General features: G+C 60.0%; 46 protein-coding genes and 1 pseudogene. 31 read left to right on the top strand and 16 right to left on the bottom strand.

What is annotated here, in order from left to right:
* From BSF44_RS24205 to BSF44_RS24175, 7 genes and pseudogenes are all read left to right on the top strand, one after another.
* Window positions 1-231 (top strand): annotated as a pseudogene (locus BSF44_RS24205) (carbohydrate ABC transporter permease); the annotation flags it as partial.
* A 189-nt stretch (window positions 232-420) separates the two neighbouring features.
* Complete coding sequence (locus BSF44_RS24200) at window positions 421-1,524, top strand: ABC transporter ATP-binding protein (protein ID WP_095945646.1); 1,104 nt, start codon at window positions 421-423, stop codon at window positions 1,522-1,524.
* Window positions 1,525-1,540: 16 nt separating this feature from the next.
* Window positions 1,541-3,013, top strand: a complete 1,473-nt coding sequence (locus BSF44_RS24195) for a mannitol dehydrogenase family protein (protein WP_095945645.1) — start codon at window positions 1,541-1,543, stop codon at window positions 3,011-3,013.
* Between the two features lie 146 nt (window positions 3,014-3,159).
* Window positions 3,160-4,665 (top strand): xylulokinase, encoded by a 1,506-nt coding sequence (gene xylB / locus BSF44_RS24190; protein WP_095945644.1) that lies wholly within the window; start codon window positions 3,160-3,162, stop codon window positions 4,663-4,665.
* Between the two features lie 6 nt (window positions 4,666-4,671).
* On the top strand, window positions 4,672-5,616 hold the full coding sequence (locus BSF44_RS24185) for a carbohydrate kinase (protein ID WP_095945643.1): 945 nt from the start codon (window positions 4,672-4,674) through the stop codon (window positions 5,614-5,616).
* A 304-nt stretch (window positions 5,617-5,920) separates the two neighbouring features.
* Window positions 5,921-6,187, top strand: coding sequence for a DUF2790 domain-containing protein (locus BSF44_RS24180; protein WP_095945642.1), 267 nt, complete (start codon window positions 5,921-5,923; stop codon window positions 6,185-6,187).
* Between the two features lie 91 nt (window positions 6,188-6,278).
* Entirely contained in the window at window positions 6,279-6,674 is a 396-nt protein-coding gene (locus BSF44_RS24175) for a hypothetical protein (protein ID WP_095945641.1), read from the top strand.
* On the opposite strand, the gene BSF44_RS24170 is transcribed toward BSF44_RS24175, so the two are convergent.
* The gene (locus BSF44_RS24170; protein ID WP_095945640.1) at window positions 6,671-6,937 is read right to left on the bottom strand and encodes a DUF1652 domain-containing protein; all 267 of its coding nucleotides are present in this window, start codon (window positions 6,935-6,937) and stop codon (window positions 6,671-6,673) included. The two genes, BSF44_RS24175 and BSF44_RS24170, sit on opposite strands and share 4 nt — an antisense overlap.
* 277 nt (window positions 6,938-7,214) lie before the next feature.
* Between BSF44_RS24170 and eco the strand changes: the two genes are divergently transcribed.
* On the top strand, window positions 7,215-7,697 hold the full coding sequence (eco, locus tag BSF44_RS24165; protein WP_095945639.1) for a serine protease inhibitor ecotin: 483 nt from the start codon (window positions 7,215-7,217) through the stop codon (window positions 7,695-7,697).
* A 98-nt stretch (window positions 7,698-7,795) separates the two neighbouring features.
* Here the strand turns inward: eco and BSF44_RS24160 are convergent, their stop codons facing one another.
* Together BSF44_RS24160 and BSF44_RS24155 are read right to left on the bottom strand one after the other, a co-directional pair.
* Entirely contained in the window at window positions 7,796-8,938 is a 1,143-nt protein-coding gene (locus BSF44_RS24160; RefSeq protein WP_095945638.1) for a PQQ-dependent sugar dehydrogenase, read from the bottom strand.
* 67 nt (window positions 8,939-9,005) lie between these two features.
* Window positions 9,006-9,353: a hypothetical protein gene (locus BSF44_RS24155; protein ID WP_095945637.1), complete on the bottom strand. Its 348-nt coding sequence runs from the start codon at window positions 9,351-9,353 to the stop codon at window positions 9,006-9,008.
* A gap of 192 nt (window positions 9,354-9,545) precedes the next feature.
* Between BSF44_RS24155 and BSF44_RS24150 the strand changes: the two genes are divergently transcribed.
* Window positions 9,546-10,397 (top strand): Ku protein, encoded by an 852-nt coding sequence (locus BSF44_RS24150; RefSeq protein WP_095945636.1) that lies wholly within the window; start codon window positions 9,546-9,548, stop codon window positions 10,395-10,397.
* A gap of 66 nt (window positions 10,398-10,463) precedes the next feature.
* Here BSF44_RS24150 and lpxO read toward each other — a convergent pair whose 3' ends face one another.
* A complete protein-coding gene (gene lpxO, locus BSF44_RS24145; RefSeq protein WP_095945648.1) occupies window positions 10,464-11,363 on the bottom strand; it encodes a lipid A hydroxylase LpxO in 900 nt (299 codons plus the stop codon).
* 486 nt (window positions 11,364-11,849) lie between these two features.
* On the opposite strand from lpxO, the gene BSF44_RS24140 reads away from it, so the two are divergent.
* Both BSF44_RS24140 and BSF44_RS24135 read left to right on the top strand, forming a co-directional pair.
* Window positions 11,850-13,436, top strand: a complete 1,587-nt coding sequence (locus tag BSF44_RS24140) for an ABC-F family ATPase (RefSeq protein ID WP_008053703.1) — start codon at window positions 11,850-11,852, stop codon at window positions 13,434-13,436.
* A 274-nt stretch (window positions 13,437-13,710) separates the two neighbouring features.
* Window positions 13,711-14,898 carry an MFS transporter gene (locus tag BSF44_RS24135; protein WP_095945635.1) on the top strand — a complete coding sequence of 396 codons (1,188 nt, stop codon included), beginning with the start codon at window positions 13,711-13,713 and terminating at the stop codon, window positions 14,896-14,898.
* Window positions 14,899-15,021: 123 nt separating this feature from the next.
* On the opposite strand, the gene BSF44_RS24130 is transcribed toward BSF44_RS24135, so the two are convergent.
* Together BSF44_RS24130 and BSF44_RS24125 are read right to left on the bottom strand one after the other, a co-directional pair.
* Window positions 15,022-16,059, bottom strand: a complete 1,038-nt coding sequence (locus BSF44_RS24130) for a dienelactone hydrolase (protein ID WP_095945634.1) — start codon at window positions 16,057-16,059, stop codon at window positions 15,022-15,024.
* Between the two features lie 167 nt (window positions 16,060-16,226).
* Window positions 16,227-16,838 (bottom strand): FMN-dependent NADH-azoreductase, encoded by a 612-nt coding sequence (locus BSF44_RS24125; RefSeq protein WP_095945633.1) that lies wholly within the window; start codon window positions 16,836-16,838, stop codon window positions 16,227-16,229.
* 131 nt (window positions 16,839-16,969) lie between these two features.
* On the opposite strand from BSF44_RS24125, the gene BSF44_RS24120 reads away from it, so the two are divergent.
* Entirely contained in the window at window positions 16,970-17,878 is a 909-nt protein-coding gene (locus BSF44_RS24120; protein WP_095945632.1) for a LysR substrate-binding domain-containing protein, read from the top strand.
* Window positions 17,875-18,234, top strand: a complete 360-nt coding sequence (locus BSF44_RS24115) for an MmcQ/YjbR family DNA-binding protein (protein WP_095945631.1) — start codon at window positions 17,875-17,877, stop codon at window positions 18,232-18,234. The genes BSF44_RS24120 and BSF44_RS24115 overlap by 4 nt, the downstream gene beginning before the upstream one ends.
* Before the next feature lie 11 nt (window positions 18,235-18,245).
* Here the strand turns inward: BSF44_RS24115 and BSF44_RS24110 are convergent, their stop codons facing one another.
* Window positions 18,246-18,674, bottom strand: coding sequence for a DUF1294 domain-containing protein (locus BSF44_RS24110; RefSeq protein WP_095945630.1), 429 nt, complete (start codon window positions 18,672-18,674; stop codon window positions 18,246-18,248).
* Window positions 18,671-19,501, bottom strand: coding sequence for an undecaprenyl-diphosphate phosphatase (locus BSF44_RS24105; RefSeq protein ID WP_095945629.1), 831 nt, complete (start codon window positions 19,499-19,501; stop codon window positions 18,671-18,673). The genes BSF44_RS24110 and BSF44_RS24105 overlap by 4 nt, the downstream gene beginning before the upstream one ends.
* A gap of 296 nt (window positions 19,502-19,797) precedes the next feature.
* Here BSF44_RS24105 and pnuC point away from each other — a divergent pair, with 296 nt between their 5' ends.
* From pnuC to BSF44_RS24065, 8 genes are all read left to right on the top strand, one after another.
* Window positions 19,798-20,361: a nicotinamide riboside transporter PnuC gene (gene pnuC / locus BSF44_RS24100; protein ID WP_095945628.1), complete on the top strand. Its 564-nt coding sequence runs from the start codon at window positions 19,798-19,800 to the stop codon at window positions 20,359-20,361.
* Window positions 20,358-20,882, top strand: a complete 525-nt coding sequence (locus BSF44_RS24095) for an AAA family ATPase (RefSeq protein ID WP_095945627.1) — start codon at window positions 20,358-20,360, stop codon at window positions 20,880-20,882. Before pnuC ends, BSF44_RS24095 begins: the two co-directional genes overlap by 4 nt.
* A gap of 354 nt (window positions 20,883-21,236) precedes the next feature.
* Window positions 21,237-21,674: a hypothetical protein gene (locus tag BSF44_RS24090; RefSeq protein WP_095945626.1), complete on the top strand. Its 438-nt coding sequence runs from the start codon at window positions 21,237-21,239 to the stop codon at window positions 21,672-21,674.
* Between the two features lies 1 nt (window position 21,675).
* Complete coding sequence (locus BSF44_RS24085; protein WP_095945625.1) at window positions 21,676-22,254, top strand: adhesin; 579 nt, start codon at window positions 21,676-21,678, stop codon at window positions 22,252-22,254.
* A gap of 65 nt (window positions 22,255-22,319) precedes the next feature.
* Entirely contained in the window at window positions 22,320-23,177 is an 858-nt protein-coding gene (locus BSF44_RS24080) for a heme utilization protein (protein ID WP_095945624.1), read from the top strand.
* Window positions 23,178-23,238: 61 nt separating this feature from the next.
* Window positions 23,239-23,919, top strand: a complete 681-nt coding sequence (locus BSF44_RS24075; RefSeq protein WP_095945623.1) for a C39 family peptidase — start codon at window positions 23,239-23,241, stop codon at window positions 23,917-23,919.
* 26 nt (window positions 23,920-23,945) lie between these two features.
* Complete coding sequence (locus tag BSF44_RS24070) at window positions 23,946-24,707, top strand: hypothetical protein (protein WP_095945622.1); 762 nt, start codon at window positions 23,946-23,948, stop codon at window positions 24,705-24,707.
* Window positions 24,708-24,753: 46 nt separating this feature from the next.
* Entirely contained in the window at window positions 24,754-26,025 is a 1,272-nt protein-coding gene (locus tag BSF44_RS24065; protein WP_095945621.1) for a transporter, read from the top strand.
* 54 nt (window positions 26,026-26,079) lie between these two features.
* On the opposite strand, the gene BSF44_RS24060 is transcribed toward BSF44_RS24065, so the two are convergent.
* A complete protein-coding gene (locus tag BSF44_RS24060; protein ID WP_095945620.1) occupies window positions 26,080-27,405 on the bottom strand; it encodes a sigma-54 dependent transcriptional regulator in 1,326 nt (441 codons plus the stop codon).
* Between the two features lie 342 nt (window positions 27,406-27,747).
* Between BSF44_RS24060 and BSF44_RS24055 the strand changes: the two genes are divergently transcribed.
* From BSF44_RS24055 to nhaB, 3 genes are all read left to right on the top strand, one after another.
* Entirely contained in the window at window positions 27,748-28,014 is a 267-nt protein-coding gene (locus BSF44_RS24055; RefSeq protein ID WP_007970062.1) for a hypothetical protein, read from the top strand.
* A 285-nt stretch (window positions 28,015-28,299) separates the two neighbouring features.
* Window positions 28,300-29,589: a hypothetical protein gene (locus tag BSF44_RS24050; RefSeq protein WP_095945619.1), complete on the top strand. Its 1,290-nt coding sequence runs from the start codon at window positions 28,300-28,302 to the stop codon at window positions 29,587-29,589.
* 78 nt (window positions 29,590-29,667) lie between these two features.
* The gene (gene nhaB, locus BSF44_RS24045) at window positions 29,668-31,170 is read left to right on the top strand and encodes a sodium/proton antiporter NhaB (RefSeq protein ID WP_095945618.1); all 1,503 of its coding nucleotides are present in this window, start codon (window positions 29,668-29,670) and stop codon (window positions 31,168-31,170) included.
* Between the two features lie 115 nt (window positions 31,171-31,285).
* Here nhaB and zwf read toward each other — a convergent pair whose 3' ends face one another.
* Window positions 31,286-32,800, bottom strand: a complete 1,515-nt coding sequence (gene zwf, locus BSF44_RS24040; protein WP_095945617.1) for a glucose-6-phosphate dehydrogenase — start codon at window positions 32,798-32,800, stop codon at window positions 31,286-31,288.
* Window positions 32,797-33,777 (bottom strand): phosphogluconate dehydrogenase (NAD(+)-dependent, decarboxylating), encoded by a 981-nt coding sequence (gene gnd / locus BSF44_RS24035; RefSeq protein ID WP_095945616.1) that lies wholly within the window; start codon window positions 33,775-33,777, stop codon window positions 32,797-32,799. The genes zwf and gnd overlap by 4 nt, the downstream gene beginning before the upstream one ends.
* Window positions 33,778-34,048: 271 nt before the next feature.
* On the opposite strand from gnd, the gene BSF44_RS30420 reads away from it, so the two are divergent.
* From BSF44_RS30420 to BSF44_RS24025, 3 genes are all read left to right on the top strand, one after another.
* Window positions 34,049-34,213, top strand: coding sequence for a DUF6026 family protein (locus BSF44_RS30420; RefSeq protein ID WP_172435395.1), 165 nt, complete (start codon window positions 34,049-34,051; stop codon window positions 34,211-34,213).
* 216 nt (window positions 34,214-34,429) lie between these two features.
* Window positions 34,430-36,166, top strand: coding sequence for a phosphoethanolamine transferase CptA (locus BSF44_RS24030; RefSeq protein WP_095945615.1), 1,737 nt, complete (start codon window positions 34,430-34,432; stop codon window positions 36,164-36,166).
* 167 nt (window positions 36,167-36,333) lie between these two features.
* Entirely contained in the window at window positions 36,334-36,543 is a 210-nt protein-coding gene (locus BSF44_RS24025) for a hypothetical protein (protein WP_095945614.1), read from the top strand.
* Between the two features lie 61 nt (window positions 36,544-36,604).
* Here the strand turns inward: BSF44_RS24025 and BSF44_RS24020 are convergent, their stop codons facing one another.
* From BSF44_RS24020 to zapE, 3 genes are all read right to left on the bottom strand, one after another.
* Window positions 36,605-37,096 (bottom strand): GNAT family N-acetyltransferase, encoded by a 492-nt coding sequence (locus BSF44_RS24020; RefSeq protein WP_095945647.1) that lies wholly within the window; start codon window positions 37,094-37,096, stop codon window positions 36,605-36,607.
* A 118-nt stretch (window positions 37,097-37,214) separates the two neighbouring features.
* Window positions 37,215-37,796, bottom strand: coding sequence for a DinB family protein (locus tag BSF44_RS24015; RefSeq protein WP_095945613.1), 582 nt, complete (start codon window positions 37,794-37,796; stop codon window positions 37,215-37,217).
* A gap of 26 nt (window positions 37,797-37,822) precedes the next feature.
* Complete coding sequence (gene zapE / locus BSF44_RS24010) at window positions 37,823-38,941, bottom strand: cell division protein ZapE (RefSeq protein WP_095945612.1); 1,119 nt, start codon at window positions 38,939-38,941, stop codon at window positions 37,823-37,825.
* Window positions 38,942-39,099: 158 nt separating this feature from the next.
* Here zapE and BSF44_RS24005 point away from each other — a divergent pair, with 158 nt between their 5' ends.
* Window positions 39,100-40,152 carry an aldo/keto reductase gene (locus tag BSF44_RS24005; RefSeq protein ID WP_095945611.1) on the top strand — a complete coding sequence of 351 codons (1,053 nt, stop codon included), beginning with the start codon at window positions 39,100-39,102 and terminating at the stop codon, window positions 40,150-40,152.
* 116 nt (window positions 40,153-40,268) lie between these two features.
* Here the strand turns inward: BSF44_RS24005 and speB are convergent, their stop codons facing one another.
* Together speB and BSF44_RS23995 are read right to left on the bottom strand one after the other, a co-directional pair.
* Window positions 40,269-41,228 (bottom strand): agmatinase, encoded by a 960-nt coding sequence (gene speB / locus BSF44_RS24000; RefSeq protein ID WP_095945610.1) that lies wholly within the window; start codon window positions 41,226-41,228, stop codon window positions 40,269-40,271.
* Between the two features lie 20 nt (window positions 41,229-41,248).
* Window positions 41,249-42,340 carry a polyamine ABC transporter substrate-binding protein gene (locus BSF44_RS23995; protein ID WP_095945609.1) on the bottom strand — a complete coding sequence of 364 codons (1,092 nt, stop codon included), beginning with the start codon at window positions 42,338-42,340 and terminating at the stop codon, window positions 41,249-41,251.
* A 101-nt stretch (window positions 42,341-42,441) separates the two neighbouring features.
* On the opposite strand from BSF44_RS23995, the gene BSF44_RS23990 reads away from it, so the two are divergent.
* The 3 genes from BSF44_RS23990 to BSF44_RS23980 all read left to right on the top strand — a co-directional run bounded on the left by BSF44_RS23990 (window position 42,442) and on the right by BSF44_RS23980 (window position 45,761).
* Entirely contained in the window at window positions 42,442-43,335 is an 894-nt protein-coding gene (locus tag BSF44_RS23990; protein ID WP_095945608.1) for a LysR family transcriptional regulator, read from the top strand.
* A 164-nt stretch (window positions 43,336-43,499) separates the two neighbouring features.
* Complete coding sequence (locus BSF44_RS23985; protein WP_095945607.1) at window positions 43,500-44,606, top strand: enoyl-CoA hydratase/isomerase family protein; 1,107 nt, start codon at window positions 43,500-43,502, stop codon at window positions 44,604-44,606.
* Window positions 44,607-44,609: 3 nt separating this feature from the next.
* On the top strand, window positions 44,610-45,761 hold the full coding sequence (locus BSF44_RS23980; protein WP_095945606.1) for an acyl-CoA dehydrogenase family protein: 1,152 nt from the start codon (window positions 44,610-44,612) through the stop codon (window positions 45,759-45,761).
* Window positions 45,762-45,837: the final 76 nt, after the last annotated feature.

Here is a 45,837-nt window from a genome sequence, read left to right as displayed (position 1 = left end):
GTGCTGCTGTCGCTGATCCTGTGCTGGAACGAGGCGTTCTGGTCGCTGAACCTGACCTCGTCGAAAGCCGCGCCACTGACCGCATTGATCGCTTCGTACTCGAGCCCCGAAGGGCTGTTCTGGGCCAAGTTGTCGGCCGTCTCGACCCTGGCCTGTGCGCCGATCCTGATCTTCGGCTGGATCAGCCAGAAACAACTGGTGCGCGGCCTGTCGTTCGGCGCCGTTAAATGAAGATCGCCGCCCCGACACGATCCCTGTGGGAGCGAACCTGCTCGCGATGGACATGAACGATAACGCTGGCTGACTGGAAGAATGCGTCGCCTGAACGTTCATCGTCGGAACGCCGCCCGGAGCAAGCTCGCTCCTACAGAAAAGCCTGCTCGGCTCAATCTGAATAAAAACAAACGGAGGCCCATCACCATGGCCAACCTGAAAATCAAGAATCTGCAAAAAGGCTTCGAAGGTTTTTCCATCATCAAGGGCATCGACCTTGAAGTGAACGACAAGGAGTTCGTGGTCTTCGTCGGCCCGTCGGGCTGCGGCAAATCCACGCTGTTGCGGCTGATCGCCGGGCTGGAGGAAGTCAGCGGCGGCACGATCGAACTCGACGGCCGCGACATCACCGAAGTCAGCCCGGCCAAGCGCGACCTGGCGATGGTGTTCCAGACCTACGCCCTGTACCCGCACATGAGCGTGCGCAAGAACATGTCGTTCGCCCTCGACCTGGCCGGCGTCGCGAAAGCCGAAGTGGAGAAGAAGGTCGGCGAAGCGGCGCGCATCCTCGAACTGGGGCCGATGCTGGAGCGCAAGCCCAAGCAACTGTCCGGCGGCCAGCGCCAGCGCGTGGCGATTGGCCGGGCCATCGTGCGCAACCCGAAAATCTTCCTGTTCGACGAACCGTTGTCCAACCTCGATGCCGCCCTGCGGGTGCAGATGCGTCTGGAACTGTTGCGCCTGCACAAGGAACTGCAAGCCACGATGATCTACGTGACTCACGATCAGGTCGAAGCGATGACCATGGCCGACAAAGTGGTCGTACTCAATGGCGGCAAGATCGAGCAAGTCGGCTCGCCACTGGACCTCTATCACCAGCCGGCCAACCTGTTCGTCGCCGGTTTCCTGGGCACGCCGAAAATGGGCTTCCTCAAGGGCAAGGTCACCCGCATTGAAAGCCAGGGCTGTGAAGTCCAGCTGGATGCCGGAACCCGTATCAACCTGCCCTTGAGCGGCAGGCACCTGAGCGTCGGGAGTGCGGTGACGCTGGGCATTCGCCCGGAACATCTGGAACTGGCCAAGCCCGGTGACTGCACCTTGCAGGTCACCGCCGATGTCAGCGAACGCCTGGGCAGCGACACCTTCTGCCACGTCCGGACGGCATCCGGCGAAGCGCTGACCCTGCGCGTTCGCGGCGATCTGGCCAGCCGCTACGGTGAAACCCTGAGCCTGCATCTGGATGCGCAACACTGCCATTTATTCGATGCCGACGGCGTGGCGTTGACCCGCCCGCTGCGCGTTGCCGCCTGATTTCAGAGAGCCTGCGATGAAACTGAACCAACAAAACCTCAGCCGCCTCGCCCCTGAAGTGGTCCTGCCCGCCTACTCCCTGGGCGACACCCGCCAAGGCATCGCGCACATCGGGGTCGGCGGTTTCCACCGTGCCCATCAGGCGTACTACACCGACGCCTTGATGAATACCGGCGAAGGCCGGGACTGGGCCATCTGCGGTGTCGGCCTGCGTGCTGAAGACCGCCGCGCCCGTGACGACCTCAAGGATCAGGACTTCCTGTTCACCCTGTACGAACTCGGCGATAGCGACGACACCGAAGTGCGGGTGATCGGCGCCATCCGTGACATGCTGCTGGCCGAAGACGGTGCCCAGGCATTGATCGACAAACTGGCCAGCCCCGAGATCCGCATCGTCTCGCTGACCATCACCGAAGGCGGTTACTGCATCGACGACAGCAGCGGCGAGTTCATGGCGCACTTGCCGCAGATCCAGCATGACCTGGCGCACCCTGGCGCCCCGATAACCGTATTCGGTTTCCTCTGTGCCGCACTGGCCAGGCGTCGCGCCGCTGGCACAGCGGCCTTCACCCTGATGTCCTGCGATAACCTGCCGCACAACGGCGACGTCACCCGCAAGGCCCTGCTGGCCTTCGCCGCCTTGCACGACCACCCATTGCGCGACTGGATCGACGCCAACGTCAGTTTCCCCAACGCCATGGTCGACCGCATCACACCAATGACCAGCACCCTTCATCGCCTGCAACTGGCGGACCAGCATGGCGTGGACGATGCCTGGCCGGTGGTCTGCGAACCCTTTGCGCAGTGGGTGCTGGAAGACAGGTTCGTCAACGGTCGCCCGGCCTGGGAAAAGGTCGGCGTGCAATTCACCGACGACGTCACGCCCTACGAAGAAATGAAGATCAAGTTGCTCAACGGCAGTCATTTGGCGTTGACGTATCTGGGTTTCCTGAAGGGTTACCGCTTCGTCCACGAGACCATGAACGACCCGCTGTTCGTGCGCTACATGCGCGCCTACATGGACCTGGACGTGACACCGCAACTGCCGGCGGTGCCGGGAATCGACCTGACCGAGTACAAGAACACCCTGGTGGCGCGGTTTTCCAATCAGGCTATTGCCGATCAGCTTGAACGGGTGTGTTCGGACGGTTCGTCGAAGTTTCCGAAATTCACCGTACCGACCATCAACCGCTTGATCGCCGATGGCCGCGAGACCAAGCGCGCGGCGTTGGTGGTGGCGGCATGGGCGCTGTACCTCAAAGGCGTGGATGAGCAAGGCGAGACCTACTCGATTGCGGATCCACGGGCAGCGTTCTGCCAGGCACTGGTGGCCGATGATGTGCTGATTACCCAGCGTTTGCTGGCGGTCGAGGAGATTTTCGGTACGGTCATTGCGCGCTCGCCGGAGTTTGTCGCGGCGTTTGAGTGGTGCTGCAGCAGCTTGCGCGAGGTGGGGGTGTCGCGGACGTTGGAGCGGGTGCTGGCTTGAGGTCGGTGGTGTAGCAACTGCCGTCATCGCGAGCAGGCTCGCTCCCACATTGACTGTGTTTCAACCGCAAAACGGATGATCACCTCAGCCCCCTGTGGGAGCGAGCCTGCTCGCGAAGAGGGTTTACTGATATCCAAGGATCCTGCATGACAATTCGACAACTCTTCCTCGGCATCGACTGCGGCACCCAGGGCACCAAAGCCATCATCCTCGACGCGGCCAGTGGTGAAGTGCTCGGCCAGGGAGCCGCCAGCCACAACCTGATCAGCGGCCCTGATGGTCGCCGCGAACAGGACACCCAGCAGTGGCTGGAAGCCTTCGCCACCGCCACCCGCCGCGCCTTGCTCGCGGCCAAAGTCGATGGTCTGTCGATTCAAGGCGTTGGCGTCTCCGGCCAGCAACACGGCCTGGTGCTGCTCGACGATCAGGGCAAGGTGTTGCGCCCGGCGAAACTCTGGTGCGACACCGAAACCACCCCGGAGAATGACCGACTGCTGGCCCACCTGGGTGGCGAAAAGGGTTCGCTGGAACGCCTCGGCGTGGTCATCGCGCCGGGCTACACCGTCTCCAAGCTGTTATGGACCAAAGAGCAGCATCCCGAGGTCTTCACCCGGATCGCCCACATCTTGCTGCCCCACGATTACCTCAACCATTGGCTCACCGGCCGCAGTTGCAGCGAATACGGCGATGCCTCGGGCACCGGGTATTTCAACGTGCGTACGCGCCAGTGGGATGTGCAATTGTTGCGTGACATAGACCCCAGCGGACGCCTGCAAGCCGCGCTGCCGGAGCTGATCGAGGCACCCCAGGCAGTCGGCACCATTCGAACGGGCATCGCCGAACACTTGGGCGTCAACCCGAAGGCCCTGATCTGCAGCGGTGGCGGCGACAACATGATGGGCGCCATCGGTACCGGCAACATCCAGCCCGGTGCAATCACCATGAGCCTCGGGTCGTCGGGCACGGTGTACGCCTACGCCGATCAACCGAACGTTGCCGCGGATGCCGTGGTTGCCACCTTCTGTTCTTCCAGTGGCGGCTGGCTGCCATTGATCTGCACCATGAACCTGACCAATGCCACCGGCCTGATCCGTGAACTGCTGGACCTCGACATCGATCAGTTCAACGAGCTCGTTGCCCAGGCGCCGATCGGTGCCGAAGGCGTTTGCATGCTGCCATTCTTCAACGGCGAGCGGGTGCCCGCCCTGCCCCATGCCAGTGCCAGCCTGTCGGGTTTGACCATGACCAACCTGACCCGGGCCAACCTGTGCCGCGCGGTGGTCGAAGGCACGACGTTCGGTTTGCGTTACGGACTGGACCTGCTACGCAACAATGGCTTACAAAGCCGCAGCATTCGGCTGATCGGCGGTGGATCGAAAAGCGCTGTCTGGCGGCAGATTGTCGCCGACACCATGAATACACCGGTGATCTGCACCGAACAAAGCGAGGCCGCGGCCCTGGGTGCGGCGATTCAGGCGGCCTGGTGCGTCTCCCGGGCGAACGGGCGCGAAGACAGCCTGGCGCAATTGTGCGAGCGGTGCGTGAAACTCGACCCGGCCAGTGAAACCCTGCCGGTCGCCGACAATGTGCAAGCCTGCCAGCAGGCGTATGAACGCTATCGACAGCAAGTCGCAACCCTAATTAAAGAGTGATCAACTATGTACCTGGTGTGTGGCGAAGCGCTGTTTGATTTTTTCAGTGAAAACGACGCCAGCGGTCAGGCGTCCAAAGTGAACTTCAAAGCCATTGCCGGTGGCTCGCCATTCAATGTGGCGGTGGGCTTGCGCCGGTTGGGCGTGGACGCGGCGCTGTTGGCCGGGTTATCCACCGACTACCTGGGCCGGCGCCTGCTGCAAGTGTTGCAGGATGAAGGCGTGTGCCAGGACTACCTGCTGGATTTTGCCGCGCCGACCACCCTGGCGATGGTAGCCGTGGGAACCAATGGCTCGCCGCAGTACAGCTTCCGTGGCGAAGGCTGCGCGGATCGGCAATTGCAACCGGAACACCTGCCGGCACTCGGGCCTGAAGTACGCGGCCTGCATATGGGCTCGTTTTCCCTGGTGGTGCAGCCGATTGCCGACACGCTATTGGCATTGGTGCGCCGGGAAAGCGGCAAGCGCCTGATCAGCCTCGATCCTAACGTGCGCCTGAATCCGGAGCCGGACATTGACCTGTGGCGTAAACGGATCGCGACGCTGGTGGAGCTGGCCGACCTGATCAAGGTCAGCGACGAGGACCTGCATCTGTTGTACCCCGGCCAGGACCCGGCGCGGGTGATCGAAGGCTGGTTGCAGCACCGCTGTCAGCTGGTATTCCTGACCCGGGGTGGCGAAGGCGCGAGTGTGTTCAGCCGGGCTCACGGTTCGTGGTCGACTCCTGCCTGTGGGGTAAAAATCGCCGACACCGTGGGCGCGGGCGATACCTTTCAGGCGGCGCTGATTACCTGGTTGACCGAACAGCAGCTGGATTCAGTGGAGGGTGTGAAGCAACTTGGCCGCGAGCAGATCGACAGCATGCTGAAGTTCGCGGTGCAGGCGGCGGCGCTGACATGCAGCAAGACCGGGCCGGATTTGCCTTATCGCCAGCAACTGGATTTGCGCTGAGTTCGAGGGCCTCATCGTCGCATCGCCGCCCGGAGCAAGCTCGCTCCCACAGGGTTGCGGATCGTTCACAGCATGTGTGTCCACCCTTGTTCGCGATGACTTTCCATCAGGCGCCCGATGGTCTTAACTGATACACAGGATCGCGCACCCGCGACAGGCGGTGTTCAGCCGGGTTAACCCTCGCTTAACCGTGCGATCCAACACTTCACTGGACCGCACGCCCTCAGACTGTTCTGACGCCCAGTGCGGCAAGTTCGACAAGCGACACATCGAACTGACATTCCGTCCGCACCGGAGATCGCTGATGAACACTCGCACCCTGCTGGTTACCGCCGCCCTCGCCTGCACCGCGTTTGCCGGCCTGGCTCAGGCCAATGACACCACCACCTCTCAAGCCGTGCCCTATCACTACGGCATGCCATTGCATGTCAGCAAAGTGATTTCACTTTCCGAGCCGGACACCCTGGAGTGCAAAGTGGTGACGGCCGAGATGAAGTACATCGATGACTCGGGAAAACCCGCAGAAATTTCCTACCGCAAACTTTCCGACGCTTGCGAGAACCAGGGCTGACTGAAAAGTCTGATTTGGCACTTGGCGGTATTCCTTTGAGGGTTGCGGCGCTATGCTCTAGCGCCTCCCTCTCTGCCCGCAAGGATTGGCCATGCAGTTGTCGTTTCGCACGTTGTCGATGTTTACCGCCGCCATATGTCTGGTGCTGAGCCTGGTCTGGGGCCTGACACCGCAATGGTTGTTGTCGTTCTGGGACATTGAGTTTTCATTCGCGGTGGGATTGGTCGCGCGACGCACCGCCGTGCTGTTTGGGGCGTTGAGCGTGTTCTCTTTTCTGGTTCGCAACGCGCCCCCCTGCGCGACCCGCAATGCGCTGAGCCTCGGCTTCGTCGTCGGCAGCTGGGGATTGGCCGTGCTGGGTTTTGCCGAATGGATCAGTGGCCATGTCGGGCCGGGGATTTTGCTGGCGGTGGGGTTTGAACTGGCGCTGGGCCTGGCGTTCTTCCAGACCCGGCGCGTGTCCCTGGAACCCGAAACAGCAGGCTAGAGTGCTTTGCCCTGCATAGAGTGCGGTTCGACCTCGACGTGAGGTTGTCTGGAACGCAGTTGGGCAATCAATTCGTTTATTTCCCGGCAACCATTGAGTCCAGAGGCATCGATGCCAGTGACCAATAGATCGAGCTGATCGGTTTGCCCGTCTGCATAGACCTTGACGGTCATCGACAGATCCGGTGAAAGGGTGCACTGGCAGCGCTTGGGCAGAAAACTGCTTTCGATGATATTGCGAATTTCCAAGGCAGAAAGAAACATGGCGACTCCCTCCTTTATTAAACTGCCGACGATCAATGCTCGCTCATTTGAAATCCCGGCAAGCTTCAAGGACAGCTACAGCATAAAACATGCCGTGAACTTCGTTGTGCAGTTCATCGTTAATTCAAGGGTCCGGCGAGTTACCTGTAAAGCCTGTCATGCAATTTGCAATTATAGACCCTGGCGACCCTGCAATTTGCACACTGGGCATCCCGGATTTGCATTCGCTGTACACGACAGTGAAAATGCCGCCCTTCACTTCAAGCAAGGAGGCATCATGAATTCTTTGACCGTTAACGCTTGCACGGCGCTGGTCACACTGGGGCTTGCCGGCGTGGCGCACGCCGCCAAACTCGAAGACACCGCACCCTATCCGAAGGCCGAAAGCGGGTTTACCCGCCAAGTGATCCACCTCGCGCCACAGACCCGGGAAAACGACTTGCAGGTCGAGATCCTGGCCGGCAAGACGATGACCGTAGACTGCAATAACCCGCGTCTGGGCGGCATTCTCGAGGAGAAGAACCTCGAGGGTTGGGGCTACCCGTTCTACCGCCTGGAAAAAGTCATTGGCCCGATGAGCACGCTGATGGCTTGCCCGGCCGGCACCAGCAAACAGGGTTTTGTACCGGTGGTCGGTGACGGCTTCCTGCTGCGTTACAACAGCAAACTGCCGCTCGTGCTGTACGTACCCAAGGACATCGAAGTGCGCTACCGAATCTGGTCGGCGTCGACCAAGGTCGAGAAAGCCGTGCAGGAATAACCCGGCATCATGCCGGGGCGCCACTCAACGCGGCGCGCTCGGCAAGTCAATGGCAGGTTGCAGCCGCCACGACGGCTGCAGACCGCAGCAACGATTGACTACTTCAAACCCACCTTGTACAACCCGCCGTTCTCCTCATCGGTCAAAACATACAAATAGCCGTCCGGCCCCTGCCGCACATCGCGGACGCGTTTTTTCATATCCCCGAGCAAGCGCTCTTCGTGTATCACCTTGTCGCCATCGAACACCAGGCGGATCAGTTCCTGGCTGACCAATGCGCCGATAAACACGTTGCGCTGCCAGACTTTGAAACGATCGGCATCGTAGAACGCCATGCCACTCAGGCCCGGGGATTTTTCCCAGACGTGGTTCGGGGCGACGGTGCCTTCGACGGTCTCACCCTTGGCTTCGGGAATCGGTTGACCGGAGTAGTTGATGCCATGGGTCGCCAGCGGCCAGCCGTAATTCTTGCCGCGCTCGATGATGTTGACTTCATCGCCGCCCAGAGGGCCGTGTTCGTTTTCCCACAACGTGCCGTTCCACGGGTTGAGCGCCGCGCCTTGCGGGTTGCGCTGCCCGTAGGACCAGATCTCCGGGCGCACGTTGGCCTGGCCGACAAAGGGGTTGTCCTTGGGCACCGTGCCATCCGGGTAGATTCGCACCACTTTACCTTGCAGCTTGTCGAGGTCCTGGGCGGTCGGACGGTCGTTGTTTTCCCCCAGGGTCACGAACAGATAGCCGTCGCGATCAAACACCAGCCGCGAGCCAAAATGGTTGCCGACCGAGAGTTTGGGTTCCTGACGCAGGATCACCTGGAAATCCTTGAGCGCCGTCATATCGTCGGAGAGCCGGCCACGGCCCACCGCAGTGCCGGCCTTGTCTCCTTTATCGTCACCTTCGGCATAGGACAGATAGACCATCCGGTCCTGCCTGAAATCCGGCGACAGCGCCACGTCGAGCAATCCACCCTGCCCCTTGGCCCAGACCCTGGGTACGCCATTGAGCGGTGCCGACAGTTTGCCGTCGGCGGTCACCAGCCGCAGGTTGCCGGGTCGTTCGGTCACCAGCATGTTTTTGCTGTCCGGCAAGAATGCCAGGGCCCAGGGGTGTTCCAATCCCGTCACGATGGGGGTGACTTCAAGGGTGCCGTCTTCGCTTTTCATCGTCTGGGCCGGCGCAGGGGCAGTGGCGCTGATCAATACGCTGGCACAGAGGGTTGCCAAAAAGTTTTTACGCAACATGCAGGATTCCTTTTCCGATGAAAATGAGGCTTGCTGAAAAGTAGCGGCCAGTCGTCATGCCTGCCACTCAACGGTTGCTGGAACCGGTGTCTCTAGGGGGCGGGTTGGTAATGAATTTCGGCGGGCCGGCGGGCGCTGTCCGGTCGGGGTAGCGATTGCCGATGCCACCGTTGTCCAGCGTCGGCGGGCGCGGGACCGGCACGGTATTGGGTCCGCGTATGGTTGGGGCACTGGGTTGAGTGCCTTGCATGCTGTTGGGATTGGCCCGGTGAATCGGACTGTTGTAAGGGTTGTTGTTGGTGCTGCCCGGTAGATTCTGGGTCAACTGCAACGAAGCAGAGACGTCGGCCTGGACCAAGGAGCCCAGTACGCCACTCAAGGCCAGTGCAATGGCGCCAAACACGTATCGGTTCATGGGGTACCTCCCTGCATCCGCGTGGATAAGGACTTCGATACCACGCTACGCCCGAGGTTCGGATTTGTTAACCAAAAACTCTCCGGCACGATGCGGCACCAGGTTGATCCGGCCAGGAAACCGGTGCGCTGATCACAGAAACTTTTACCCAAAGCCGCCGGTCACCTGAACATCACTCACGAGTAGACCACCATGGCACGGGCAATCTGGAAAGGCGCAATCAGCTTCGGACTGGTGCACATCCCTGTGGCGCTGGTCTCGGCAACGTCCTCCCGAGGCGTCGATTTCGACTGGCTCGACAGCCGCAGCATGGACCCGGTGGGCTATAAGCGTGTCAACAAGGTCACAGGCAAGGAAGTCACCAGGGAGCACATCGTCAAGGGCGTGCAATACGAAAAAGGCCGGTACGTGGTGCTCAGTGAAGAGGAAATCCGTTCCGCTCATCCGCTCTCGACCCAGACCATCGACATTTTTTCCTTTGTCGACGGCAAGCAGATTCCCTTGCAGAACATTGACACGCCTTACTACCTGGCACCCGACAAGCGCGGCGGCAAGGTCTATGCACTGCTGCGCGAAACCCTGAGCAAAACCGGCAAGGTCGCCCTCGCCCGCGTGGTCTTGCATACCCGCCAGCATCTGGCTGCATTGATGCCACTGGAATCGGCACTGGTCCTGGTCATGCTGCGCTGGCCGGCCGAGGTGCGAAGTCTCGATGAATTGGCGCTGGGCAGCGACGTGACCAGGCCCGAATTGGCCAAGGGCGAACGGGACATGGCCAGGCGCCTGGTGGAGGACATGAGTGCCGAGTGGACGCCGGATGACTATCGGGACGGCTTTGAGGACAAGATCATGGCCCTGGTGGACAAGAAGGCGCGTGAAGGCAGGATCGAAGACGTCGAAACCGCTTTTGGTGAAGAGGAACGCAAAACGGCGGATGTCATTGACCTGACCGAACTGCTCAAGCGCAGTCTCGGTAGCGGTAAAGCAGCGACCAGGCCAAAGACGGCCAGCAAACCGGTTGCCAGGAAAAAAGTCAGCAAGTGATCCGCTGGACGTCCCAGCCTCTTCGCGAACAGGCTCGCGAAGCCATGGTACGCGGCACCGAAAAAATCAGATCAGAATGAAGACCGCCAGCAACCCGGCAAAGATCGACCACTTTTGGAAGTAGTAAAGCTTGCGGTTGCGCTTCTTCAGTTCCTTGGCGCGCAGACGAACCTTGTAGACCTTGCTGAACAGTCGGTTGAGCCCGCCGGTGTGGTCTCCATCCTCGTTCGGTGCACCGGCCGCCGACATGACAGTGCGGCTGAACCAGCGATTGAATGCCGCTGCCCACCGGTACTTCATCGGCCGCTCGACGTCGCAAAACAGGATGATGCGATTGTGTGGCGTGGTGTTCTCGGCGTAATGAATGTAAGTCTCATCGAACATCACCGCCTCGCCATCGCGCCAATGATAGTTCTGGCCGTCGACATTGATGTAGCAACCTTCAGCGTTGGGTGTGTCCAGTCCGAGGTGATAGCGATACGAACCGGCATACGGGTCGCGGTGGCGCACCAGTCTGGAGCCCGGTGGCAACTCGGCGAACATCGCCGCCTTGATCGAGCCAATGCCCTGCACCAGTTCGGTGGTGCGCGGGCAGAGCTTCATGGCCGACGGGTGGCTATCGCCGTACCACTTGAGATAGAAGCGCTTCCAGCCAGTCTTGAAGAACGAGTTGAAACCGACGTCGTCGTACTGGTTCGAACGCTTGATCTCGCCGGCGTGAAGCAAGTTCTGGCCTTCGGCACGAATTTCTTCCCAATGCGCCTGCAGCGGGCTCAGGTCGGGAAAGTCAGCCGGATCGAGATACGGTTTGTTGGGGATTTTCGAAAACAGATAAAGAAAGCAGTTGATCGGCGCCAGAAACGTCGAGTGATCACTCAACTGACGCCCCAGCTTGTGGCGCACTCGGCCACGCAGGTGGACATACGCAATGGAGACAACGTAGATAGCGGCAATGATCAGTTTCACGGAATCGTCACACATCAGAAGTGAACAAACTGCTCCACCCTGCCGGTCAACGGTCCAGGGGCTTGTGCAGCGTCTGAAAATGATTCAGCGGTCAGTAGTGCCATCTAGCCACTCCGATGGTCGACGTTCAGCTGATGGATGGCATTTTAGCCACAGTTTGTAACCAATAGTTAACCTGCAACTGTGAAAATGTGTCCGCAAAGACCGCCAAAGCGTTGCAGAGGCCTCATCGCCCTATCGTTTAAAGAGCCAGACCAGTACAATTGCCGCCAAACTTTACGCGCCCCCGGGTTGAAAGCGGGAAATTCCCCTTTCAGCCCACGTTGCCCCGGGCCAGGCGCGCCACATGCCGCTGTCCACTTAATGCCAGATGGATCTTCCACTGCCGATCGGGATGAATGTCTCGTGGTTCCAACAGTGGAAACGGATACTGAACCGGTACTGCCACAACCCCTGGCTACTCTGAATGCTTCGCAGGAAAAACCTTTGATTTCTACAGCTAACATCACGATGCAGTTCGGCGCCAAGCCGCTCTTCGAAAACGTTTCGGTCAAGTTCAACGGTGGCAACCGTTACGGCCTGATCGGCGCCAACGGTTGCGGCAAGTCGACCTTCATGAAGATTCTCGGCGACGACCTTGAGCCGTCCGGCGGCCAGGTCATGCTGGAGCCGAACGTGCGCCTGGGTAAATTGCGTCAGGACCAGTTCGCCTACGAAGAGTTCACCGTGATCGACACCGTGATCATGGGTCACGAAGAGCTGTGGAAGGTCAAGGCCGAGCGCGACCGCATCTATTCGCTGCCGGAAATGAGCGAAGAAGACGGCATGGCCGTGGCCGAGCTGGAAACCGAATTCGCCGAGATGGACGGCTACACCGCCGAATCCCGCGCCGGCGAACTGCTGCTGGGCCTGGGTATTCCCCTGGAACAGCATTTCGGCCCGATGTCCGAAGTGGCTCCAGGCTGGAAACTGCGGGTATTGCTGGCCCAGGCGCTGTTCTCCGATCCGGAAGTACTGCTGCTCGACGAGCCGACCAACCACCTGGACATCAACACCATTCGCTGGCTGGAAACCATTCTCAAGGCGCGTAACAGCACCATGATTATCATTTCCCACGACCGTCACTTCCTCAACAGCGTCTGCACCCACATGGCTGACCTGGACTACGGTGAGTTGCGCCTGTTCCCGGGCAACTATGACGAGTACATGACAGCGGCCACCCAGTCCCGCGAGCAGTTGCTGTCGGACAACGCCAAGAAGAAAGCCCAGATTTCCGAACTGCAGACGTTCGTCAGCCGCTTCTCGGCCAACGCCTCGAAAGCCAAGCAGGCCACCTCCCGCGCCAAACAGATCGACAAGATCCAGCTGGCCGAAGTCAAGCCATCGAGCCGCGTGAGCCCGTTCATCCGTTTCGAACAGACCAAGAAGCTGCACCGCCAGGCCGTGACCATCGAGCAGATGTCCAAGGGCTTCGACGGCAAGACCCTGTTCAAGAACTTCAGCTTCACCGTCGAAGCCGGCGAGCGCCTGGCGATCATCGGCCCGAACGGTATCGGCAAGACCACCCTGCTGCGCACCCTGATGGGCGAGCTGACCCCGGACGCCGGTTCCGTGAAGTGGACCGAAAGCGCGGAACTGGGTTACTACGCCCAGGACCACGCCCATGACTTCGAAGATGACGTCAGCCTGTTCGACTGGATGGGCCAGTGGACTCAGGGCGAGCAGATTATCCGTGGCACTCTGGGCCGGATGCTGTTCTCCAACGACGAGATCCTCAAGTCGGTCAAGGTCATCTCCGGTGGTGAGCAAGGCCGCATGCTGTTCGGCAAGCTGATCCTGCAAAAGCCGAACGTACTGGTGATGGACGAACCGACCAACCACCTGGACATGGAATCGATCGAAGCGCTGAACCTGGCGCTGGAAAACTACCCGGGCACGCTGATCTTCGTCAGCCACGACCGTGAGTTCGTATCGTCCCTGGCCACCCGCATCATCGAGTTGAGCCCTAACGGTGTGACCGACTTCAGCGGCACCTACGACGACTACCTGCGTAGCCAGGGTGTGGTGTTCTAAAGGTAGCTACAAGCGTTTAGCTGCAAGCTTCAAGTGAAAAGCCCTGTCCTGGTGACGGGGCTTTTTGCATTCCGGGCCAAGGTTTCTTGTTGGTGCATAAATCATCGCGAGCAGGCTCGCTCCCACAGGGGAATGCATTTCAAAATGTGGGAGCGAGCCTGCTCGCGATGGCTGACTCAAGGGCACTGACGAGCAAAACCGTTAGCCTGCTTTCTTTTATTGCAACGCCGCGCCATGATGCAGGTCTCCCACCGCCGCCCGCGAACGAGCCCTCATGTCTGTGCAGCAAGTGCCTCCGCAAAGCTCCATGGCGATCACCCTGCAGATCGTCTCCATCGTTTTCTATACCTTTATTGCGTTCCTCTGCATCGGACTGCCGATCGCGGTATTGCCGGGTTATGTCCACGAACAACTCGGGTTCAGTGCGGTCGTCGCCGGGCTGACCATCGGCTCGCAATACCTCGCCACCCTGCTCAGCCGACCCATGGCCGGGCGGATGTCGGACAGCGTCGGCACCAAGCGCGCAATCATCTATGGCTTGTCGGGGATTGTGCTCAGTGGCGCGCTGACCTGGCTGTCGACCCTGTTGCAGGGCTTTCCCTTGATCAGCCTGCTGATCCTGATCGCCGGGCGCCTGTTGCTGGGGATCGCCCAAGGGTTGATCGGCGTCGGCACTATAAGTTGGTGCATGGGCCAGGTCGGCGCTGAGCATACCGCGCGGTCGATTTCCTGGAACGGCATCGCGTCCTATGGGGCGATTGCCATCGGTGCACCGCTGGGCGTGGTGATGGTGCAACAACTCGGCTTCGCCAGCCTGGGCATCGCCCTGTCGTTGCTGGCCCTGGCTGCTCTGGTGCTGATTCGCAACAAGCCCTCGGTGCCGGTGGTGCGCGGTGAACGTTTGCCGTTTTTGGCGGTGTTCGGGCGCATTGCGCCGTTTGGCGCGAGCCTGAGTCTGGCGTCCATTGGCTACGGCACCCTGACGACCTTCATCACCCTGTATTACGTCAACCGCGGCTGGACCGGCGCGGCCTACTGCCTGACGATGTTTGGCGTGTGTTTCATACTGTCGCGGCTGCTGTTCATTTCCGCCATCAGCCGTTTTGGCGGCTTCACCTCGGCCATCGCGTGCATGTGCATTGAGACCGTTGGCCTGGTGCTGCTGTGGCTGGCACCTTCAACCGGGTATGCGCTCATTGGTGCCGGCCTGACCGGATTCGGCCTGTCTCTGGTGTATCCGGCGCTGGGTGTCGAGGCCATCAAACAGGTGCCCAACTCCAGCCGGGGCGCGGGCCTGAGTGCCTATGCGGTGTTTTTCGATCTGGCGCTGGCCATTGCCGGCCCGTTGATGGGCGCAGTGGCGTTGAACCTGGGTTATGTGTGGATTTTCTTCAGTGCGGCGTTGTTGTCGGTGACGGGGCTAGGGCTGACGTTGCTGCTCAAGCGCCGCGCGATGACGTAAGCCTTGGTGTAGTCACTTGTGGGAGCGAGCCTGCTCGCGATTACAGTGTGTCAGGCGATTGCAATGCTGGATCAGAAGGCCTCATCGCGAGCAGGCTCGCTCCCACAAGGGCTGAAGCGCCTATTATTGATCAGCCGTCTGCATTCCGGCCCGGGTCGGCCTGCCCAGGGTGCGCGAGAAAAATCTTCCGGCTTCAGAGATCAGATTGCGGTGAATGTCTTGCCGGTCGACGCCATCGGCATCGGTGCACAGCGCGGGCATGATCACGATCTGCTCGTCATTGCACGGCGCCATGAACACGAAGTGCCCTGCCCCGGCCAGCAGCTTGAAGTCAGGCGCGGTCGGCAGTTTGCGCGCCAGTGCCGCGGCGTTCTTGTCGACAGCCACCAGCTTGTCGCCATCGCCGCTGTAAAGCAGTACCGGCACATGCACATCGGCCAGGGTATGGCGGCCGAACTTCAGGCTCAACGGCGCCATCAGCATCAAGGCGTGAACGCGAGGGTCGGCCACTGGTTGCAGATCGTCGCGGTCGACAATCAATTCGCCCTGGGTGTTGCAGGCATCGCGATCGTCCGGGCGCTCCTGGCAGTAACGGCGCAGGCGATCCAGGTCCGGGGTCGCGCCGGACAGAATCAATGCAGTCTCGCCACCGGCCGAGTAACCGATGACCCCCACCTGCTCGGCATTGACGAACGGCGACAGCATACGGTCGCCCAAGGTCGCGGTAATGGCTTCGGAAATCTGGATCGGCCGGCCGTACAGGTTACTCAACGTACCGAGTCGGCTGTGGTCTTTGGAGTTGTCACCGGGGTGAATCACCGCCACCACGACAAAACCTTTGCGCGCCAGTGACGTGGCAAGGTCGTGCAGGGCCAACGGGGTGCCGGTGTTTCCGTGGGACAGCATCAGCATCGGGAACCGGCCGATGGCGACCTTGGTGTCCTCCCCCGCTTCGACGGTGTAACCCTCGAGCTTGCTGGTGTGTTCCCGATCACTGGAAGGATAGAAGGCGATGGCGCGCATCGGCTGCAAGTCCAGCGGGTCGAGGAAAGTCATCTCATGGAAGCCGGCGCTCCAGTGAGGATGTGGTGCAGGCGCGGCGTGCACTGTATTCAGGCTGCTGAGCAGGCAAATCAGTAAAGCTGCACAAAGACGCATCATGGATGCCCCACCTTGTTACCGGACTTGAGACGTACACCCTGGATAGCATAAGTCGGGCCACAATCTGAAACTACCAGAAACAAAAAACTCCGCACCTGGTACTTGCGTAACCAGAATACAGAGTTTTTTGGGCTTTACCTGAACGGTTGCCAAGTTTTACGAAAGCCTTACGCGGCGGCGAACAACTGCTCGCTGATCTGTGCGTGGGCAGCGCTCATGGCTTTGTTGCGCACATCGTCACCGTAAGCCAGGCCCTCGGCGCGCACGATTTCAATGTCGGTGATGCCGATGAAGCCGAACAGCAACTTCAAGTACTCTTCGTGGGCAACACCGGTTGCCTGACCGGCGTGCATGCCGCCGGAGGTCGAAACGATAACGACTTTCTTGCCACCGCACAGGCCTTCAGGGCCGGCTTCGGTGTAACGGAAGGTCTGGCCGGCCACCGCAATGCGGTCGATCCAGGCTTTGAGTTGAGTCGGGATGGTGAAGTTGTACATCGGTGCGGCAATCACCACGGCATCGGCAGCCAGGAATTCGGCCAGGGTCGAGGCGCTCAGTTCGGCTTCGTGCTGTTGCGCGGCGTTGCGCAGTTCAGCGGTGGTGCCGGCGGCGACCAGGGTGGTGGAGGAAAAGTGGCTGATGGCGTCGGCGGCCAGGTCGCGGTAGGTCACCACGGCGGTTGGCTCGGCGGCTTGCCAGGCTTTGACGACTTCACCGCTCAACTGACGGGAAGCCGAGTTGTCGCCCAGGATGCTCGAATCGATATGCAGCAGTTTCATGTGGGATCTCCAAGTGAGGATCGCCCACAAGGGCGATCTGATGGGACTAATCCTACAGACGAAACCAATAGCTGATTAGACGGCAACAATGCGATAGTTCGTCCCACAGATAGAACAATCGGATTCACATCATGCAAGACCTCAATGACCTGTATTACTTTGCCAAAGTCGTGGAAGCCGGGGGATTCGCGGCAGCCGGGCGTTTGCTGGGCATTCCCAAGTCCCGATTGTCACGGCGCATCGCCGAGCTGGAAGAGCGCCTTGGCGCACGTCTGCTGCAACGCACCACCCGACAACTGAAGCTGACTGCCGTCGGTGAGCGCTACCTCAGGCACTGCCAGGCGATGCTGCTGGAGGCGGAAATGGCCGACGAGGCCGTGGCCAGCATGTCCAGCGAGCCCCGCGGACGCTTGCGGGTGTCCTGCCCCGTAGGGCTGGCCCATGAAATATTGCCGGGGGTGATCAGCGACTTTCTGGAACGCTTTCCGCAAGTCCAGCTGGAGGTGATGTTGCTCAACCGGCGGGTCGATCTGGTGAACGAAGGCATCGACGTGGCCCTGCGCGTGCGGGAACTGGGCGACGAAGATCCGCTGCTGGTCACTCGCCGCCTGCGTCAGGCGCAGATGCTGATGGTCGCCAGTCCCGGCTTTCTCGTTGGCCGTGAGATCAACCATCCCGAGGATCTGAAAAGCCTGCCGGTGCTCGGCGCCCTGGAAGCCGACCGCATGGTGCACATCCGCCTGCTGGATCAAAAAGGCAAAAGTTGTGAACTCGCGCTCGAGGCCCGGCTGGGCATCGATGACTTTATCGTGCGCAAGGCCAGCACCCTCTCCGGCCTGGGCTTTACGATGCTGCCCATGATGTATTGCGAGCAGGAACTGGAGAACGGCTCACTGGTGCAGTTGTTGCCCGACTGGTCGTTGCCCGGTGGCTGGCTGCAAGCGGTCTATCCTCATCGGCGCGGGGTCATGCCGGCGGTACGCGCCTGGATTGACCATCTGGTCGAGTCATTCAATGCCTGTGGGGAACGATTGTTATGAAAGCCGCACGGATGAGCGAAGAGGATGTCGCGAAATTCTGCCTTACCCTGCCCGGAGCGCGGGAAGACTATAAATGGGGAGGCGTACGGGTATTTTCGATTGCCGGGAACAAGATGTTCGCCTTGCAGGGCCTGCGAGGTAATTCCCTGGCCTTCAAGGTCGACAAGGATCTGTTTCTGGGTCATTGCGACCGCCCGGGAATTCATCCGGCGCCTTATCTGGCGCGCGCCCAGTGGATCATCATGGAAACGCCCTACCCGCTCGGTAGCGAAGAACTACAGGGCTTGCTGCAGCGTTCCCACCAGTTGGTGGTGAGCAAACTGCCTAAGCGCACTCAAGTCGGCCTGTTGCTCTAGGGCGTTCTTTATCAGAACAAGGCGAACAGGTGTGCACCGAGGAACAGGTGATCGATCCAGAACACCTGGTGCATCAGCACGATGATCCAGAACACCAACTGGTAGGAGACTTTGCGGGTTTTGTGCCGGAACGCTTGCTGCGCCAGCAAGGCACCGGGCCAGCCGCCGGCGAGCTCCAGCGCATGCAGGACATTCTCCGGCGTCCGCCATTGCTCGGCGCGGGCCTTGCGTTTGTCGCTCCAGTACAGAAAAAACGTCACGACGCTGACGATGCCATAGGCCGCCAGGGGAATCAGCGACACCCCGTGCAGCCATGACGACACCGAACCCGACAGCGGCAACGCGCACAGGATTGCAAACACCAGCCACTTCAGCCGTGGATGGCGAGTCTGTCCCCCGGGCTGACGCCCGGGGTTATTGCGCGAGCTTGAGTCGCTCACGGCTTGACCGCGCTCCAGTCGACCCAGCCCAATTGCCAGGTCGCCAGGATGATCAGGCCGAACACAATGCGATACCAGGCAAATGCCGCATAGCTGTGGTTGGCGATGAACTTGAGCAGCCCGCGGACCGCGATCATCGCGAAGACGAACGCCGTAACGAAGCCGACCGCGAACACCGGGAAATCAGACGGGACAAACAGGTGACGGTATTTATAGCCCGAGTACACCGCCGCGCCGACCATGGTCGGCATCGCCAGGAAAAAAGAAAACTCGGTAGCGGTCTTGCGCGACAGGCCGAACAGCAACCCGCCAATGATCGTCGAGCCCGAACGGGAAGTGCCCGGAATCATGGCCAGGCATTGGGCGAAGCCGACTTTCAGGGCATCTTTCCAGGTGATGTCGTCCACCGTTTCAGCGTGGACTTCGTGCTGACGGCGCTCGGCCCACAACATGATGAACCCGCCCACGACCAGCGCCGATGCCACGGTGATCGGATTGAACAGGTATTCGTGGATCAAGTCGGCGAAGATCACGCCCAACACCACGGCCGGCAAGAACGCGATCAACAGGTTCGCGGTAAACCGCCGAGCGCCCGGCTGGGTCGGCAAGCCGATGACCACGTCGAAGATCTTGCGTCGAAACTCCCATACCACCGCCAGGATGGCACCCAACTGGATAATGATGTTGAACGCCATTGCCCGCTCGCCCCCGAAGCCGAGCAAGTCGGCCACGATGATCTGGTGGCCGGTACTGGAAATGGGCAGGAATTCTGTCAGCCCTTCTACAACCCCAAGAATCAATGCCTGAAAGGCGGTCCAAAAATCCATCAATCCCCCAAAAGGCTATGCGCGCCGGCATGCCCCGTCAGTATTTTTCAAAAGCTTGAAATGCGATCAGCGTAGCTGATTCCCCGCGCATCAAGGATCACCACAGAACCGTCAAAATCCTGTGAAAAAAACAATCCTGATCCGGGCTTATCCGTGCGGGGCCGAAATCCTATCAGACAAGTCCGATTGGTGCTGCCGCGTTATCGCGCGCCAATGAAGCACACTCTGCGCCAGGGGATTCCCGACCCCAATCCGGTTACAATCGGCCCCCTTTTCGATTTTCCCAAGGAGCCTCCATGTCCGGGCTTGAACTGTTTGCCGCCGCCCTCGGTGTCATTGCCGTCTGGCTGACAGTCAAACAGAACCCCTGGTGCTGGCCCATCGGCCTGGTCATGGTGCTGCTCTATAGCTGGATCTTTTTTGAGGTGAAGCTGTATTCGGACATGTTGCTGCAAGTCGTCTATGCCGCCTTGCAGCTTTACGGCTGGTGGCAATGGACACGGGTGGGTGAAACGACCCATGGCCGCGAAGTCAGTCGGCTCGATACCCGCTCCATGGCGTTGAGCCTCGCTATTGGCGCACTCGGCAGCCTGTTGCTGGGAGCGGCCATGGCCCACTGGACCGACGCCGCGCAACCCTGGCTCGATGCGGCGCTGACCGGATTCAGCCTGGTGGCGCAAGTCTGGATGGCGCAAAAACGGCTCCAATGCTGGCCGCTGTGGATCACTCTCGATGTGATTTTCGTCGGGTTGTTCCTCTATAAAGGCCTGTACCTTACCGCCACGCTGTACGGGTTGTTCGCGGTCATCGCCGTGCAGGGCTGGCGCGAATGGCGCGCCGACCCGGCGTTGCGCGCATGAAAGTCCTGGTACTCACAGGCCCGGAATCCAGCGGTAAAAGCTGGCTGGCGGCCGAGTTGCAACAGTGTTTCGGCGGGGTTCTGGTCGACGAGTATGTGCGCTGGTTCATCGAGCAGAATCCGCGGGACACCACCTTGGCCGACATTCCGGACATCGCCCGCGGTCAATTGGCATGGGAGGACGAAGCGCGGGCGCAACAACCGTCTTTGCTGATCCTCGACACGCACCTGCTAAGCAATATCCTCTGGAGCCAGACCCTGTTTGGCGACTGCCCCGCCTGGATCGAACAAGCGCTACTGGCCCGGCATTACGACTTGCACTTGCTGCTGTCGCCGGAACACGTCGAATGGACGGATGACGGCCAACGTTGCCAGCCCCGATTGAGTGAGCGCCAGGCATTTTTCGACCAGACCCTGGCCTGGCTCGAGCGCCATGCACAACCGGTTCAGGTACTGCACGGAGATTGGGCAGAACGCCGATTCCAGGCGCTGCACGCCGTGACCCGATTGCTCGGCGCCTGACCGGCATTTGGGGCAATTCCCCCGCCCCCCTTGTCCCGGGGGGGAAAGTGTCCGATCCTGAAACACCCTCCCTGCCTCAAACCGCCCATTTCAGCGCCCTGCACCGCCTGATCATCGGATTTGTTAAGTCATTGATACAGCGCCCCTGAAACCCTTGTTCCAGAGCGGTTTATCTGTATTTTCGTGCTGCCTGCGCGGTTTTTTTGTCTCAGTGCTGAAACATCCTCGACAGAAGGTATCCGGCCAACATCCATAAGCCGTTGAATCAACACGACATTCAAAAACCGGCACAGCTTTCGCTCTCTCCTTCACACAGCCGACCAGAGCCAGCCCACATGAGAAGGAAAGAGCATCGTGGGGATACTCAACAAGAGAGTCTTGACGTGCCTGCTGCTGATCGCAAGCGTTGCGGGCACGCTTTTCAGTTTCGACGTTCACGCCGAAGGCAACGGCGTCATCGTGCTTGATCGCACCATTCACTCAACCCCTATCGGTCGCAGCGGCGGCAGAGATCCGAACCCGAACACCGTCAATGCCAACCCATCGACCCGCGTCACCGGCGAACTCAGCGATGCCGACATCGCCGGGGTCACCACCGGAACGGCCCTTCGCCACAACAACGGTCAAAGCCCGGGTGGCATGCAAGGCCTCAACGTCGTCACCAACCCCAACGGTTTGCCCGGCATGTCCGTCGGCCACGGCGGTGGCAGTGGCAGCGCGATTTCCGGAACCATCAACCGCGCCATGAGCAGCGGCCTCGGCTCACTGGGCAGAATGGCGGGAGGCCAATGAGATGAGTCGATCCCTGCTGCTACTGGCCCTGTTCGGTTGTACCAGCGTAATGGCGGATTCGGTCGTCAGTTCGGTGAACAACGCCACCCTCCAGGATTCCGGTACTCAATACCGGGGCAACTTCAACGTCAACCAGGCGGCTGGCGATCGACAACAGCAGGCCAACGTCCGCGCGATCGCCATGGGTACACAGGCCGGGGCGACCACCAGTGTCCAGCAGAACATCACCACGCCCGCCAATCCGTCCATGGATGCGACGGCCACTATCGGCGGCTCCTCCTTCAGTAATGGCAACGGCGTACTGGGCGTCAACCAGGGCGTGGGGGCGAACAACCAGATGGCCAACGCCATGCGCGTCAGCATCAGCGCTGCACCGCAAGCCATTGACGATAGTGCGCTTTCTCAACAGAACGTGGCGTTGCTACCGAACTCCGGAACAACTGGCACCCCACACGGCAGTCGCCAGGTCGTGACAAGCGACCAGGCCTTTACCGGCAGCCGGGGAGTGATCCAGCTGAACCAAAGTGCCGGAGTGGGGAACCGAATGGCTAATACCCTGAGCATCCGGGTCGCTGACTGACCCCCGATACAGTGCGATCAGGGAAGTACCAACACTTGACAGACAAATGAGCACGGAGAAACACCATGAACCCGACAACGGCTCTCAAACCTCTGGCTTTCGCTCTGGCAGCTGTGATGGCATTCGCAGCACAAGCCGGCGGTCTTGAAGATCACGAGCAGGGCAATGGACAAGGCAACAACCATCAGCCCAAAGGCCCGACGCTGGAACAAATCATGCGGATAACAGCAGGTGCCGGGGCCGCCGTGCTGGATTCGCAGAAAAGCAGCGGCAGCAGCGTATTGAATCGGGACACCAGGAACGAAGCTGGAATCGATGACTCCCTGAACAACTCCAACGGCAACATGGGCGCCAACGTTGCAGCCGGTAACGGCAACCAGCAAGACAACGCCGCCGCCCTTGCCACGGCTGACGAAAGCTTCATCTTCGGCACCGCGGTCGCCGTCTCCAGCGCGTCTCAGAAGAGCGCCGGCAACACCGCCAGTAACCACTCCAACACCAACAACACAACGCTCAACAACGCAGGCAACAGCGGTTCCGGCAACATCGGCATCAACGTGACCACCGGCGACTTCAACCAACAGAAAAACAACCTGGCGATTGCCGTTTCAGGCGGACGTGTAGCAGAAGCGGCGGCGGCGGCCAACCAAAGTACGTCCGGGTTGAACGTCACCAACAACGCCAGGCATGACGACAGCACCCCGACTGATTTAGTCACCGTGGGTGTACTCGGTCTGGCGGGCGTAACCACTCAACAGGTGATGACGCCAGAGGGCTGGAAACCCCCTGTAACCAACAATGCTTCGATAACGGGTTCGATGAACAACTTCTCCGGCAACGGCGGAGCCAACGTATCGTCTGGCGTGGGCAACCAGCAAAGCAACTCGCTGTCCATCGCCGCGGGCTGCAGGTCTTGTCAGTAACCGCGATTGCAATGGAAGCTCCGGCGACGGTTTTTTTCCACTGTCCCAAGGCGTATCGAACATGCGTAAGACTGTCCTTTTCGCCCTGCTCTGCCTGTCTGGCCTGACCCAGGCTGCACAGATGCCGGTTGCCGCCCTGCCCGGTGGCGTACTGGTGTACAAGCACGTACAGAGTTTGCGCGAGCGCAAGTTCAGCGACATCGTCGAACAAAAAACCGATTTCAGCTGCGGCGCCGCTGCGCTGGCAACGATATTGCGCCAGGCCTATTGGCTGGACGTCGATGAGGAACACATCATCAAAGGCATGCTGGTCACCGCAGACCAGGACCTTGTGCGTACCCAGGGTTTTTCCATGCTGGACATGAAGCGCTACATAGAACGCATCGGCATGCGCGCCCGGGGCTACAGGATCCCGCCGGAAAGACTCGAAGCCGTGACGATTCCAGTGGTGGTGCTGATGGAAATTCGCGGCTACAAGCATTTTGTGGTGCTACAGCGGGCGGACAAGAACTGGGTCTATATCGGCGACCCGGTACTCGGACACAAACGCTACGCCCATGATGATTTTGTCAAAGGCTGGAATGGCATTATTTTCGCTATCGTCGGTCCCGGTTACGACAAAACCAATGCGTTACGCAGTCCACCGGAACCGCTGACTGCCAAGAACAAGATGGATAACTTCAACCCGGTCAAAGATGCTGAATTGATGGATTTTGGTTTCATACAGAGCGACTTCTTTTAATCGCCAACAAGATGACAGGGGGCTGGATGCTCCGGGAGCAGCAAATGAAAACCTCGTATTGGGTGGTCGCTGCCTTTCTGGCAGCGAACACTTCAGGTTTTGCTGAAGAGTTCAGACCCATCGAACTCAAGGACGATGAACTGGCCGAATTGCGTGGCCGGTATGTGATGCCGGGGCGGGTCATCAGCTTCGGTGTTGTCATGAGCAGTACCTGGCGCAATGCCAGTGGTGACCTGATCGGAGCGTCCACCTCGATGCAGCTTCAAGCCGAAACGGTCAAACCCCAGTTCTATGTTTCAACCATCAAGCAATCCGGTCATGGCGGCTCGCCCAAGTCGGGCAGCGGTCACGTGTCGGGGGGCGATGCGCTGAACACTTCCCGGGGCATAACCCAGGTCACACGAGCAGCAGGCGATGGCAACAGCGCAAACAACAACATCGCCATCAACGTCAAAGAGGCCAGCACGGCCCCTGCACTGGTGCCAAGCCAGGGCCAGGCGCTGATAGCCGGCCAAACCATTACCGGCAGCAATGCCGCAGGCAGTGTCGCCGTATCCGCGACCGGCGGCGGTGTTCAGATGTCCATTACCGCCAACAACAACCAGGGCACAAGCCTGCAACAGGTCGCCCAGGGCGGGTTGCTGCAAAACACCCGGTTGCTGGGCAGCAGCAATATTGTGGACAACATGACTCAACTCAACGTGGTGCTCAACAACAATGGCCCGAGTGCGGGTGTACTGGAGTGCAACCTCAACCAACTCGCTGCGTTACGGACCATGGGGTATTGAACTACGCTGACTCTGGACCATTGGGCACAAATGGACGGGTTATTTCATGTACCGATCAGTATCACTGCGTGCAGTTGCATGCTTGAGTGCTCTGCTCCCGGCAGCGATATTGCACGCAGCACCTGACCCGGAACTGGAGGCGCTCAAACAAGAGCTTCTGGAGTTGAAACAACGATACGAAGTCCAGCAAAAGGCCCTGGCGGTGCTCGAGCAGCGAGTTCGCCAGGTCGAAGAGCAGCCCGCTTCGCCCCCACCCAAGCGCCTGGCCAAATCGCCAGCGGATCTCAAAGGCAATCCAGGGGTCGCCGCCGGGGGCAGCGGCAGTTCTTATGGACAATCGCTGGCCAGTGACTCGCAACCGGCGCAAAGCGTTTCGAACCTGTATGACGAAGCCAGCGGGTTCTTCGGCGGTGGCAAGTTCAGCGTCGAAACCGGGATAACCTACTCCCGGTACGATACCCGCCAACTGATCCTCAACGGGTTTCTCGCCCTGGACTCGATCTTCCTGGGCGCCATCAACCTGGACCGGATCAAGGCCGACACCTGGACGCTTGACCTCACCGGCCGCTACAACTTCAACAATCGTTGGCAGTTCGATCTGAACGTGCCGGTGGTCTACCGTGAGTCCACGTACCAGTCCGGTGGCGGTAATAGCGGAGCCGCAAACGTCACGACCGAAGATTCCGTCACGCAAGACCCGACCATAGGCGACGTCAACTTCGGTATCGCCTACAAATTCCTCGACGAGTCAGTCAACACGCCGGATGCCGTGGTGACCTTGCGCGTCAAGGCGCCCACCGGCAAAGACCCGTTCGGTATCAAGCTGGTTCGGGTGGCCGACAACTCAAACCTGGCCGTGCCTGAGTCCTTGCCTACCGGTAACGGCGTCTGGTCGATTACGCCGGGGATCTCGCTGGTCAAGACGTTCGATCCGGCAGTGCTGTTCGGCAGCCTGTCCTACACGCACAACCTGGAAGAATCTTTCGACGACATCAGCTCCAACCCGGCGGTCAAGACACCGGGCAAGGTACGCATTGGCGACAGCTTCCAGATCGGCGCCGGTATCGCGTTCGCCCTGAACGAAAAGATGAGCATGTCGTTCTCGGTTTCTGACCTGGTGCAACGCAAAAGCAAGCTCAAGGAAGACGGCGGGGACTGGCAATCGGTGGTTTCCAGCGATGCCAATGCCGGTTACTTCAACATCGGCATGACCATTGCGGCCACCAACAACCTGACCATCGTGCCCAACCTGTCCATCGGCATGACCGACGATGCGCCGGACTTCCAGTTCAGTCTGAAACTCCCTTACTACTTCTGACCCGAACAAAAAAACCGCTGCAATCGCAACGGTTTTTTGGTTTGCGGCCGGAGCTCAGCGAATCTGGTGCTTGTGCAACAACCGGTAGAAGGTCGGTCGCGACACACCCAACACTTTGGCGGCGACACTCAGGTTATCGCTATGGCGATTCAATACATCGCACAACGCCTGGCGTTCGGCCCGGGACTTGTATTCTTCGAGGGTGCCCATCGGCGCGGCGATCGCATGCTGACTGATCAACCCCAGATCACGGGCCTCGATCTGCCGGCCTTCGGCCAACACCAATCCACGACGGACGCGGTTGGCCAGCTCGCGCACATTGCCTGGCCAGTCGTGTTTGCCCATGGCAATCAACGCGTCGTCGCTGAAACTGCGTGGGCGACGCCCGGTTTCATGGCTGTAGAAATGGGAGAAGTGGTTGGCCAGCACCGCCAGGTCGCCAGGTCGCTCGCGCAGCGGAACGGTCGCCACTTGCAGTACGTTCAAGCGGTAATACAGGTCTTCGCGAAAGCGTTTCTTCTCGATGGCGGCTTCCAGGTCGACGTTCGTCGCCGCCAGAACCCGCACATCCACCTCAATCGACTGACTGCCGCCGACCCGCTCGATGTGTTTTTCCTGGAGGAAGCGCAACAGATTGGCCTGCAACTCCAGTGGAAGGTCACCGATCTCGTCGAGAAACAGAGTGCCACCGTTGGCGGCCTCTATCCGTCCGATCTTGCGTTGGTGCGCGCCGGTAAATGCGCCTTTCTCATGGCCAAACAGCTCGGACTGGATCAAGTGCTCAGGGATCGCCCCACAATTGATCGCGATAAAGGGTTTGCTGTGACGCTGGGACAGGCGATGCAGGGTTCGCGCGACCAGCTCCTTGCCAGTGCCGCTTTCACCGCGAATCAACACCGGAGATTCGGTCGGAGCCAGTTTGCTCAAGAGTTTTCGCAGCTCACGGACAGGTTTGCTGTCGCCCAGCAATTCGTGCTCGGGCTGATCAACATGGACCGTACCCTGCCCGCGCAACCGCGCCATGCCGAACGCCCGGCCCAGTGTTACCTGAACCCGGTGCACGTCGAACGGCAAGGTATGAAAGTCAAAAAACCACTCACAGACGAAGTCGCCGACATTTTGCAGCCGCAGCACTTCCTGATTGAGTACGGCTATCCACTCAGTGCCGCTGCGGCTGATCAGTTCTTTGACGGCCTCCGGGTGCTCAAGGTGCGAGGGCTGCAAGCGTAGCAAGCCTACGTCACAGGTCCGGTCAACGGCGTTCTCCAGCGTGCAGCTGTCAACGTCCCAACCGATATCGCGCAATCCAGGGAGCAGGCGATAGCAATCGTCACAGGGGTCAACCACTAACAAACGTCGTAAGGCAGGCACATCGCTCATGACTGTTCCTTGGCGCCAAATTTACAAAATTTTATTAAAAACAGTCATTTGGCAGACCCAACTGTAACATTAGCAAGAATTTGACAGGGCCTTGTACTGTTTGACTATAGGGACGCCATTAAACCAGTTATAAGTTGCGATTATGTTAGTCACCTAACGACTCTTTCCTTTCACTCAGCTTTCAATGTCAGGCTCATTCCTGGGTCTGTGAAATAAAGTGGAAATTTCTTTTGAATGTGTGTGACCCAACCCCCGGTTGCGGGCATCAGTACAAGTAACCAGCCGAACGGTAAGCCCAACCCTCGGCACATCACTTGATTGGGCACACAGAGAGAAGACCCTATGAACGCCCCGCTGCGTATCAACGAAGCACTTCTGATTGCCGACCGCGCATTTAAACCATTCAAGTGCGTGGCCTGGGCTCCACAAGACGGTAATGGCGAGCTCAGCCTGACCGTTATCGACCGCACCAGCACCAGCATTGGCCGCAAGCAGATCCCCAGCAGCGCCTATTCCGATCCCGCGCAACTCGAACTGCTGCTGGAACAGGCTCGCGCCGAATTGAGCGAGGAAGGTTACACGCTTCAGTCGTGGTCGATGCCGCACTAATCGTTTTGCGGATTACTCCGGGGTAATCCGCGCCCTTTTCCTTTCTTTAGTTCGCAGTTTTTCTGGCCGCACGCACTACTTGACACTGCTTAATTCGAACTTTGCATACGCCTGATACTTTGCAGGCTCGCCATTGGTTCGAAAAGACACTGTTGTGGCACACAACGACCCTCCGTCTGTTAGTTCTTGCAGTTGTGCATATTCCCATTCAGGGATTGAATAATCTCCTTATCAAGTCGCCACCCAAACTTCTGGATCAGGACGACTCGCAAGGAGGTGCGGTGCATGCCAAGCCAGTCCGCTATTGCCTACTCCGCCACCCGGAACAACGCCGGGGCCCTCGACACGTCGTTTGCCGCCAATGGCAAAACCCAGGTCTATTTCGCCGACAGCCTTTTCAGCCTGGCCAATGACGTTGCAATCGATGCGCAAGGTCGCTTGCTGGTAGCCGCAAAAGTCGGCATGCCCGATGGCAGCCGCTTTGGCGTGGCCCGCTTGCTGGCGGATGGGTGCGCAGACCTGACGTTCGGTAAACAAGGCAGTGTCATCGGGCAATTCGAACCGGGGTTCGAAGCCATGGGCACCAAGGTCCTGATCCTGCCCGACGGCAATATCCTGTTGGCCGGCCTGCAATACGAAAACGCGCACCGCACACTCCCGGCCCTGGCATTGCTGGACCAGGACGGCGGCCTGGTGCAAGGCTTTGGCGATAATGGCCGCCGTGTCGTGAGATTGCCTGGTGGTCTGTCCCTGGGCATGCGCGATGTCTTGCTGCCTCCCGGTGTGCCCGGCGCAGAAGCCTGCGATGTGGCCGTACAGCAAGACGGCCGAATCCTGATCCTGGCCAACCATCACTTCGAACTGGCCGATCACGTCGGTATGTTGATACGACTGGATGTCGAAGGCTCACTGGACTGTTCGTTCAACGGTCGCGGTTTCGTGATGGTCAGGCACCTGCTGATGAATACCTGGCTCAGCAGCCTGACGGTGCAACGTGATGGCCGAATCCTGGTCGGTGGATCGATCAATTTTCCCGAGGAAGGCTTGCTGGCACGCTATCACCCGGACGGGCGCCTCGACGACCGTTTTGCTGTGGATGGATTCGTGACCTTCAAGGCGCAAGGGCATGGCGCCCGGGTCAGCCGGGTGGTCCAGCAACACGAAGGCGAAATCCTGTGTTTTGGCAGCAGTCGCGAGCCGATGCACTGCCTGACATTCAAATTGCACAGCAACGGCCGAGCCGACAGTCATTGCAACGGAGGACACCCCCAGCGGCGAGAAATCGGTTACAGCGGATGCCAGTGGACCGCCGCGCAGTTACAACCCGATGGCAGTGTGCTCACGGCGGGCGCCACCCTCGGCGGCGTCGAAGCAGACTTCATTCTCGGGCGGTGCCTGCCCAATGGCCTTCCCGATCGCCGTTTTGGTAAAGGCAGCGGCTATACACGTACCCGCCTCGGCCCCAGCCTGGACAGCGCCACCTGTGTCGCCGCGCAAGTCGATGGACACATCGTGGTGGGAGGCTATTCGCTGCACGGAAACTACAAGGCGGTCATCGCCCGTTTCCAGGGATAAACACCGGAGTTTTTCCTGCGCTTGATCTTCTGGCGCGCTTACGGCAAGTTGCGCGCTTCTCAAGACAAGGAGCAGCCGATGTCCGGTTCAATGGCCCAGGCGTTCGCGCACAACTTTCTCGGGCACTCGCCCCGTTGGTACAAGGCCTGCATCGTCGGCTTTCTGATTCTCAATGCCCTGGTGCTGTGGACCGCGGGCCCGGTGGCTGCCGGCTGGCTCCTGGTGCTGGAGTTCATCTTCACCCTGGCCATGGCGCTCAAATGCTACCCGCTGATGCCCGGCGGCCTGTTGATGATTGAAGCCCTGCTGCTGAAGATGACCACGCCCCAGGCGCTGTACGACGAGTTACTGCACAACTTCCCGGTGATCCTGCTGCTGATGTTCATGGTGGCCGGTATCTATTTCATGAAGGACCTGTTGCTGTACCTGTTTTCGCGCCTGCTGCTCGGGGTCCGCTCCAAGGCCCTGCTGGCCCTGATGTTCTGTTTTTTGTCGGCCTTTCTGTCGGCGTTCCTCGATGCCCTGACCGTGACCGCCGTGATCATCAGCGCCGCCGTAGGCTTTTACTCGGTGTATCACCGCGTCGCCTCGGGCAACGATCCGCGTCAGGACAGCGAGTACAGCGACGACAATCATCTGCCCACCCTGCATCAGGGCGATCTGGAACAGTTCCGCGCCTTTCTGCGCAGCCTGCTGATGCACGGCGCCGTGGGCACCGCGCTGGGCGGTGTGTGTACGCTGGTGGGAGAACCGCAGAACCTGCTGATCGGCCATGAAATGGGCTGGCACTTCGCCGAGTTCTTTACCCGGGTCGCGCCGGTATCCCTGCCGGTACTGGTTGCCGGGCTGGTAACCTGCGTCCTGCTGGAAAAATTGCGCTGGTTCGGCTACGGCACGCTGCTGCCGGATAACGTCCGTGCGGTGCTGGCCAACTACGCCGCCGAAGACAATGCCGAGCGCACCACGCGCCAACGCGCAGCGCTTCTGGTGCAAGGCTTTGCCGCACTGATTCTGATTGCCGGGCTGGCGTTTCACATCGCCGAAGTGGGTTTGATCGGCTTGATGGTGATCGTGCTGATCACCGCCTTTACCGGCATCACCGACGAACACCGCCTGGGCACCGCGTTCAAGGACGCCATGCCGTTTACCTCATTGCTGGTGGTGTTTTTCGCCGTGGTCGCGGTGATTCACGATCAGCAACTGTTCGCCCCGCTGATCCACTGGGTGCTGATGCTGCCGGCAGACCAGCAACCGGGCATGCTCTTCATCGCCAACGGACTGTTGTCCGCCATCAGCGACAATGTGTTCGTGGCAACCATTTACATCACCGAAGTGAAGCGCGCCTTCATGGCAGGCGAGATGACCCGTGAGCATTTCGAAACCCTGGCCATTGCGATCAACACCGGCACCAACCTGCCGAGCGTGGCGACACCCAACGGTCAGGCGGCGTTCCTGTTCCTGCTGACTTCGGCGATTGCACCGCTGGTGCGCCTGTCTTATGGGCGCATGGTCTGGATGGCGTTGCCGTACACCGTGGTGATGGGCGTGCTCGGGTGGTATGCGGTGAGCTACTGGCTCTGACACCACCGACCCTGTGGGAGCGAGCTTGCTCCGGGCGGCGTTCCGACGATAGCGGTCTGTCAGACACAAGGATGTTGAATGTGCCGCCGCCATCGCGAGCAAGCTCGCTCCCACATTATCCGAGGCGGTGCCAGACGCGGCCGTCACGGGTGAGCAGTTCTTCGCCGGCCCTGGGGCCGTTTTCCCCGGCGGCATAGCGCTGCACGGTGGAATCCTGCTGCCAGGCATCCAGGAACGGTTGCACCGCGCGCCAGCCGTTTTCGATGTTGTCGGCGCGCTGGAACAACGTCTGGTCACCCGTCAGGCAATCGTAGATCAGGGTCTCGTAGCCAGTAGACGGCTGCATCTCGAAGAAGTCCTTGTAGGCGAACCCCAGCTCGATGTTGTCCATTTTCAGGGCCTGACCGGGGCGCTTGGCCAACAGGTCAAACCACATGCCTTCGTTCGGCTGAATCTGAATGCGCAGATAGGTCGGCTGCAGCTCATCGACTTCGGTATCGCGGAACTGTGCATAGGGCGCCGGCTTGAAGCAGATCACGATCTCGGTGTCACGCACGCTCATGCGCTTGCCGGTGCGCAGGTAGAACGGCACGCCGACCCAACGCCAGTTGTCGATCATGACCTTGAGGGCCACATAGGTTTCGGTATTGCTGTCGGGCGCGACCTTGTCTTCCTGGCGGTAGCCCGGCAGCGCCTTGCCATCGATTTCACCGGCGGCGTATTGGCCGCGCACCGAGTTGGCGCGGGCCTCCTCGACTGTCCATGGACGGATCGCGCCAACGACCTTGGCTTTCTCGCCGCGCACTGCATCGGCACCAAACGCCGCGGGTGGCTCCATCGCCACCATCGCCAGCAACTGGAACAGGTGATTGGGCACCATGTCCCGCAGCGCGCCGGTGTGCTCATAGAAACTGCCACGGGTTTCCACGCCGACGGTTTCGGCGGCGGTGATCTGCACGTGGTCGATGTAGTGATTGTTCCAGAACGCTTCGAACAGGCTGTTGGAGAAGCGGCTGACCAGGATGTTCTGCACGGTCTCCTTGCCCAGGTAATGGTCGATCCGGTAAATCTGCTTTTCCGTCATCACCTTGAGCAGGCAGGCGTTCAAGGCCTCGGCCGTATGCAGGTCGGAGCCGAAGGGCTTTTCGATCACCACCCTTCTGAACGCCTCGGGAGTTTCCTCCAGCAATCCGGCGGCACCGAGACGACGTGCCACTTCACTGAAGAAACGCGGCGCGGTGGCCAGGTAGAACACCGCATTGCCGGTACCGCTGTCGGCGATTTTCGCCGCCAGCGCTTGATAAGTGCTGTCGTCCAGGAAATCGCCCTGGACGTAGCTGATGCCTTTGGCAAGTCTTGACCAGACCGCTGGATCAAGGGTGTGGTCACCCTTGCCAGCCATCTCGTTGCGAATGAACTCTTCGAGCTTTTGCGCAAAGCCTTCATCGCTGATGGCGTTATGGTCAACGCCGATGATCCGCAGTCCATCCCCGAGTAACCCGTTGCGCTTGAGGTTATACAGCGCCGGTACCAACAGACGCTTGACCAGGTCACCGTGGGCGCCAAACAGAAACAGCGTGGTCGGTGGAGCGGGCTCAGCCTTGGATTTCCTGCGGATCGCGTGGGTCATTTTTTCGAGGTCTCCACATGGCCACCGAAGCCAAAGCGCTGGGCCGAGAGAATCTTGTCGCCGAAACTGCCTTGTCCACGGGAACGGTAGCGGGAGAACAGCGAATTCGACAGCACCGGCACCGGCACCGCTTGTTCCATGGCGGCTTCGATGGTCCATTGCCCTTCACCGCTGTCGGCCACGGACCCGGAGAAACCGTCGAGTTTCGAGTCGCTGGCCAGGGCATCGGCCGTCAGGTCCAGCAACCACGAGGACACCACGCTGCCACGACGCCACACTTCGGCGATGTCGGCGACGTTCAGGTCGAAACGCTGGTCTTGCGGCAGGCTCTCGCTGTTTTTGGTCTTGAGGATGTCGAAGCCTTCTGCAAACGCCTGCATCATTCCGTATTCGATGCCGTTGTGGATCATTTTCACGAAATGCCCGGCGCCGGCCGGACCTGCATGAATATAACCACGTTCGGCTCGATCGTCTTCGGACCTGCGGTCCTTGGTGCGCGGGATGTCGCCCAGGCCCGGTGCCAGGGTTGCGAACAGTGGGTCGAGGCGTTTAACGGTCTCGGCATCGCCACCGATCATCATGCAGTAACCGCGCTCCAGGCCCCAGACGCCGCCGGATGTACCGACGTCGATGTAGTGCAGGCCTTTTTCCGACAGGGTCTTGGCCCGGCGGATATCGTCCTTATAGAAGGTGTTGCCGCCGTCGATGATGGTGTCGCCGGCTTCGAGCAAGGTGCTCAGGGTGTCGATGGTTTCTTCGGTCGGCGCGCCGGCCGGCAGCATGACCCAGACCGCACGCGGCCTGGCCAGGCCGGCGACCAGCGCCGGCAGATCGCTGACGCCGGTGGAGCCCTCTGTGGCCAGGGCTTCGACAAAGGCGGTATTGCGATCGTAAACAACGGTGGTGTGCCCGTTGAGCATCAGGCGCCGCGCAATATTGCCGCCCATGCGGCCCAGTCCAATAATCCCGAGTTGCATGTGCTGATGCTCCCTACTACAAATTAAAGTGTGTCAAAGGTTATAGCCCAACGCGACTCATGAGGTTAGTCCAGAGCGTTGGCGTGAAGTTTCCGGGCATTGTGCCCGATCCTGATGGATAACGTCGGGAATCAAACCGAAGACACAACGACCATGAAAAATAAAAAAGTTCCCTTTGGGGGCAAAAGAAATCAAAATTGGCGCCGATAGTAGGTCAGCCCGGATTTCGAGGCGTACCCACAGTTGAGACACGCCATTTGCGAGGTGAGCAATGGGCACAGTACATACCGCACTGCCAGCACAAACCCTTTACGTCACAATCCGTCGCGATGAATTGCGTCAGTTGAAAAGCGAACGCGATCAGTTGAAGCAGGAACTGGCGAAACTGCGGCTACAGCTGCAAGCCAGTCAAGTGCAGCCCCTGGCTGCGGTGTAGCGCACCCCGCTCACCTGATTCCCTCCTTTGAAGCGGAAGCAGTCTGCACTGTTTCCGCACCGGCTCATGCCCTGCCACCCTTGGCAACTCACAAAATTTTCACAATTGCCCCACGATAATTACTCGTTTAGGTCGCCCGATTCCGCGCGGCCCTCGTTCGTCGTCCGCGATATCCAAGTCACGGCGGTGGTAGTGAATTCTCGGCTGGAGCGCTGAATGTCTTGGTTTAAACGCAGTAAAACCACTGCGGCAGGTTTCGATTGGGCCGGATTTGTCTGGCTGTTTGTCTTCTTCTGGTACTTTTCCGGCATCACCCAACTACTGATCCAGCTGACTGGCACCTCCGGCTTTACCGGGTTCCGCCAGGCCTTCGTCATGAGCGCCATCTGGCTGGCGCCGATGCTGCTGTTCCCCCGGCAAACCCGCGTCATGGCTGCCGTGATCGGCGTCGTGCTGTGGGCGTGTTCCATGGCGAGCCTGGGTTACTTCTTCATTTATCAGCAGGAGTTTTCCCAAAGCGTCATCTTCATCATGTTCGAGTCGAACGTGGCTGAAGCCGGCGAGTACATGACCCAATACTTTGCCTGGTGGATGGTCCCGGCGTTCCTGGCCCACAGCGCTTTTTCCTGGTTCCTGTGGACACGCCTGCGCCCGGTGTACCTGTCGCGTGGCAAGGCACTGGTCGCGGCAACAGCCCTCCTGTTCGCCGTGGTCGCCTATCCACTGATCAAGCAGACCCAGCGCACCGGCAGTTTCGCCGCCGGCTTCGAGAAGTTCGAAACCCGCATCGAACCGGCGGTGCCATGGCAGATGGCGGTGGCCTATCACCGTTACCTCGACACCCTGGCCGGCATGCAGGACATGCTGGAAAGCGCCAGCAAGATTCCACCGCTGCACAACCTCAAGGACGTCATGGCCAACACGCCTGCGACCCTGGTGCTGGTGATCGGCGAGTCCACCAACCGCCAACGCATGAGCCTGTACGGCTATCCCCGGCCAACCACGCCGGAACTGGACAAGCTCAAGGATCAGCTGAACGTTTTCGACAACGTCATCACCCCGCGCCCCTACACCATTGAGGCGCTGCAGCAGGTCCTGACCTTCGCCGACGAAGAAAACCCGGACCTGTACCTGTCGACGCCATCGCTGGTCAGCATGATGAAACAGGCGGGCTACAAGACCTTCTGGATCACCAACCAGCAGACCATGACCAAGCGCAACACCATGCTCACGACCTTCTCCGAACAGGCCGACGAGCAGGTGTACTTGAACAACAACCGCAACCAGAACGCCGCCCAATACGATGGCGACGTGATCGAGCCGTTCAACAAGGCCCTCGCCGACGGGGCACCGCGTAAACTCATCGTCGTGCATTTGCTCGGCACGCACATGAGCTACCAGTACCGCTACCCGTCGACCTTCGACAAGTTCCAGGACCGCGAAGGCGTGCCTGCCGGTATTCGCGATGACCAGTTGCCCACGTACAACAGCTACGACAATGCCGTGCTGTACAACGACTTCGTGGTGTCCAGCCTGATCAAGGACTACGCCAGGACCAATCCCAACGGCTTCCTGCTGTACCTGTCCGACCATGGCGAAGACGTGTTCGATTCCGTGGGCCACAGCACCCTGGGGCGCAACGAGAACAAGCCGACAGCACCGATGTACACCATTCCGTTCATGGCCTGGGCTTCGCCGAAATGGCGCGCAACCCATGACTGGAACCTCGCCGGTGATCTCTCGCGTCCTTACAGCAGCTCGCACCTGATCCACACCTGGGCGGACCTGGCCGGCCTGAGTTTCGATGAACTCGATCGCAGCAAAAGCCTCGTCAGCGACAGCTTCAAGCCCCGGCCATTGATGATCGGCAACCCCTATGAGCGTGAGCAACGGGCGTTGATCGACTTCAGTCTGATGAAGCCCAGGACGCCACCGACGGTCGTCCAGCAGTAATCCTTTCAGGGGCCGGTTCCGGCCCCTTTTTCATGCCCCGCTGCAGCCATTCAGGTCGTTGGCGAAGTTCATTCCCATTTAACCGAATCGGCGGATAATGCCATTTCGACACTGCTTCATTGATTCATGGACGAAAGGCATCCGACATCTGTAGTGGGAGGCAAACCATGAAACACACCGCAATGATTCTCGCCGGCCTGATGGCCTTGGGCTCAACCAGCGCTTTTGCCGAAGGTGGGGCCGAACGCATGCGCTATTACTACGAAAGCCTGCGACTGGCCCAGCAAGAAGCCCTGGGGCACCCTATCCAAAGCACTGCGCTGAGGGTTCCGGACGATCAAACCGCACAAATGACTGAAACCTACAGACCGAAATGATCGTTAGCTTCAAAGAAGACTGTCGGGCGTCCTGATGGACGCCCTTTTTTTGCCTGTTGAATCAGAGGCTCTTGGTCCAGAACAGCATCCGTCCGTGTGCCGGGTCGAACATGCCGGCGGCGAAACCGGCTTTTTCATAGGAGCCCTGGGCCACGGCATTGCCTTCCAGCACTTCCAGGGTGAGCTTGCAGCAACCACGTTGACGGGCGATGTCCTCGACCTTTTGCAGCATCTTCTGGCTCAAGCCCAGGCCGCGAAATTTTTTCACCACCGACACATCGTGCACATTGACCAGCGGCCGGCAGGCGAAGGTCGAGAATCCCTCGAAGCAATTGACCAGCCCGGCCGGCTCGCCACCGACAAAGGCCAGCACACTGAAGGCGTGAGGACGCCGGGCAAGTTCTGCCGGAAGTTGCTCCAGAACATGGGCCGGCAACGGCTGGCCGCCCCCCATCGGGTCCTCGGCGTAGTGGTTCAACACCAGACAAATAGCCTCGGCATGCACCGGATTGGTGTAACTGGCCTGAAGCACAAGAATTTCTGCGAAGTCCATTTCCATCCTCGATCACTCATGAAGTAGCCCCCAGCATGTATTTCACGCTGAAGTGCGCGCTGACCATAGCGCGAGCACCGTGCCGACGACAATCGCAACCGAGGAAATCTTTTGCCGCTCAAGCGCCCCAGATCAAGGCTTCGGTCCATCCCAGCTCGGCAAAGTCCTCGGCGCGCAAGTGCGACTCACCGGCGCAGAAAAACTCGTCGAGTTGCGGTGGCTTGACCGAAGTGCCGCTGAGCATGGCGTGAACCTGGCCGCGGTGATGGATCTGGTGCTCAAACAAATGGGACAGCAGGCGCAAGCGACTGTCGTATTGCGGGGTGTCGCGGGCGATGGTCACGATTTTGCCGAGGTCGGCATCGCGCATCTGCTCGCAGTAGGCGATCAGCCGGCGGTCGACACGGGCCTGTTCGCCAACCAGGTCTGGCGCAACAAGACAGGGCTCGTCTTCCTTGAAGAACACCCGGTAATCGGGATGCGGATCGTCGCCGCGCAGTTCGCGCTCCAGGGCGTCCACATAAAGCCAGTCACAGGTGAGGATATGGTTGAGGGTGGCGCGGATCGTCGGGAAGAAACTGATCCGGGGCGCGCTCAGTTCCTGCGGGCTCAACTGACGCCAGGCCTTGGCCAGGCGGTGATTGGCCCAGGCGTTCTGATAGGCCATGGTCAGCAAATGGTGTGACAGGGGCTGATTCATGTTCGCTGCTCCCGATCAAATCCTGATCAAACTTCGGCAAACCGTTGCAGTTGCATTTCCTGTAATCGGCTGAGGGTACGGCGGAACGGGAATTCCAGATAACCCTCGGTGTATAGCGACGCCATGGGCACTTGCGCTTCAAGGTACAGCGGCACCTTGCGGTCGTAGCACTCGTCCACCAGGGCAATGAACCGTCGCACACCGTCGTCATGCACCGACAACTGCGGCAACTCACGGTCCCCCGCTTCCACCCGCTCGACACCGTCCTCTGTGCCACGGGCAATACGCCCGGCGCGTTTCTGTGCGCTGAGGTTGGGCACGTCACTCAACAGAATAGCGCCGTAGGTATCGCACAGGGCGACGAAATCCATGGCCGCGAAGGGTTGCTCGCACAGCGCGGCGTAACGGGTCCAGAGCACCGTCGGGCTGGCCTTGATCACCTCAAGGGAACGGTGACCGACCTTGACTGGCTCGCTCGATACTGACTGGCCGACGTTCAACAACTGGAATACTTCACCCAAAGCGCCGAGGTTACCGGGCTCGGCCACCCAATAACGTTGCAAACCGGCCCCCGGATGCAGGCGATGGTCTTCCCCGCCATCCACCGCAATCACCTGCATGTGCTGCTTGATCGCCGCGATGGCGGGCATGAAACGGTCGCGATTGAAACCGTCGGCGTACAACTGGTCCGGCGGCAGATTGGACGTGCAGACCACCACCACGCCCTGTTCGAACATCACCTGGAACAGGCGCCCGAGAATGATCGCATCGCCGATGTCATTGACGAACAGCTCATCGAAACAAAGCACCCGCACTTCTTCGGCCAGTTCCCGGGCCAACGCCTTGAGCGGGTCGGCGGTGCCGGTCAGTTGAAAGGAGCGCTGGTGCACCCAGCCCATGAAGTGGTGAAAGTGCTGGCGCCGCGCCGGTACCCGCAGGCTTTGGTAAAACTGGTCCATCAGCCAGGTCTTGCCCCGCCCCACCGGCCCCCACAGGTACACGCCGGAAATGGACGAGCGGCCTTCACGCAGCGCTTCGTGGCACTTTTGCAGGGCCCACACGGCATGTTCCTGGGCCTCGTCCTGGACGAAGCCCTTTTGTTCGATGGCATGCTGCCAGGCGCTTAAGGGGGAATAGATAGTCATGGGCGGCAGTATGCCATTGCGTATCGATAACGCGACCAGTGATCGGCGAATTTATGCAGGAAGGAAAAGCACCTTGACGCATTAGATTATCAGCATCATATTTATAAATGTCATATGCAATCTATTGAATCTTGTCGCCACCCATCTGGAGTCATCCCATGCATTACAAAGTTTTCGGTCGTAAAACCGGCTTGCGTGTTTCCGAACTGGCGTTGGGTGCCGGCAACTTCGGTACCGGCTGGGGCCATGGCGCCGAGCGTGACGAAGCCATGCGGATTTTTGATGCCTATCTGGAGGCCGGTGGCAATTTCATCGATACCGCCAATGGCTATCAGGGCGGACAGTCCGAGGCCATGCTCAGCGAATTCATTGCCGCAGAACGGGATCGCCTGGTCATCGCCACCAAATACACCCTCGGGACTACACCGGCGGACGGCATTTCCCACACTGGCAACAGCCGCAAGAACATGGTGCGCGCCGTCGAAGAAAGCCTGAAACGCCTGAAGACCGAGCATATCGACCTGTTCTGGGCGCACATGAGCGACGGCGTCACGCCCATGGAAGAGATCCTGCGCGGCTTCGACGATCTGGTCAGTGCCGGCAAGATTCATTACGCCGGGCTGTCGAACTTCCCCGCGTGGCGCATCGCCCGTGCCGACCTGCTGGCCGAGGTGCGTGGTTTTTCGCCGATTGCCGCGATCCAGGTCGAGTACAGCCTCGCCGAACGCACTGCCGAGCGTGAACAACTGCCGATGGCCGAAGCCCTGGGCCTGGCAGCGACCTTGTGGTCGCCGCTGGGTGGCGGCTTCCTGACGGGTAAATATCGCAACAGTGAGGGCGACAATCGCGCGAACAAGCTCGGCGTGCTGATTCATGCCGAAAAAAGCGCCCGCGAAACCGCCCTGCTCGACACCTTGATCGATGTCGCCGTCGAACAGGACGCCAGCCCGACCCACGTGGCCATTGCCTGGCTGCGGGAAAAAGCCAGGCGCTCGACCACGGCGCTGATTCCGATCCTCGGTTCCCGGACCCGGGAGCAACTGGACGCCACGTTAGGTGCGCTGAATGTGCAGTTGAGCACCGAGCAAATGGCACGACTGGACGCCGTCAGTGACGTGGCCAAAGGCGTGCCGCACGAATCCATTTCCGGTTCGTCCGCACGGTTCAGCGGCGGTCAGATCCTCGACCTGCCAATGATTCCAGTGGCCTGACACAAATCAAAACTGTGGGAGCGAGCCTGCTCGCGATGAGGGCGGAACATTCAACATCCATGTTGGCTGAACGATCGCTATCGCGAGCAGGCTCGCTCCTGCATTTCGACCGCGTACTACTTATCGACCTTATGCCTGGCCGCATACAGACACAGCATTTCCATCGCCAATGTCGCCGCCGCCAGTGACGTGATCTCCGCGCTGTCATAGACCGGAGCCACTTCCACCACGTCCATGCCCACCAGGTTGATCCCGCGCAGGCCACCGAGAATCTCCAGCGCCTGCACCGTGCTCAAGCCGCCGCACACGGGGGTTCCGGTGCCTGGGGCGTACGCCGGATCGAGGCAGTCGATGTCGAAGGTCAGGTACACCGGGTTGTCGCCGACCCGGGCGCGAATCGCCTCGACAATCGCTTCGCAGCCACGGCGATGCACCTGCCGCGCGTCGAGCACTTGAAAGCCTTGATGGTCGTCATTGGTGGTGCGCAAGCCGATTTGTACTGAGCGCGATGGATCCACCAGCCCTTCTTTGGCCGCGTGCCAGAACATGGTGCCGTGATCGATGCGCTTGCCCTCTTCGTCCGGCCAGGTGTCGCTGTGGGCGTCGAAGTGGATCAGCGACAAGGCCCCGTGCTTGCGGGCATGGGCCTTGAGCAGCGGATAGGTGATGAAATGATCGCCGCCAAAGGTCAGCATCGCCGTGCCGGCATCGAGAATGTGCTCGGCGTGGGCCTCAATCATTTCGGGCGTCGACTGCGGCGAGCCGTAATCGAAATCGCAATCGCCGTAGTCGATGACCGCCAGGTGATCGAACGGATCAAACGTCCATGGCCAGTGCCGTTCCCAGGCGATCCCGGCAGAGGCCGCACGAATGCCACGTGGTCCGAAGCGAGCGCCTGGGCGGTTGCTGGTGGCGGTGTCGAACGGCACGCCACTGACCGCCACATCAACGCCACGCAGGTCGCGACTGTAACGCCGACGCATGAAACTGGTGATGCCGGCGTAGGTACTTTCGGCGGCCGTGCCGTAAAGGCTGTCACGGGTAAGGGCTTGATCGTTCTGCATCGGGACGTCCATTGAAGGCTCCTTCTCTTTTCTTATTGGCGGCTACGGAAAGTGGTCCACAAGCGGGTACGCTGGCGCATGTCCTTGAGGTTCATGCTGCGGTCGGCGTACAGCCGCTCCCGCAGGTCGGCCAGCGGGTAGATGTCCGGATCGGTGCGCACCGCTTCATCCACCAGCGGCGTGGCGGCCTGGTTCGCCGTGGCGAAGAACAAGGTGTTGGTCAGTGCCGCCACGGACTCGGGGCGCAACATGAACTCGATAAAGGCGCGGGCGGCTTCGGGGTGCGGCGCGTCCTTGGGAATCGCCAGGTTGTCCTGCCACACGAGGGTGCCTTCCTTGGGAATCCGGTAGGCGATTTCAAAGGGTTTGTCGGCCTTGCGTGCCTGGTCGGCAGCCATGCTCGCGTCACCGTTGTAGGTCAGCGCCAGGCACACGCTGCCATTGGCCAGGTCGCTGATCTGCCGCCCGGTGGCGACGTACAGCACGTTCGGCTGTAACTGATGCAGCAACGCCTCGGCGGCTGACAGATCGTTCTTGTCCGTGCTGTAGGGATCTTTACCCAGGTAGTGCAACGCCAGTCCGATCACCTCCTGGGGCGAGTCGAGAATGGCGATGCCGCAGTCCTTCAACTTGCTCGCGTACTCGGGTTTGAACAGCAGGTCCAGGCTGTTGAGCGGCGCATCCGGCAAGCGCTGCCTGACCGCCTCGACGTTCATGCCCAAACCCAGGGTGCCCCAGGTGTAAGGCACGCCATAGCGGTTGCCCGGGTCGACAGCGGCGAGTTTTTCGAGCAAGTCCGGGTCGAGGTTGGCGTAACCCTTGAGTCCTTCGTGGGGAATCGGTTTCAACGCCCCGGCCGCAAGCCCCCGGGCCAGTACGCTGGAGGACGGCACCACCACGTCATAACCGCTGCCGCCGGTGAGCAACTTGGTCTCCAGTACTTCCGAAGAGTCGAAGGTGTCATAGCGCACATGGATACCCGTCTCCTGCTCGAACCGTTGCAGGGTTTCGGGGGCCACGTAATCGGCCCAACTGTACAGATTGACCACCTTGTCTTCGGCCTGGGCCGATGCGGCCATGGCAAGGAACAGCGCGGGTAAACACAGCTTGAACATGGGAGCCATGACGAACACCTGACCAGAGGAAGTGGTGGCAGGATGCGTCGTCGGATACATTGGTAAAATATCAAGTTAATTAACCTGACTTTATGACGGAGTAATGTTTGATGCTCGGCCAACTCCACGATCTGGATCTGCAATTGTTGCGTCTGTTTGTCAGCGTGGTGGAGTGCGGCGGTTTCAGCGCCGCCCAGGGCGAACTGGGGTTGAGCCAGTCGAGCATCAGCCAGCAAATGGCCAAACTTGAAACCCGCCTGGGCTATCGGCTATGCAGTCGCGGCAAGGGAGGGTTCAGGGTCACGCCCAAGGGTGAACGACTGCTCAGCGCCACCCGTGGACTGTTCCAGTCCATCGAAGCGTTCCGTCATCAATCCAACGGCGTGGCCGGGCGCTTGATCGGCGAAGTGCGCCTGGGCCTGTCCGAAGCCCTGGATCAATCGGTGTTGCAACGGGTGGCCGAGGCGATCCGGCGCTTCCGTGAGCGGGACGAGTCCGTGCGCATCGAACTGATCAGCGCCATGCCTGGTGAAATGGAGCGTTTGCTGCTGCAACAGCGGCTGGACCTGGCCATCGGCTATTTCTCCCAAGTGCAAAGCGCGTTTGACTACCGCCAATTGTTCATTGAAACCCAGCATCTGTATTGCGCCCCCGGCCATCCGCTGTTCACCAATCCGGCCCCCGACGATCAGGATCTGCAGGCCTGCGACCGGGTCGATCACCCCTACCGCTTCCTGCGCAGTGACGAACCCTTCCAGGGCAAGTTGTGTTCGGCGCGCTCCGAACAAGTCGAAGGCACCCTCGCCTTCATCCTTTCCGGCAAGCATGTCGGTTACTTGCCCAGCCACTTCGCCCGTGGTTGGGAAGAGAAGGGTTTGCTCAGGGCTGTGCGCGGAGGCGACATGAGTTTCGACGTCGCGTTTCATCTGGCCCGGCACCGCGCACAGGTGGCCGGTGAGGCGCAGAAGGCGTTCGAAGAGGATCTGCTCGCAGCGTTTGCCTGAATTCGCCTTGGTCTACGCTGTAACAATACCGGACACCGGCATGCAAAAATGCACAGACAACCTGCACTTATTCGGGTTGTACAAGGCAAATTTGCACTGATACGATCCGCCATCGCTCGCGCGCGAGCATCTCGATAAAGAACAATAAAAGCAGGGAGTTAGTGATGACTGCTCAGGTTACTTCTCCAGGGACTCAGTCCATGGATGCCACGCAAAACGAAGTACTGGCCGAGGTTCGCAACCACATTGGTCACCTGACCCTCAACCGCCCCGCCGGCCTCAATGCCCTCACCCTGGACATGGTGCGCAACCTGCACCGCCAGCTCGACGCCTGGGCCCAGGATCCGCAAGTCCATGCCGTGGTCCTGCGCGGTGCCGGGGAAAAAGCCTTCTGTGCCGGTGGTGACATTCGCTCGCTGCATGACAGCTTCAAAAGCGGCGACACCCTGCACGAAGATTTCTTCGTCGAGGAATACGCCCTGGACCTTGCGATCCATCACTACCGCAAACCGGTGCTGGCCCTGATGGACGGTTTTGTCCTTGGCGGCGGCATGGGCCTGGTGCAAGGCGCGGACCTGCGGGTAGTCACCGAGAAAAGCCGCCTGGCCATGCCGGAAGTCGGTATCGGCTATTTCCCGGACGTCGGCGGCAGTTACTTCCTGCCGCGCATTCCCGGTGAACTGGGGATTTACCTCGGGGTCAGCGGTGTGCAGATTCGCGCCGCCGATGCGCTGTATTGCGGCCTGGCCGACTGGTACCTCGAAAGCGCCAGGCTGGGCACGCTGGACGAAAAACTCGACCAGCTCGAATGGCACGACACACCACTCAAGGATCTGCAAAGCCTGCTGGCAAAACTCGGCGTGCAGCAACTGCCCGATGCGCCACTGGCGACTTTGCGCCCGGCCATCGACCACTTCTTCGCCCAGGTCGACGTGCCGAGTATTGTGGAACAACTGCGCCAGGTAACGGTTGCCGACAGCCATGAGTGGGCCGTGACCACCGCCGACCTGCTGGAAACCCGCTCGCCGCTGGCCATGGCCGTGACCCTGGAAATGCTCCGTCGCGGACGCGAGCTGCCGCTGGAACAATGTTTCGCCCTAGAGCTGCACCTGGACCGCCAGTGGTTCGAGCGCGGCGACCTGATCGAAGGCGTGCGCGCCTTGCTGATCGACAAAGACAAGACACCACGCTGGAACCCGCCCACCCTCCGGGCGCTGGACGCCGAACACGTGGCGAGCTTCTTCAGCGGGTTTGACCAGAGCGAGAGCTGAGCCATGCACGATATCGAATTGAGCGAAGAGCAAGTCATGATCCGCGACATGGCCCGGGATTTTGCCCGCGGCGAAATCGCGCCCCATGCCCAGGCTTGGGAAAAGGCCGGTTGGATCGACGACGGTCTGGTGGCGAAGATGGGCGAACTGGGTCTGCTGGGCATGGTGGTCCCCGAGGAGTGGGGGGGCACCTATGTCGACTACGTGGCCTACGCCCTGGCGGTAGAAGAGATTTCCGCCGGCGACGGTGCTACCGGCGCCTTCATGAGCATCCACAATTCCGTGGGCTGCGGGCCTGTGCTGAACTACGGCAGCGAAGAACAGAAACAGACCTGGCTGGCGGACCTTGCCAGCGGCCAGGTCATCGGCTGCTTCTGCCTGACCGAACCCCAGGCCGGTTCCGAGGCGCACAACCTGCGCACCCGCGCCGAACTGCGCGACGGCCAGTGGGTGATCAACGGCGCCAAACAATTCGTCAGCAACGGCAAGCGGGCCAAACTGGCGATTGTGTTTGCCGTAACTGATCCGGACCTGGGCAAACGTGGCATCTCGGCGTTCCTGGTGCCGACCGACACTGCCGGTTTTATCGTCGACCGCACCGAACACAAGATGGGCATCCGTGCTTCCGATACCTGCGCCGTCACCCTGAACAACTGCAGTATCCCCGAGGCCAATTTGCTGGGCGAACGCGGCAAGGGCCTGGCCATCGCCTTGTCCAACCTTGAAGGCGGCCGCATCGGCATCGCCGCCCAGGCGCTGGGCATCGCCCGCGCGGCGTTCGAAGCGGCACTGGCCTACTCCCGCGACCGCGTGCAGTTTGGAAAAACCATCAATGAACACCAAAGCATCGCCAATCTGCTGGCCGACATGCACATGCAGTTGAACGCCGCGCGACTGATGATCCTGCACGCCGCACGCCTGCGCACCGCTGGTAAACCCTGCCTGTCGGAGGCGTCACAGGCCAAGCTGTTTGCGTCGGAAATGGCGGAAAAGGTCTGCTCGTCCGCCATTCAGATTCATGGCGGCTATGGCTACCTTGAAGACTATCCGGTGGAAAAATACTATCGGGATGCGCGGATCACGCAGATCTACGAAGGGTCGAGCGAGATTCAGCGGATGGTGATTGCCCGCGAACTGAAGAACTACCTGGTGTGAAGGCCTGTAGGAGCGAGCTCGCTCGCGATGAAAGTCAACGATGACGCGGGGCACCTGAATCAACCCGGTGCCCTCA

The sequence above is a fragment of the Pseudomonas sp. ACN8 genome, from assembly GCF_002303925.1.
Taxonomy (GTDB): Bacteria; Pseudomonadota; Gammaproteobacteria; order Pseudomonadales; family Pseudomonadaceae; genus Aquipseudomonas.
Note: the sequence above shows the minus strand (reverse complement) of the source record. Positions and strands in the feature narration are given on the sequence as shown.

Bases quoted from the DNA above. Each gene is read 5' to 3' on its own strand.
- BSF44_RS24200 (WP_095945646.1), top strand. From the start codon at position 421: ATGGCCAACCTGAAAATCAAGAATCTGCAAAAAGGCTTCGAAGGTTTT.
- BSF44_RS24195 (WP_095945645.1), top strand. From the start codon at position 1,541: ATGAAACTGAACCAACAAAACCTCAGCCGCCTCGCCCCTGAAGTGGTC.
- xylB (WP_095945644.1), top strand. From the start codon at position 3,160: ATGACAATTCGACAACTCTTCCTCGGCATCGACTGCGGCACCCAGGGC.
- BSF44_RS24185 (WP_095945643.1), top strand. From the start codon at position 4,672: ATGTACCTGGTGTGTGGCGAAGCGCTGTTTGATTTTTTCAGTGAAAAC.
- BSF44_RS24180 (WP_095945642.1), top strand. From the start codon at position 5,921: ATGAACACTCGCACCCTGCTGGTTACCGCCGCCCTCGCCTGCACCGCG.
- BSF44_RS24175 (WP_095945641.1), top strand. From the start codon at position 6,279: ATGCAGTTGTCGTTTCGCACGTTGTCGATGTTTACCGCCGCCATATGT.
- BSF44_RS24170 (WP_095945640.1), bottom strand. From the start codon at position 6,937: ATGTTTCTTTCTGCCTTGGAAATTCGCAATATCATCGAAAGCAGTTTT.
- eco (WP_095945639.1), top strand. From the start codon at position 7,215: ATGAATTCTTTGACCGTTAACGCTTGCACGGCGCTGGTCACACTGGGG.
- BSF44_RS24160 (WP_095945638.1), bottom strand. From the start codon at position 8,938: ATGTTGCGTAAAAACTTTTTGGCAACCCTCTGTGCCAGCGTATTGATC.
- BSF44_RS24155 (WP_095945637.1), bottom strand. From the start codon at position 9,353: ATGAACCGATACGTGTTTGGCGCCATTGCACTGGCCTTGAGTGGCGTA.
- BSF44_RS24150 (WP_095945636.1), top strand. From the start codon at position 9,546: ATGGCACGGGCAATCTGGAAAGGCGCAATCAGCTTCGGACTGGTGCAC.
- BSF44_RS24135 (WP_095945635.1), top strand. From the start codon at position 13,711: ATGTCTGTGCAGCAAGTGCCTCCGCAAAGCTCCATGGCGATCACCCTG.
- BSF44_RS24130 (WP_095945634.1), bottom strand. From the start codon at position 16,059: ATGATGCGTCTTTGTGCAGCTTTACTGATTTGCCTGCTCAGCAGCCTG.
- BSF44_RS24125 (WP_095945633.1), bottom strand. From the start codon at position 16,838: ATGAAACTGCTGCATATCGATTCGAGCATCCTGGGCGACAACTCGGCT.
- BSF44_RS24120 (WP_095945632.1), top strand. From the start codon at position 16,970: ATGCAAGACCTCAATGACCTGTATTACTTTGCCAAAGTCGTGGAAGCC.
- BSF44_RS24115 (WP_095945631.1), top strand. From the start codon at position 17,875: ATGAAAGCCGCACGGATGAGCGAAGAGGATGTCGCGAAATTCTGCCTT.
- BSF44_RS24105 (WP_095945629.1), bottom strand. From the start codon at position 19,501: ATGGATTTTTGGACCGCCTTTCAGGCATTGATTCTTGGGGTTGTAGAA.
- pnuC (WP_095945628.1), top strand. From the start codon at position 19,798: ATGTCCGGGCTTGAACTGTTTGCCGCCGCCCTCGGTGTCATTGCCGTC.
- BSF44_RS24095 (WP_095945627.1), top strand. From the start codon at position 20,358: ATGAAAGTCCTGGTACTCACAGGCCCGGAATCCAGCGGTAAAAGCTGG.
- BSF44_RS24085 (WP_095945625.1), top strand. From the start codon at position 21,676: ATGAGTCGATCCCTGCTGCTACTGGCCCTGTTCGGTTGTACCAGCGTA.
- BSF44_RS24080 (WP_095945624.1), top strand. From the start codon at position 22,320: ATGAACCCGACAACGGCTCTCAAACCTCTGGCTTTCGCTCTGGCAGCT.
- BSF44_RS24075 (WP_095945623.1), top strand. From the start codon at position 23,239: ATGCGTAAGACTGTCCTTTTCGCCCTGCTCTGCCTGTCTGGCCTGACC.
- BSF44_RS24070 (WP_095945622.1), top strand. From the start codon at position 23,946: ATGCTCCGGGAGCAGCAAATGAAAACCTCGTATTGGGTGGTCGCTGCC.
- BSF44_RS24065 (WP_095945621.1), top strand. From the start codon at position 24,754: ATGTACCGATCAGTATCACTGCGTGCAGTTGCATGCTTGAGTGCTCTG.
- BSF44_RS24060 (WP_095945620.1), bottom strand. From the start codon at position 27,405: ATGAGCGATGTGCCTGCCTTACGACGTTTGTTAGTGGTTGACCCCTGT.
- BSF44_RS24055 (WP_007970062.1), top strand. From the start codon at position 27,748: ATGAACGCCCCGCTGCGTATCAACGAAGCACTTCTGATTGCCGACCGC.
- BSF44_RS24050 (WP_095945619.1), top strand. From the start codon at position 28,300: ATGCCAAGCCAGTCCGCTATTGCCTACTCCGCCACCCGGAACAACGCC.
- nhaB (WP_095945618.1), top strand. From the start codon at position 29,668: ATGTCCGGTTCAATGGCCCAGGCGTTCGCGCACAACTTTCTCGGGCAC.
- zwf (WP_095945617.1), bottom strand. From the start codon at position 32,800: ATGACCCACGCGATCCGCAGGAAATCCAAGGCTGAGCCCGCTCCACCG.
- gnd (WP_095945616.1), bottom strand. From the start codon at position 33,777: ATGCAACTCGGGATTATTGGACTGGGCCGCATGGGCGGCAATATTGCG.
- BSF44_RS30420 (WP_172435395.1), top strand. From the start codon at position 34,049: ATGGGCACAGTACATACCGCACTGCCAGCACAAACCCTTTACGTCACA.
- BSF44_RS24030 (WP_095945615.1), top strand. From the start codon at position 34,430: ATGTCTTGGTTTAAACGCAGTAAAACCACTGCGGCAGGTTTCGATTGG.
- BSF44_RS24025 (WP_095945614.1), top strand. From the start codon at position 36,334: ATGAAACACACCGCAATGATTCTCGCCGGCCTGATGGCCTTGGGCTCA.
- BSF44_RS24020 (WP_095945647.1), bottom strand. From the start codon at position 37,096: ATGGACTTCGCAGAAATTCTTGTGCTTCAGGCCAGTTACACCAATCCG.
- BSF44_RS24015 (WP_095945613.1), bottom strand. From the start codon at position 37,796: ATGAATCAGCCCCTGTCACACCATTTGCTGACCATGGCCTATCAGAAC.
- zapE (WP_095945612.1), bottom strand. From the start codon at position 38,941: ATGACTATCTATTCCCCCTTAAGCGCCTGGCAGCATGCCATCGAACAA.
- BSF44_RS24005 (WP_095945611.1), top strand. From the start codon at position 39,100: ATGCATTACAAAGTTTTCGGTCGTAAAACCGGCTTGCGTGTTTCCGAA.
- speB (WP_095945610.1), bottom strand. From the start codon at position 41,228: ATGGACGTCCCGATGCAGAACGATCAAGCCCTTACCCGTGACAGCCTT.
- BSF44_RS23995 (WP_095945609.1), bottom strand. From the start codon at position 42,340: ATGGCTCCCATGTTCAAGCTGTGTTTACCCGCGCTGTTCCTTGCCATG.
- BSF44_RS23990 (WP_095945608.1), top strand. From the start codon at position 42,442: ATGCTCGGCCAACTCCACGATCTGGATCTGCAATTGTTGCGTCTGTTT.
- BSF44_RS23985 (WP_095945607.1), top strand. From the start codon at position 43,500: ATGACTGCTCAGGTTACTTCTCCAGGGACTCAGTCCATGGATGCCACG.
- BSF44_RS23980 (WP_095945606.1), top strand. From the start codon at position 44,610: ATGCACGATATCGAATTGAGCGAAGAGCAAGTCATGATCCGCGACATG.